Here is a 57,597-nt window from a genome sequence, read left to right as displayed (position 1 = left end):
GTTGTAGCACGAGATATTTCAGATGCTAATGCTGTTGAACCTGATCCAGCCGAAGCATCAACATAATCCTTAACCGATTTTACACTTGGGTATTTTATATCAGAAGTTCCATCTGTACTTACACTTGTACTTTTGTTTGCCAAAGCTTCTTTACTCGCTTCAGCTGTAGTAGCACGAGATACTTCTGATGCTAAATTTGTTGTCAAAGTAGCCTCAACTGTTGTAGCACGAGATATTTCAGATGCTAATGCTGTTGAACCTGATCCAGCCGAAGCATCAACATAATCCTTAACCGATTTTACACTTGGGTATTTTATATCAGAAGTTCCATCTGTACTTACACTTGTACTTTTGTTTGCCAAAGCTTCTTTACTCGCTTCAGCTGTAGTAGCACGAGATACTTCTGATGCTAAATTTGTTGTCAAAGTAGCCTCAACTGTAGTAGCACGAGATATTTCAGATGCTAATGCTGTTAAACCTGATGTAGTCGAAGCATCAACATAATCCTTAACCGATTTTACACTGGGGTATTTCGTGTCGGATGTTCCATCTGTGCTTACACTTGTACTTTTGTTTGCCAAAGCTTCTTTACTCGCTTCAGCTGTAGTGGCACGAGTTGTTTCAGTTGCTATAGTAGCAGTCAATGTCGCTTCAGCAGTAGTAGCACGAGATACTTCTGATACTAAATTTGTTGTCAAAGTCGTTTCAGCAGTTGTAGCACGAGATATTTCAGACGCTAAAGCAGTTGAACCTGATGTAGTCGAAGCATCAACATAATCCTTAACTGATTTTACACTTGGGTATTTTATATCAGAAGTTCCATCTGTACTTACACTTGTACTTTTGTTTGCCAAAGCTTCTTTACTCGCTTCAGCTGTAGTAGCACGAGTTGTTTCAGTTGCTAAATTTGTTGTCAATGTTGCTTCTGCAGTCGTAGCACGAGATACTTCTGATGCTAAATTTGTTGTCAAAGTCGTTTCAGCAGTTGTAGCACGAGATATTTCAGTTGCTAATGCCGTTGAACCTGATGTAGTCGAAGCATCAACATAATCCTTAACCGATTTTACACTTGGGTATTTTATATCAGAAGTTCCATCTGTACTTACACTTGTACTTTTGTTTGCCAAAGCTTCTTTACTGGCTTCTGCAGTCGTAGCACGAGTTGTTTCAGTTGCTATAGTCGCAGTCAATGTAGCTTCAGCAGTCGTAGCACGAGATACTTCTGATGCTAAATTTGTTGTTAAAGTAGCCTCAGCAGTCGTAGCACGAGATATTTCAGTTGCTAATGCCGTTGAACCTGATGTAGTCGAAGCATCAACATAATCCTTAACCGATTTTACACTTGGGTATTTCGTGTCGGATGTTCCATCTGTACTTACGCTTGTACTTTTGTTCGCCAAAGCTTCTTTGCTTGCTTCAGCTGTAGTAGCACGAGATACTTCAGTTGCTATAGTAGCAGTCAATGTAGCTTCAGCAGTAGTAGCACGAGATACTTCTGATGCTAAATTTGTTGTCAAAGTCGTTTCAGCAGTTGTAGCACGAGATATTTCAGATGCTAATGCCGTTGAACCTGATCCAGCCGAAGCGTCAACATAATCCTTAACCGATTTTACACTTGGGTATTTCGTGTCAGAAGTTCCGTCCGTACTTACACTTGTACTTTTGTTTGCCAAAGCTTCTTTGTTGGCTTCTTCAGTCGTAGCACGAAATACTTCTGATGCTAAATTTGTTGTCAAAGTAGCCTCAGCTGTAGTAGCACGAGATATTTCAGACGCTAAAGCAGTTGAACCTGATGTAGTCGAAGCATCAACATAATCTTTAACTGATTTTACACTTGGGTATTTTATATCAGAAGTTCCATCTGTACTTACACTTGTACTTTTGTTTGCCAAAGCTTCTTTACTCGCTTCAGCTGTAGTAGCACGAGTTGTTTCAGTTGCTATAGTCGCAGTCAATGTTGCTTCTGCAGTCGTAGCACGAGATACTTCTGATGCTAAATTTGTAGTCAAAGTCGTTTCAACAGTTGTAGCACGAGATATTTCAGTTGCTAATGCCGTTGAACCTGATGTAGTCGAAGCATCAACATAATCCTTAACCGATTTTACACTTGGGTATTTCGTGTCGGATGTTCCATCTGTACTTACACTTGTACTTTTGTTCGCCAAAGCTTCTTTACTCGCTTCAGCTGTAGTAGCACGAGATACTTCAGTTGCTAAATTAGCAGTCAATGTCGCTTCAACAGTCGTAGCACGAGATATTTCAGTTACTAATGCCGTTGAACCTGATGTAGTCGAAGCATCAACATAATCCTTAACCGATTTTACACTTGGATATTTCGTGTCGGATGTTCCATCTGTACTTACACTTGTACTTTTGTTTGCCAAAGCTTCTTTGCTTGCTTCTGCAGTCGTAGCACGAGTTGTTTCAGTTGCTATAGTAGCAGTCAATGTTGCTTCTGCAGTCGTAGCACGAGATACTTCTGATGCTAACGCAGTTGAACCTGATGTAGTCAAAGCGTCAACATAATCCTTAACCGATTTTACACTTGGGTATTTCGTATCGGATGTTCCATCTGTACTTACGCTTGTACTTTTGTTCGCCAAAGCTTCTTTGCTTGCTTCAGCTGTTATGGCACGAGTTGTTTCAGTTGCTATAGTCGCAGTCAATGTCGCTTCAACAGTCGTAGCACGAGATACTTCTGATGCTAAATTTGTTGTCAAAGTTGTTTCAGCAGTTGTAGCACGAGATATTTCAGTTACTAATGCCGTTAAACCTGATGTAGCCGAAGCATCAACATAATCCTTAACCGATTTTACACTTGGGTATTTTATATCAGAAGTTCCATCTGTACTTACACTTGTACTTTTGTTTGCCAAAGCTTCTTTACTGGCTTCTGCAGTCGTAGCACGAGATACTTCTGATGCTAACGCAGTTGAACCTGATGTAGTCGAAGCGTCAACATAATCCTTAACCGATTTTACACTTGGGTATTTCGTATCGGATGTTCCATCTGTACTTACGCTTGTACTTTTGTTCGCCAAAGCTTCTTTGCTTGCTTCAGCTGTTATGGCACGAGTTGTTTCAGTTGCTATAGTCGCAGTCAATGTCGCTTCAACAGTCGTAGCACGAGATACTTCTGATGCTAAATTTGTTGTCAAAGTTGTTTCAGCAGTTGTAGCACGAGATATTTCAGTTACTAATGCCGTTGAACCTAATGTAGCCGAAGCATCAACATAATCCTTAACCGATTTTACACTTGGGTATTTTATATCAGAAGTTCCATCTGTACTTACACTTGTACTTTTGTTTGCCAAAGCTTCTTTACTGGCTTCTGCAGTCGTAGCACGAGTTGTTTCAGTTGCTAAATTTGTTGTCAAAGTCGTTTCAGCAGTTGTAGCACGAGATATTTCAGATGCTAAAGCAGTTGAACCTGATGTAGTCGAAGCATCAACATAATCTTTAACTGATTTTACACTTGGGTATTTTATATCAGAAGTTCCATCTGTACTTACACTTGTACTTTTGTTTGCCAAAGCTTCTTTACTGGCTTCAGCTGTAGTAGCACGAGTTGTTTCAGTTGCTAAATTTGTTGTCAATGTTGCTTCTGCAGTCGTAGCACGAGATACTTCTGATGCTAAATTTGTTGTCAAAGTCGTTTCAGCAGTTGTAGCACGAGATATTTCAGATGCTAATGCCGTTGAACCTGATCCAGCCGAAGCGTCAACATAATCCTTAACCGATTTTACACTTGGGTATTTCGTGTCAGAAGTTCCGTCCGTACTTACACTTGTACTTTTGTTTGCCAAAGCTTCTTTGCTTGCTTCTGCTGTAATAGCACGAGATACTTCAGTTGCTATAGTAGCAGTCAATGTTGCTTCTGCAGTCGTAGCACGAGATATTTCAGACGCTAATGCAGTAGAACCTGATGTAGTCGAAGCGTCAACATAATCCTTAACCGATTTTACACTTGGGTATTTCGTGTCGGATGTTCCATCAGTACTTACACTTGTACTTTTGTTTGCCAAAGCTTCTTTGCTTGCTTCTGCAGTCGTAGCACGAGTTGTTTCAGTTGCTAAATTAGCAGTCAATGTCGCTTCAGCAGTCGTAGCACGAGATACTTCCGATGCTAATGCTGTTGAACTCGGTGTAGCCAATGCATCTACATAATCCTTAACTGATTTTACACTTGGATATTTCACATCTGATGCGCCATCAGTTATGATGTTCGTACTCTTATTAGATAAATTTTCCTTAAAACTAAATTCATTTACCGCAGCTATACTTAAGGGTTTATCTAAATCACTAGTATTATCAACTTTATCAATACCGAAATTTATTTTTGCACCCAAAAGCGAGGTCGCATTTGTCCCTCCATTAGTAATAGCCACTACACCAGTTACATTTGTTGCATTTGTAGCCGAATAGGCAAAAGGGACATAATTTAGTGGCTGATTACTAATTTCTGAAAAAGCAGAACAACTTCCATCGGTATTAATAGAAACTACCAAAGTTTTCTTTAAGCTATCCCAAATTACAGTATCAAAAGATAGAGCGTATCCTCCAGTTTGTAATCCTCCACCAATTATTAAGTTAACCATCCCAAATTGATCTGTTTTAATCTGGACAACTTCTTGATATTCCAATTTAGAATACTCATCAAAAAATTTAAATAACATGCAAACATTACTATTGGCAAGCGGTGCATTGACGTTATTTACCCCTGGTAATTGTTCCCCTTTAGCATTAAGAATTACAGCTTGATAGCTAATCCCTTTGGTTTGTCCAAAATTTTTTGCACCTAATAAAAGTATAAAAAGTATGATTAAATTTTTCATAATTATTTTTCGTTAATATTAAAGTGGATTCCTAATTGAACATGATTTGTTTCAAATGATAATTTCTCACCATTGACATTCGAATTATATAAACTTTTGCTATAATTATAACCAACACTTAAAGATCCAAAAGAGGGTATACTATATTTAGCGAGAAATCCTATGTGAGGAACAAGCACAAGTCCTGAAAATTCCTTATGCTTTACTAAATCGTGATAAACGCCATCGATTCCCTGTTTACCATAAATAATTGTTGACCCTTTTAATCCTATTTTTAGAAAAAAATTAATCTTTTTAATTGAGGATGGTAAAACTGAATAATTTAATTCGCTGTTTATACCTAAATATTTTGTATCCCAACGGTAAGAAATGTTAGAATAGTCACCTATAGCATTGTAGTCATCTAAAGAAAATCCAACTGCATAAGAGAATTTGTTGTGCAACGGATTAGAAATGCCTATTTCAAAAAAATTACCTACTCCACTTTGTAGATACGAATTTGATTGACCAGAAGAATCTTTAAAATCATATTTTGTAAAGTTTTTTCCTGTTTTGAAATAAATTTCTTGAGAAAAAACCTGATATGATACAAGAAAAACAATAAAAAAAAAGTAGTTTATTTTCATATTTTAATGATTTTGGTATAATAACTAAAGTTGGATGAACTAAGTCGAACTAAATACTCTGAGATTGGTAACGAAGACAAATCAATCGTTAAAATAGTATTATTGGGCTTTATATCTTTAAAAAAAACTAAACGACCGCTTATGTCGAAAATATTTACATTGACAACTTCAGCAATGGTTTTGGAAAATTGAAAATTAATAGTTTGTGTAAATGGATTTGGGAAAGTTGTAGTTTTCATCTCATCAATTAAATTTGATGAAATGTATTTACCCCAAATACTTTGTTGGAATCCCTGTATAACTACAAACTTATTATTAGACAAACCAATAAGACTTTGTTGTCCAATAGACTGTGTTACAACTGAACCATCAGATATTTTTTTTGTCATTCCTTGTGATGACAGCATTTGATGATGCAGAACTTGCCCATGAAATGTTACTGTAAAAAAAATAAGTAAATACCTCATATAAATTAATTTTACCGAATTTAATCATGTTTATTTACCGTTTATCGATATGACAAAAAAGAAAGCTAATCAGTAATAACTTTTCAATTATTAGTAACTAAAAAATAATTTCAGCTTATAGAAGTAGCTAAAAAATAACTAAAAGAAAAAGCAAGAGAAAAGCTAATTCCTATTTGTAAGATTTTATAGGTAATAAATAAATATTTTCCTCGTTTTATTAATCAAATAATCATACAAAAAGAATATATTTGATACCATGTTAAAGAAAATTAAAAAAATATATCTAAATAGTATTTTGTCAATAAAGGAAAAAGACGTTCTTTCACTTTAATACATTGAATTAAATGGTAATAAATTTACTCTGTTTTATTATTGGTATAATTGGTTTTGTGACTACTCTACTAATCTTTGTAAATTATAAATCCAATAGAATTATGAACTTATACATAATTCTATTGATATTTATAATTTCATTGCGTTTCTTCTTATCTAGTTTAACCTATTTCATTTTCGACCCATCACTTAAAAATACTTATTTTAAATATTCAAACCTATCATTAGTCGCTATACCCATTTGCTATCTGTATTTTAAAAATTTATCTGAAAATAGAAAGACAATTAATTCAAAGGAGCTACTGCATTTTATCTTTCCGGTGTCGTTTTTTATCTTTTCAATTAATCGTAATCATTTTGATTCTGAACAGATAGAAATTATTTTATGTGTGCTGTTTTTTGTTTTTGCTGTAACCTATATCATTTTATGCTTTCGATTCTTAAAGTCTAAAATTTGGACTAGAAAAGGCGAAGTCAAAGTAATTCAAAAGCAAAATAAATTAATTAAAAGCTGGACACTATTTTTATTTATTGCGCTTGCACTAACTATATCAAGACTTTTTATATCAATCTTCATGGAAATATATTTCGGTGAAAGTATAAAAGGACATAGCTATCAGTGGATATCTGCTATAATTTGGTTAACTATTTTATTTAAAATATTAATTTCTCCTGAAATTCTTTATGGCTATAATGTATTACACCAAAAGATCAATGAGAATAAAAACAACTGTTTGGTACTGAATGAAATTTGGAAAATGACTCCTGATATTGAATTAAATAATAGCCAACATTTAATTCTTAAAGAAAAAATAGGTCCAAACATTGTTGAGTATATCAAGGAAATTGAGAGAATCTCATTAAAATTTGAATTATTTAGAAATGCAAATTTGACAATAACCGATTTAGCTAACAGCTTACAAATCCCCAAAAGTCATATTTCATATTTATTTAAATACCATTCAACAATTTCTTTCTCGGAATATAAAAAAGTAATTCGTATACATGATGCCATCAAACAGATTGAGTTAAACTATTTAAAAAATAATACTTTAGATTCATTATCAAAAAAAGTTGGATTTACTTCATACAATCCGTTTTTTACAAGTTTCAAAGAAATTGCAGGTATATCTCCGTTAGAATATTACAAAATAAATAAAACAGAAATTGAGGAATAAAAAAAGGTTCAACTTATTAAGTTGAACCTTTTTTATGATGAAATAATTAAATCTTATTTCTTATAATACTTATTATATTTTGGATAGGAAATAGCTCCAAATAAAGTTATTGCTCCTAATGAATACCATATCCAATTCAATGAATGCGCTTCTCCACTTGCGTACGAATGCAATCCTACCAAGTGAAAATTCACACCATAATAGGTGAATAAAATAGATATAAAAGCAAACATACTCATCAAATTGAAAATCCATTTTCCACGTAAAGAAGGTACAAATCGAGCATGAATTACAAAAGCATAGACCATAATACTGATCAAGGCCCAAGTCTCTTTTGGATCCCATCCCCAATAACGTCCCCAACTCTCATTGGCCCATTGTCCGCCCAGGAAGTTTCCAATAGTTAACATTATCAAACCTATCGTTAATGCTAATTCATTGATATAAGTGATTTCCTGAATATTCAAATCCATTTTGGCTTTGTTTTTTTCATTGGTAAACAAAATCAGCAACAATGAAACTGCTCCTAAAATAAATCCTAATGCAAACGGGCCATAACTAGCTACAATTACTGCAACGTGAATCATCAACCAATACGAATTTAAAACTGGTTGCAGATTTGCAATCTCAGGATCAATCCAGTTTAGATTTGCAGCCCAAAGAATCATTGCGGTTACAAAAGCTGATGAAGCCACAGTAAGTTTTGATTTTCTGTCGAAAGCCAAACCAAAAAACATGGTAGCCCAAGCAATATATATAATCGATTCATAGGCATTACTCCAAGGTGCGTGACCGGAAATATACCAACGGGCAATTAAGCCTACAGTATGCAATGCAAATAATAATCCTATAATAATATGCATTGTATTTACTGTTATAGCTAATACTTTGCGCTCTTTGAAGATTTGCAAAATCGTAAAAAACAACATCAAAATCGCCGCTAAAACATACCAATAGAAAAGTTTATTGAAAACATCATATTTATTATACAGTACTTCTGATGTAATTCTTTCTTCACTTGGTCTCACTTTACTGCCAAAACGTTTTTGGAAACCATTCATACTTTCCAGTAATTCATCAGCAGTTTTATAATCATTAGAAACAGAAGCATTAGCTAACGAACCAAAATACAAGGGCAGTACGTTTTTAGTATACGTAGCTTCCATTCCTTTCAATCCCGATTCGTTCAATTCTAAGTAAGAAATCCATTTATTATTTTTATTCTCCGGAATAGGGAAAATTTTCAATATTCGTCCGCTTAACGCAGATTCCATCAAGTTTACTCTTTTATCTGTTTCGATAAAATCCTTTTCAAATTGATTGGGGTTAGCCGATTTAAATGATTCTTCTAAATATTTAGAAAGTTTATAATTCCCTTTAGCATCAAAGAAAGCTACAAAAGGTGCAAATTTAGCTTTCTTATCAACACCGATTATTTTTCTTAAACTGTCGTTACCTCTTCTTAAATAGATAATTGGAATTTCTATCCAATAACTGGCATATTGAGTCATCGATAAGAAAACTTGGTCTGAATTCATATCATTATAAGAATCGCTTTGACTTACTTTTCGCAACAATTCAGAAGAAAACGTATTGATAGGTTTCATTCTACCACCACCGTCTTGAATTACAAGTCTACCAAATTTTGCAGCATGTACTTCTGGAACTTTATATTTAGTAATCAAAGCATTCAGTTCGTCTTGACTCAATACTTTTTTAGTGTGATTGGCATGTGTTGCAGGTGCAGCCTCAGCTTCGGTATGAGCGTGACCTTCATGATCTGCGTGATTGTGTTCTTGTTCTTGCGCATAACTATTGAAACTGAACAACAAAATCAGAATCGTCAAGAGTTTAGATTTCTTCATTTTTACAACTTCTAATTTGCGTTTAATATCCGCAAAACGAGAATATTTAGTAAACATAATCGCCATCATTGCAAAATACAGCATAAAATAACCGCTGTAAGTAATTGCAGTTCCCCAGAAATCGTGGTTTACAGATAGAATAGTTCCTTTTTCATCAGGATCGAAACCCGATTGAAAAAAGCGGTATCCATCATAATCCAAAACGTTATTCATAAATATTCTGGCATCAAATGATTCTTTGTCTTGAACAGTAACTATACTCTCAAATGAAGAATAACTTTTCTCTGTTCCTGGGTATTTCTGCGCAATAAAATCATTCAATTTTATCTTGAATGGCAAAACGTAGGCTTTACTTCCGTAGAAAAAAGTATAATCGATTTTTCCTATTTTCACTGTTTTTGAATCTCCTAATTTACCTTTGGAACCTAGAACAGTAACTGTTTTTTCTTGACCTTCGGCAGAGATTTTTACAGTTAATGCATCTTCATGATTCTTTGCTTTAAAATCATTTTCCGATTCATAATCAACAACACCTTTTACCGCAGGATCAGGAAATACAAATCGCATTTCGCCAATAGAATACAGCGAACGCATCATCAATGGTTGTGCACTATCCTTAATGACTTTACCCTGCAATTTATCAGCCATTCTCATGAAGTTCCCTTCAAAAGGCGTTTGAATCGTATAGGCGCTTCCTGTTGTATTGATATTTATGGCTCCATCAGTAAATTTATTTAGAGCAAATAATACATTATGAATATTTTGAACTTCACCGTCTTTCAAAAAATGCTCGTGACGACCTCCGTCTCCAGCTTCTACAATTTTTAAAAATACAGTTCCATTAGGATTTGGTTTAATGTATTCTTTGGCACCCATGATGAAGTTTTCATATTCTACTTCAAATGGTGTATCTGCAAATTTACCTGAAATACTGAAATCATTGTTAGTCGCAGGAGAAAGCAATACTTGCTTTTCAAAAACCCTGCGTTTCATTTCTCCTTTATATTCCCCGTCTGCAAAAACAGTCAGGAACGTTTTATCTGAAAAAACTTGATTTTCAGCAGCGCCTTCGCGAATAGGCATCATCCCTTCATAACTGATGTAACGGGTAACAAATGCACCGGCAATAATGAAGATAAATGACAAATGCAGTAATAAAGTAGCCCATTTTTCTTTTTTTAATAACTGATAACGCTTGATATTTCCAATGAAATTAATCATGAAAAATACATGTATGGCCTCAAACCACCATGAGTTATAAATTAAAATTTTTGCTGTGTCGGTATTGTATTTGCTTTCGATAAAAGTTCCAGTAGCCATGGAAACCGCATATACAATAAATAAAAAAGCCATTAATCGAGTAGAAAACAAAAAAGAAAATATTTTTTTATCCATTTTTAAGGGATTATGTTTTTATAAAAGTGCCACAAAAGTACTTAAAAATGTTGACTTCTATATTCGCACATTTGTTAATTTAATCCAAAATTAAGTAGCTTCGTTTTTTGGAATAAAAGTATATTTTAATTGGAGTTACAGTTTATTAGCCAATCCAAAATTGAATAAAACTCTTAATATTTTTTTGCTAATTTTGTCAAATGACTAAAGTAATTATTATTGGTTCAGGAAATGTAGCACAACATTTGATTGCAGCATTTCAAAATTCCCAAAAAATGGGAGCTGAAATCGAATTGGTTCAAGTTTTTTCAAGACAAATAGAAAGCGTCTCTCACCTACTCGATTTAAGTCAGATTACAAATGATTTAAATACTTTGATTGAAGCAGATTTGTATATTATTGCGATTTCTGATGATGCCATTGCTGCTATTTCCTCGCAACTTCCTTTCAAAAATCGCTTGGTGGTTCATACCTCGGGAAGTGTTCCTTTGAATGTTTTGGATGACAATAATCGAAAAGGTGTTTTCTATCCTTTACAGACTTTTACTAAAAACAAGCCAGTAGATTTCAGAACTATTCCAATATGTTTAGAAAGCGAAAATGCAACCGATTATCAATTATTGGATAAAGTAGCCAAATCAATTTCTGATAAAATATTTGCTATCAACTCCGAACAGAGAAAAGCCTTGCATGTTGCAGCGGTTTTTGTCAATAATTTTACGAATCATTTGTACCAAATAGGTCAGGAAATTTGTCAGGAGCATCAGGTTCCTTTTGAAATTTTAAATCCTTTAATTACAGAAACAGCTCAAAAAATAATGTTACTTTCGCCGTCAGAAGCTCAAACTGGACCGGCTAAACGCAATGATACTGCAACTATCGAAGCACATGAAGCTTTTTTATCCAAAGAAAATCACCTCGCAATTTACAAAACACTAACACAATCTATACAACATAATGGCAAAAAGTTATAAAGAAATAATGAATGATATTACTACGTTTATATTTGACGTAGACGGCGTACTTACTGACAGTTCTGTTTTTGTAACCAATGAAGGGGAAATTCTTCGTACCATGAATATTCGTGATGGTTATGCAATGAAAGCTGCCGTAGAAAGCGGTTATAATGTTTGTATTATTTCGGGAGGAAGCAACGAAGGTGTGCGCGTTAGATTACGTAATCTAGGAATTACAGATATTCATTTAGGTATACCAAATAAAGTAGAAACATTTGATGAATATACCGATGTTTACAATATCAATCCAGAACACGTTTTGTACATGGGAGATGATATTCCTGATTATCACGTGATGAAATTAGTAGGATTACCCGCTTGTCCTCAGGATGCAAGCCCTGAAATCAAAGCTATTTCCAGATATATTTCACACAAAAACGGAGGAAAAGGAGCTGCTCGTGATGTTATCGAACAAGTGATGAAAGCGCAAGGGAAATGGATGGCTCATTTTGATGGGAAACACGATTAATTAGTAATCAGTCGTCAGTTTTTAGTAATCAGTTGCAATGATTATTAAAAAGTAATTTAGTTCTATTTTTTTATGAACACTGAATTTTACATAAACCATAAGAAATGACCCCTGAATACTAGATCCTCTAATCTGAACACTGAAAAACTGAACACTGAAAACTAAATATGAAGTTCCTTAAACTAATCCGATACCAGAACCTACTGATGCTTGCTTTTATGCAGCTAATTTTCCGGTATGTTTTTTTTAAATTTCAGAATATTCCTTTGGCATTAGCTGATTGGCAATATGGATTATTGGTTTTATCAACCATTTTAATCGCTGCAGGTGGATATGTCATCAATAATATTTTTGATCAAAACACAGATACTATAAACAAACCGAGCAATGTAATTGTAGGCAAAACCATTTCTGAAACCAATGCCTATAATCTATACATTGGTCTTACTGTTACTGGTGTGGCTATTGGCTTTTATTTATCAAATGTTATAGTAAAACCGGGCTTTGCGTCTATTTTTATTCTAATTGCCGCGACGCTTTATTTGTATGCTACAAGTCTGAAACAAATGATGATTATTGGTAATGTTATTGTGGCATTGTTGCTTTCTTTTAGTGTGATTATCATTGGGATTTTTGATTTATTTCCAACGATTCATGAAGGAAACCAACAGCAATTGGGAGTTGTTTTTTCTATTCTTTTAGATTACGCCCTATTCACTTTCTTTCTTAATTTTATGAGAGAAATTGTTAAAGATCTAGAAGATGTTGATGGTGATTACAACCAAGGAATGAACACATTACCAATTGCAATAGGCAAATCCAGAACTGCAAAAATAGTTTTTGGACTGAGCTTTATTCCTATTCTTTTCATGTTGTATTACATCAATAAATACCTACTTGAGTTAGTATTTACAACTGTATATTTATTGCTTTTTGTCGTGGGACCATTGTTTTATTTCACCGTGAAAATTTGGACTGCAAAATCCAAAAAAGAGTTTCATGCGCTGAGTTTGCTGTTAAAATGGATTCTGTTATTTGGAATTCTGTCTGTTGTTGTTATAAGTTTAAATATAAAATACAATGCTTAAAAATAAATTAAAAAAATACACTTTAATTCTGGCTTCGGGTTCACCAAGACGCCAGCAATTCTTCAAGGATTTAGACTTGGATTTTGAAATTCGATTGAAAGAAATTGAGGAAATTTATCCTCCAGAATTGAAAGCAGAGGAAATCACTAATTATTTAGCTGTACTGAAAGCAAGCGCTTTTGAAGGAGAGTTAAAACCGAATGAAATTCTGGTAACCAGCGACACCATCGTTTGGCATAACAATACCGCTTTGGGTAAACCAAAAGACGAACAAGATGCTTTTGAAATCTTAAAATCATTGTCAAATACAACGCACGAAGTAATCACTTCTGTTTGTTTTAAAACCAATGAAAAAGCGGATGTAATGCACGAAGTTACCAAAGTCACTTTCAATGAATTAAGCGACGAATCGATTCGTTATTATTTAGAAAACTACAAACCTTATGATAAAGCCGGAGCCTATGGTATCCAAGAATGGATTGGTTTTATTGGCGTTTCAAAAATTGAAGGTTCGTATGCAAATGTGATGGGAATGCCTACGGATAAAGTATATGAATATTTAAGTAAATTAGCGTAATTAAATTATGGATATGGCCTTTTTTCAAGAATACACAAGAGAACTGATTGCAACTGGAATTCTGGGAATTTTGCTGATATTATTCCGTATTCTTTCTACAAAATTGGTTCGAAGCTATGCAAAATCGAATCAAACGCTGGAACACAGAACCAATTTAGTGATTAAATACATTCATTTATTCATCAATATTTTGGTGGTTATTGCCTTAATAATCATTTGGGGAGTCCAGACCAAAGATATTTTTATTGCACTTTCATCTATCACAACTGTTGTGGGTGTTGCGATGTTTGCCCAATGGTCTATTTTGAGTAACATCACATCTGGTGTTATTTTGTTTTTTTCTTTTCCGTTTAAAATTGGTGACGTTATAAAAATCCATGATAAAGATTTCCCCATTGAAGCAGAAATTGAGGATATTGGTGCTTTTCATGTGTATTTAAAAACCATCGATGGAGAAAAAATCATTTACCCTAATAATCTGCTCTTGCAAAAAGGAATTTCGATACTGAAAGACCATTTTGATGATAAAGAATTCATGGATTAATCAGCATTTTATAAAAATATAATTATCAATTCATTCTATTTTGCAAATCGATTGATTAAAAGTGATAATTTTACAACTATTGATGAGAAATATATAATACTTTAATTTCTTTAATTCTTCATATTTGTTAATTAAAAACAGTACGATTCAGGATTGAATGGTAAATGCGTTATTTAAAAAATAAGAAAATATGAATGACATCTTAAAATTTCCGTTTTATGCCAAACTAACCCTGGTTTTATTGGGTTTAATAGCGTTTACTTTTATATTTTATATCGGTCAGGATATTTTGGTTCCCATAATGATGTCGTTTTTATTTGCTATTTTATTGTATCCTATCGTTCAATTTTTTAAATCAAAACTCTGTTTTCCGCATGTTTTGGCGGTAATGTTGGCAGTAATTTTATTTGTGTTGATTTTCATTGGACTTTTTGTTTTTCTATCATTTCAAATTAGTGATTTTGCAGCTGATTTTGATAAAATTGAAAGAAACATCAACATTCATCTCCGAAATATTCAAGGATTTATCAGAGATAATTTTCATTTAAGTTCTTGGGAACAGAAGCAATATATTGATACCGCTACTGAGGATTCCATGGAAAAAGGAAAAGAGTTGATTGGAACTACTTTAATGTCGTTTACGGATACTTTGGTGAATTTGACATTGATACCTATTTATACTTTTTTAATTCTTTTATACAGAACTCATTTTTTACTGTTTTTATCCAAGTTGTTCAAAAAAGAAAACCATGAACAGTTGAAAGATATCTTGACAAACATAAGAGTGGCCATCAACAGTTACATCGTGGGTTTAATTATTGAAATGATTTTAGTCTCAACAATGACAACGCTTGGATTTATGGTTATAGGTGTGAAATACGCTATTTTGCTGGGAATTATCACCGGAATCTTAAATCTGATTCCTTACATAGGAATACTTTTTGCAGGAGTGCTAAGTATTGTGGCTTCGCTTACGGGTTCTCCAGATTTATCTATAATTGTTGGTGTAATCGTGATTACCATAATTGTTCAGTTAATTGATAATAATATTCTAGTTCCTTTGATTGTAAGTTCCAAAGTAGAAATAAACGCGTTTGTATCGATTATTGGAATTATCATAGGTGGCGCAATTGCGGGAGTTTCCGGTATGTTTTTAGCGCTTCCTATTCTCGCAGTACTCAAAGTAATTTTTGATAGAATTGAATTTTTAGAACCTTGGGGATACCTGATGGGAGATCATTTACCAAAAACGTATACCTGGCATAATATTAAATTACCGTTGTTTGATTCTGAATCAACACCAAAGAAAACTATCATCAAAACCGATATTGTAGTTCCTGTATTTACTGAAACAACAACCGAAAAAGAAGCGAATAAAACCAATGAATAGTTTCTAAAATAGTATATTCGACTATTCAAATTCTGAATTTTGTTAATTCGAACTCATACTAAAAGATTTTTTCTTTTGTTTCGTTAACAATGTTTAAAATTATTTTTTTATCATGTTTAAAAAACAAAGACTGGTTCTAATTATTTTGATTTTCTGCTGCCATCAGATTTCTTTTTCTCAAGTAGACAAAAAGGAAAAAGATTCTTCAGGGATGTATAAACAAATCCAGACCTATTCCAAGAAAAATAAATTTACAAAACTTCTTCATAAATTAGTTTTCAGACCAGTTAATGTAAAAACCAAAAAGAAAAAAATAGTTCCAAAAAAATTCAAAGACTTTGAAGGGAAAATTATCCGGAACATCAATATAGTTACATTAGACCCTTTTGGTTATTCCGAAATTGACACTGCAAAAAAAGCTAGGAATTGGGCTGAGCGAACCGGAAACAGAATTCACATTAAAACGAACAGACTTGCCATTAAGAATTTATTGCTTATCAAAAAAAACAAACCTTTAGATTCCTTATTAGTAAAAGAATCTGAGCGTTTAATACGAACACAACGCTATATCAGCCGTGTGGATGTAAGCCCGCAATTGATTCAAAACAATAAGGATTCCGTAGATATTTACATTCGGGTTTTAGATTCGTGGAGTATAATTCCAAAAGGTTCCATATCAAGTTCCAGAAGCAGTTTTGAACTGAACGATAGAAATATTCTGGGTTCCGGTCATGAATTTAATAATGAATTCAGAAACAGATTCAGTGATGGAAAAAATGCTTATCGCGTAGCGTACACGATTCCGAATTTCAAAAATACATTCATTAAAACCACTGTAAATTATCGTATAGATTTCGACGATTATTATGGTAAAAGTATCAATATTGAACGCCTGTTCTATTCTCCATTTACAAAATGGGCTGGCGGAATCTATTTTGACAAACAGTTTAGAAAAGACACACTTCCTGATAGTAATGCCGCTTTTGCTTACCAAAATTTCAAATACAACTCACAGGATGTATGGTTTGGTCGTGCCTTTAGGATTTTTAAAAGTAATACGGAGAGTGACAGAACTACAAATTTAGTAGTTGCCGGTCGGTTTTTGAATGTAAAATACCTGGAGAGTCCGACAATTGATTACGATCCCAATGATTTTTATTCTGATGAAAAATTTTCGCTAATCGGAATTGGAATCACCTCCCGAAAATTCGTTCAAGACAGCTATATTTTCAAGAATGGAATTATAGAAGATGTACCCATTGGAAAAATATTTGGAATAACTTCGGGCTATCAACATAAAAACAATCAAGAACGTTACTATCTAGGAGCTCGGGCAGCTTTTGGAAATTTTTACAAATGGGGATTTCTAAGTGCCAATTTTGAGCTGGGTACTTTTTTTGAAAAATCAAACACGAAACAGAATGCTTTTTCTTTTCAAGCTAATTACTTTACTAATTTGATGAGTATTGGAAAATGGAAATTACGACAATTTGTTAAACCTCAATTAATTATAGGTTCCAATCGCGTAAATGTTATAGGTGACCAACTTAATATTAATGAAAATTACGGAATTCAAGGATTTAATAGTGCTAATTATGGAACCGAAAAAGCAATCCTAACGTTGCAAACTCAAGCCTATGCACCGTGGAATCTTTGGGGATTTCGACTAAACCCCTATTTTAACTATTCAATTGCTATGCTGGGAAATCCCGAAAAAGGATTATTGGAAAATAAAGCATATTCCAAAATTGGGATTGGATTAATAATAAACAATGATTTTTTAGTATTTAGCTCTTTCCAAATTTCACTTTCATACTATCCGTCCATACCGGGTAATGGTGAAAATATTTTCAAAACCAACTCTTTTGAAACCACTGATTTTGGCTTTCAGGATTTTGAATTAGCCAAGCCACGTACGGTTATTTTCAAATAACAAAGGCGAGTCCGGCAATCTTAATTTTGAACAAAACCATTTTAAAGGACTAATTTTGAAAACATTAAAGCAAAAAAAATAATTCAATAGTGTAAATTATATAATTTAATATCATAATTATATAAGACTTCATCTGTTAATATTGCTTACTTTTATAATGTATTAAATTAATAACTAAAACTCTAAAAGAAATGAAAAAAATCACCTTTTATTTAATGATGATGGTATTATCATTAAGTGTTGTTCCAACTCAAATGTTAGCTGCAGAAAAAAATCCGACTTCGGTTTCAAACAACCCTAAAGAAGTTCCTGCTGAAGTTAAAGTATTGCTTAATCGTCTAGACGAAATAAAAGCAATGGATAAATCTTCTTTAAATTCTTCAGAGAAAAAAGAATTAAGAAAAGAAGTACGTGCCATTAAAGCCGAATTAAAATCTACAGGAAATGGTGTATACTTATCTGTAGGTGCAATTATAATAGTTATTCTTTTATTGATCCTTTTATTGTAAATAAATTTATAACTGTAGAAAAAGGAAACGAGCCTTCGTTTCCTTTTTTTATGAAGTAAAATAACACAATAAAATGTTAAATATATGATATTGGCACAATTGTTGGCTTTATCATAAAGAGATAAAATAGTAACTAAAAATTACTATCTATTAATTACTAATTAAAATTTTGAAAAATGAAAACATTAAAATTAATCATCGCAGGAATTATACTTTTTGCATCCGCAAATACGATGCAAGCACAAGTTTCAGTAAATGTAAATATAGGTACTCCACCAGCTTGGGGTCCCGCTGGTTATTCAGCTGTAGATTATTATTATTTACCGGATATTCAAGCTTATTATGATATCAGAGCCACACAGTTTATTTATTTTGGTGGAGGAAAATGGATTCGTTCCAGAAATCTACCTAATCAATACAGAAACTATAACTTGTACAATGGTTACAAAGTAGTCTTAAACGATTATCATGGTTCAAGACCATACAGTAACTTTAATACCCATAAAGTAAAATATTACAAAGGATACAAAGGTAAACCACAAAAAGCTATCGGTTCTAATCGTGGGAATAATAACAAAGTATACCAAAGTAACGGGAATAAAGGGAATAACGGAAACGGAAATAATGGGAACGGAAACGGGAACAAAGGTGGAAAAGGAAATAATGGAAATGGAAAACATTAATCCTGATTTCATATCATTAATAAAGAGAGTCTCAGCAATGAGGCTCTTTTTTTTTAGCATGTTAATCCTTAATTAAATGTTAACTTTTTCGTTTTGGCACAGTTGTTGGTTTTATTCAAAAAGCATCGTAATAACGAGCTATTATAAAAAAATTATTACTAATTAAATATTTGAAAAAATGAGAACATTAAAACTAATCGCCGTAGGAATTATACTTTTTGCATCAAGTACTATACATGCACAAGTCTCAGTAAGTTTAAACATAGGTACTGCTCCATCTTGGGGACCGGTAGGATATGCAGAAGCAGAATATTATTATTTACCAGATGTAGAAGCTTATTATGACGTAAGAGCCACACAGTTTATTTATTTTGGTGGAGGAAGATGGATACGTTCAAGATACCTACCAAACCAATATAGAAACTATGATTTATATGGTGGATACAAAGTAGTATTAAACGATTATCATGGTTCAAGACCTTACAACCATTTCAAAAGTCATAAAGTAAAATATTACAGAGGATATCATGGAAGAGAACAAAGAAATATAGGGTATAACAATAACCGTAGAGTATATGTAAACCAACGAGGAAATGATAATCATAGAAGATATGATAATGATGACCGTAGAGAATATAAAAAACATGATAACCGAAATAACGGAAATGGACATGGAAACGGACATGGAAACGGACATGGAAATGGTCGTGGTAACGGAAACGGACGTGATAGAGATTAATCACAATATTATTTAAAAGAGAGAGGGAACCTAAATGGGTTTTTCTCTCTCTTTTTTATTATTAAAGAAAACCCAAAACATTTCAGAAGAAATTATTTAATTCCTACATTTGAAGTTACTGCAAATTAAATTTTAAAAAATGCAAAAAAAATACGTATCAGCTATTCTAATCTTTCTTTTATGTTGCCAAATAACAATTGCGCAACAACCCCAAAAACCAAATTCTGTTGAAATTTACAATCAAATCCAAAAGCTTAATTTTCTTGGTTCGGTACTTTATATTGCAGCACATCCTGATGATGAAAATACCCGATTAATTTCTTATTTATCCAATGAGCAAAAAGCCCGAACGGGATATTTGTCTTTGACTCGCGGTGATGGTGGTCAAAACTTAATAGGGACACAATTACGCGAATTATTAGGTGTAATAAGAACCCAAGAACTTATCGAAGCTAGAAAAATTGATGGAGGAGAACAATTTTTTTCTCGTGCCAATGATTTTGGATTTTCGAAAAACCCAACAGAAACATTAGCAATTTGGGATAAAGAAAAAGTATTGGCAGACGTTATTTGGGCCATCCGAAAATTTCAACCCGATGTAATTGTCAACAGGTTTGATCATCGATCTCCAGGAACTACACACGGTCATCATACTTCATCGGCAATGTTGAGTGTTGAAAGCTTTGAACTGGCCAACGATCCAACTATTTTTCCGGAACAATTACAATTTGTAAAACCTTGGCAAACCAAACGCCAGTTTTTTAATACTTCTTGGTGGTTTTATGGAACTATCGAAAAATTTAATGCTGCCGATAAAAAGAATTTAATTGCCCTGCAAACTGGAGTTTATTATGCTGGATTAGGAAAATCAAATCAAGAAATAGCAGCATTAAGCCGCAGCCGTCATCAATCGCAAGGTTTTGGAAGCACAGGAGCGCGTGGTGAAGAAACAGAATATTTAGAGTTTATAAATGGAGATGCTTTAAAAGAAAAAAAATCTCTTTTTGAAGGAATTGACACCTCTTGGAACCGAGTAAAAGGAGGAAAAGCCATAGGAGAATTATTAACAACTATTGCAGCGGAGTTCAACCACAATAATCCTTCGGCAAGTATTCCAAATTTGGCGAAAGCCTACGCTATGATGAAAGCTTTGGATGAAAATCATTGGGCACCACTGAAATCCGCAGCCATAAAAGAAATTATAGCAGCCTGTTCCGGTTTGTATCTTGAAGCCGTAGCCCAAAATCAGGAAGCGACTCCCGGTAGCACTATAAAACTGAAACTTGAAGCCATTAACAGAAGTTCAGCGCCAATACAATTAGTGAGTGTGACCACTTTACCCGAACAAATAAGCACTCCTCAAAACCGCGAATTAAAAAATAATGTTCTAAACAACATCAACTTAGATTTAAAGTTACCCGAATCAATTAACTACACACAACCGTATTGGTTAAGAGAAAACGGAACCATTGGCATGTACGCCGTAAATCAGCAGCAAAATATAGGAATTCCAGATATTATTCGGGAAGCAAAAGTGGTATTTAACGTTCAAATCAACGGAATCGAAATCCCATTTGAGCGAACTGTAGTTTATAAATACAATGACGATGTAAAAGGCGAAGTGTATAATTATCTCGACATTGTTCCTGATGTTACCACTTCAATTTTGGACAAAGTATTGCTTTTTAAAGATACCAAAATTAAATATGTAGGCGTAAAAATTAAAGCGGGTAAAGATGCCGTAAAAGGAAATCTGCAGCTTGAACTGCCTCAAAACTGGGGTGTTTCTCCAAAATCGATTCCTTTTAACATCCAAAAAAAGGGAACTGAGCAAGTTGTTTATTTTGAAGTAACTGCGCCAAATAAATCTGAAGAAGCTGTGGCCAAAAGCGTGGCGATAATTGACAACAAGCGATTTGACAAAGAACAAATCATCATTAATTATGACCACATCACCAAACAACAGGTTTTAAAATCAGCTGAAGCCAAATGCATCAAAACAGATTTAAAAACGAATGAAGAAAGAATTGCATATATTATGGGTGCCGGAGACGAAGTTCCTAGTAGCTTGACTCAGTTGGGATACACCGTTACACTGATCAAACCCGAAGAAATAACACCCGAAAAATTAGAAAATTTTGATGTTGTGATGACTGGTGTTCGTGCTTACAATACCGTTACAGCATTAGCAAATAAACAAACGATACTTTTTGACTTTGTAAAAGGTGGAAAAACAATGCTCGTTCAGTACAATACTGCAGGTGATCTTATTACCGAAAACATTGCACCTTATCCATTAAAACTGTCCCGCGACCGTGTAACCGAAGAAGATGCCGAAGTCCGATTTTTAGCACCAAACCATCCCGTTTTGAATTTCCCAAACAAAATCACTTCTAAAGATTTTCAAGGTTGGAAACAAGAGCAAGGATTGTATTACCCAAGCGAATATGACAAAGCCTTCACTCCTATTCTATCTTCAAACGATAAAGGGGAAAGTCCTAAAAATGGTGCTTTACTAATTGCTCCTTACGGAAAAGGACACTATATTTATACGGGCTTAAGCTTTTTTAGAGAATTGCCTGAAGGCGTTACCGGTGCGTATAAATTAATTTCCAATATCATTTCACTAAAATCATCTGAAACTATTCCTCCACAAAAAATCAAGCCCTAACCCAATCTAAAATGGAAACAAAAAAAATAAAAACCTGGAAGAAAAATTATACCTGGGTACTTGTAGCCAATGCAATATACATCCTGATCTTTTGTCTCATCATGAAATTATACTCTTAAATTATGCAATTATTTGATTGGGTTATACTCATAGTTACTTTATTGTTCATCGTAATTTACGGTGCTTGGAAAACTAAAGGAAGTAAAAATGTTGAAGACTTTATTCTGGGTAGTAATGAAACGCCTTGGCATATTGTGGGACTTTCTGTTATGGCAACACAAGCCAGTGCAATTACATTTCTTTCCACTCCAGGACAAGCCTATCATGACGGAATGGGATTTGTACAATTCTACTTTGGATTGCCAATTGCTATGGTGGTAATTTGCGTCACCTTTATCCCTTTGTACCACAAATACAAAGTATATACGGCTTATGAATACCTCGAAAAAAGATTTGATTTAAAAACCCGTTCCCTTGCTGCCATTCTTTTCTTGTTCCAAAGAGGTTTAGGAACCGGATTAACCATTTATGCACCAGCAATTATTTTGTCGGCAATTTTGGGTTGGAATCTTACGTACATGAATATTATTATTGGTGTATTGGTTATCATTTATACCTTTTCGGGAGGAACAAAAGCAGTCAATGTAACTCAGAAACAACAAATGTTTGTGATTATGTCGGGAATGCTAATCACCTTTTTTCTGATATTGCATTATTTACCTAATGATATGACATTTACCAGTGCGTTGCATATTGCTGGCGCAAATGACAAAATGAATATTGTCAATTTTTCCTTTGACCCAGAGGAAAAATATACTTTTTGGAGCGGAATCACAGGAGGTTTTTTCCTAGCATTGGCTTATTTTGGAACTGATCAATCGCAGGTAGGACGTTATTTATCAGGAAAATCAGTTCGGGAAAGTCAAATGGGGCTAATCATGAACGGACTTTTAAAAGTACCGATGCAGTTCTTCATTTTATTGACCGGAGTTATGGTTTTTGTTTTTTTCCAATTCAATCCTGTTCCGTTAAATTTTAATCCAAACAACAAAGCCATGATTGAAAAATCGGCTTACAAAGGCGAATACAATGCTTTGGAGAAAAAATTAGGCGATTTATCCGAAGATAAAAAAGTAATTAATCTGTTGTATATTGATCAGCTCAATCAAGATTATGACAATCCCATCCTTCGAAAAGAATTAGTGGCTTTGTCCAATAAAGAAAAAGATTTAAGAGATCGGGCTAAAGAAATAATCCTGAAAGCCGATAGCAACAGTGAAACCAATGATAAAGATTATGTTTTTTTCCACTTTATCCTTAATTATTTACCCAAAGGACTTATTGGTTTATTGCTGGCCGTTATCATTTCAGCTGCCATGTCTTCTACCGCTTCAGGACTGAATGCATTGGCATCTACAACCGCAATTGATATTTACAAACGGAATGTAAAAGAAGAAAAATCAGAAAGACATTATCTGTATGCTACAAAATTCTTTACCTTATTGTGGGGAGTTATTGCAATACTTTTTGCGTGTATTGGAACGCTGTTTGAAAATTTAATTCAATTGGTAAACATCATTGGATCCATATTTTACGGAACTGTATTGGGAATCTTTCTGGTTGGTTTTTACATACACAAGGTACAATCCAAAGCTATTTTTTACAGCGCCGTAATAAGTCAGATCACTATTTTTATCATTTACTATTACGCTATTTATATTTTCCCAAGCGGAGAAGAAAAACTGGGTTATTTATGGCTTAATTTCATCGGAGCAATGTTAACGATAGTTATTTCGTTGCTGTTACAATGGACTATTTTCAGAAAACAGAAAGCGATTACAGCTTAAATAAGGATAGTAAAACAAATTATTGTTTTTAGTTTTTAAAAACTATTAACCGCAAATTCACAGATTTTTATATTGCTAATCTGTGAATCTGCGGTTGTTTTTTTAATTTCTAAATGTTCTTACGTAAAAATCTCTTCTACTTCGGAAGTGAGCGATAGCGAACTGGCGAAGCAATGATAATTCTATGAATACTTTATACGCAACCATCTAATAAATTACACAGTCTAAAAGTTCAAAAAAAAATCCCGTCTCGATAATCAAGACGGGATGTTTTTGTAAAACAGTTAGAATAATTAGTTTTTACTCCACTCTGCAATACTGTCTTTATTCATTTTTACGTAGTCTTGGTTTTTAGCAATTTCAGCCGCTGCAAGAGATAATTTAGCCGTTTCGATAGCACCTTTTTTATCTCCAAGTTTAGCTTGAATCAAAGACTTCAATCTGTTGTACCAAAATGGTTTGTCTTTAGACATATCCAACGCTTTGTTTACATAAACCAATGCTTTTGCATTGTCACCATTCGATTGAAACAAAAATTGAGCAGCAGAAAAATAATCTGCTCCAGTTGGTCCCGCTAATGCTTTCTCGATATTAGCCGTTGCTTTTTGTTGAGTAGGTACTTCAAATTTTACAGCTGCATATGAGTTCTCCCAGTAAATTTCTAAAAATGCAAAATTGTTATCTAAACCTCCAATTCCAATAGTGAAAGTTTCCACACTTTTATTCAAAGTTTCTGGTTTAACAGTAGCTCTAAGCGCCACATTTTCTTCTTTCCACTCTTCTGGATTCCCCCAGTTATCAGTAGTTTTATAAAATATTATTTCCCAGCTTTCTATTTTTGGAATAGTGTACAAGGAATATTTTCCTTTTTTCAAGGTTTTACCATCAATAACAACATCGTCGCTAAAAGATACAGTTGTATTTTCATTAGCTCCAGTTCTCCATACTTTTCCAAAAGGAATCAAGTTACCAAAAACAGCTCTTCCTTTTGCGCTTGGTCTTGAATAATTAATCTCAACATCTGTCAAACCTACGGCTTGCATGATTGTCGATTTTGGACTTGACTGAGGTGTTTTCACTTGTGCCTCAATGGTGAAATTTGCTATAATAATGGCAAATACAATGATTATTTTTTTCATGTTTTAAATTTTTATGTTTTCCAAATTTACAAATTCAGTGGCTTTCAAATGTTAATTATTCCTTAATTTAGAATCAATATTCTTAACATCATTAAAACCTAATTCGTTAAAATGATTAATAACAACATCAGCTTCTGATAAATCTTGCGCCTCAGAGTGAATACTGTTGTAACCCACACACAAAATTCCGGCAGCTTTCGCCGCTTTTATCCCATTCGTGCTGTCTTCAATGACGATACAACTTTCTTTTGGTGCAATTGATAAACTTGCTGCATGTTCAAAAATAGCAGGATGTGGTTTCGATTTAGGAAAATCTTCCCCACTTACCACATGCGTAAAATAGTCATGTAACTTAAATCTGAAAAACACACGTTCAATAGTAACTTTGGATGCTGAAGAAGCCAGAATCAACTGCATGCCATTTTGATGCAATTCTTTAATAAGATTTTCAACACCTTCCAGTAATTCTAAATCAGCTTTACTATCAAAAGCATCATTAAAAATATTGCGTTTTCTTTGAATTAAATCTTCTACTTCCTGTTCTATTACGAAAATTTCTTTCAATTTCTGAAACGTATTTCGAGTAGAAAAACCGGTAAATGAAGTATACATTTCCTCTGTAACAGTAATATTTAATTCGTCAAATTGTTTGAAATAAGCATAACGGTGTACGGGTTCAGTGTCGACAATTACACCATCCATGTCAAAAATTACGGTTTGTATCATTTAAAATTATGAGTTATGAATTATGAATTTTTTATCTCTGAAACGAGGACAAAAAAACTGAACATTATTTTTTTAGTAAATAGCGAATCACGGTTTCTGCAGCATACAAACCAAATAATCCCGGCATGTAACTATTGGTTCCGTAAAAAGATTTCTTAAAATTGGATCCATCTGTCATTTTTAAACTCGTCTCGTCTTGAATTTCAGAAGAAAAAACCACTTTCAGTTTATCAATTTTCACCTCTTTCAATCGTCTTCGGATCGTTTTAGCAAAGAAGCAATTCACGGTATTCTTAATATCCGTTACTTTCACTTTAGAAGCTTCCATTTTCCCGCCAGCGCCCATACTACTTATGATTTTTACTCTTTTTCGCTTGGCGCCAATAATCAAATTCAACTTTGGAGTCACACTGTCGATGCAATCCAAAACATAGTCAAATTCCTCTGAAACAATTTCGAAAGCACGCTCCGGCGAGAGGAATTCTTGTACGCGAGTCAATTTCAATTCTGGATTAATGTCCATCAATCGATCACCAACAACAGTTACTTTGGGTTGCCCCACGGTCGAATGTAAAGCGGGTAATTGTCGGTTTATATTGGTAATATCAACTACGTCGCCATCAACAATAGTCATGGTTCCCACTCCTGCTCTTGCCAAAAATTCAGCTGCAAAAGAACCAACACCACCCAATCCTACAACCAATACATTTGCCTTTTTTAAATTATCTAAACCTTCTTTTTTGAATAAAAGTTCGGCTCTTTCTGTCCATTCTGCCATTTTCTTTAGTTTATTGTTTATAGTTTGTTGCTCTCAAAAATCTGAAATCAACAATCGTTAATCTACATTCTTAAATCAATTATAGTTCAATCTTGAATACTTCCAAAAAATTACTATTCACCATTTCCTGTATTTCTTCCACAGAAATTCCTTTGTATTTTGCGGCTAGTTCATAAACTGCCTCAATTCCCTCTTCAACCGTATCCGTTTCCAGAAAAAATCGATTATTGGGAACGCTTTTAAAAACCGTTTCTAATTCCTGATTTAGCAATAAATATTTTCCAAACGAAATATAAAATCCATTGTCCACTAATTGTTTGGCAACTGGTGCATTTTTCGAAAATCCATGAATCAACATTGGAACTGAAATATTCATTTTTTTCTTAATTGAAATCAATTCCTGAAAAGCCGCGACACAATGTATTACCACTGGTTTTTGATATTGCTGTGCCAAAAGCAATTGCTTTTCGAAAACCATTTGTTGTAATTCCATTGGAATTTCGATGCGTTTGTCCAATCCACATTCGCCCACAGCGAGACAATTCCCCTCTTTTAATTTACTTTCGATTATCGCCAAATCAGCTTCTATTCGTTCTTCAACGATAAACCACGGATGAATCCCGACGGAATAATACGGAATTGTGGCATCAAATTCCTGTGGATATTGATTCACTAATTCCAACACATTGGGCTGATTGGTCCATTTATGCGTATGCAGATTAAAGAATTCCATTAGTCGTGAAATTTTTTAACCCCAGCTTTTATCTCGATATTTAAATCGTTTTCCAATGGAACTTTTGGACAGGAATACTTAGGATTATAAGCGCAATACGGATTGTATGATGTATTAAAATCAATCACAATCGTATCTGCTTTTGGGATTCTTAAATCGATATATTTCCCGCCAATGTAACTTTCTTTTCCTGAAGTCAAATCTGAAAACGGCAGAAATAAATAGTCTTTATATTCTTCTTTTTTGGAAAGCTCAATATTCTTGTACACATTCAGTTTCAAATCCTGACCGTCAATTGTAAAAGAAAGCTCCCCATATTTTACATACAATGGTTTTCTGTCTGTTGACGTTTTCATTTCAAAAGGTTTCTCGTTTTCTGTTCTGACAAAAGTAGCAGTCACAAAAAACTTTTCGTCAACAGGATAAAAATCAAGTGTTTTGAATTCCGCTAAATCTTCTGCAGTTAAAGGACTTGTCTTTGCCTCCGCATATTCTGTATTTAATTCCTTTTGAAATTTGGCTACAGCCGAAACATCAAATTTATCTTGGCCAAAGCCAAAATTCAATTGTACCAAAAGCAATAAAGTAAATAGTGTTCTCATATTTATAATTTTTTGACTATCCGTTAATAATAACAATCGAAATTTTGTTTGTCTAAAAAAAATAAAGTTATTTTCTCTTGAACCATTAAGAAGTTAAGGTTCATTAAGGATAAAAAACTTAATTTTCTTAATCTCTTAATGGTTAAAAAAATAAAATAAAAATTTTTGTCTGCTTAACGGACAATCATATATAATTTTATGCAAAAATAGTTTAAAAGTTACTAGGACACAAAGACGCATCGGTACAAAGTTTTCTACCTTTGTGAAATTATAACTTTAGATATGCTCAAAACTGCTTTTCAACGCTACATAAATAATTTCAGAGGATTTACAAGAGAAGTTTGGATTCTTACGCTGATTACTTTTATCAATCGTGCCGGTACGATGGTTTTGCCTTTTTTATCCAAATATTTAAAAGAAGATTTAAATTTTTCCTATGCTCAAGTCGGATGGATTATGGTTGCTTTTGGTTTTGGTTCTATGTTAGGATCTTGGCTTGGCGGGAAATTATCCGATAAAATAGGTTTTTACAGAATCATGGTTTTCAGCTTATTCACCAGTGGAATATTGCTGTTTTTAGTACAATACGTGCGAACTTTTTGGGGATTGTGTTTTGCAATGTTCTTCATTATGACCGTTGCCGATATGTTTCGTCCTGCTATGTTTGTTTCTCTGGGGACGTATGCGAAACCTGAAAACCGTACCAGAGCATTGACTTTAGTTCGATTAGCAGTGAATTTAGGATTTACTGCAGGACCGGCCTTGGGAGGATTAATCATTATGAATTTAGGCTACAGCGGATTATTTTGGGTAGATGGAAGTTCTTGCATTGTATCTATTTTGATTTTTACATTATTGGTAAAAGAACGCAAAAAACCAGCCGATTTGAATACAGCAGATAGCGAAACCGAAATACCTGCTTCCGTTTTCAAAGACAAGATATTTTGGATTTTTCTCTTTATCTGTTTTATAACGGCAATGCTTTTCTTTCAACTTTTTACCACTTTGCCATTGTATCACAATGAAAAATTTGGGCTGACTGAATTTCAAAGCGGACTTTTATTATCATTAAATGGACTGTTGATTTTCTTTTTGGAAATGCCAATCGTGAGTATCAGCCAAAGAAAAAACATCGATAAACTCAAAATTATTCTTTGGGGTTCGCTGCTAATGTCTATTAGTTTCTATGTTTTAATGATTAATATTTGGGCTGGAATATTAATTGTGAGTATACTTTTTATCACTTTTGGAGAAATGTTCATCTTCCCTTTTTCCAATTCTTTCGCTTTAAGCCGAGCACCAAAAGGTCACGAAGGTCGCTACATGGCTTTGTTTACAATGAGTTTCAGCTTAGCGCATATTGCGAGTTCAAAAACCGGACTGGAAATCATTGCAGTATTTGGCTACCAAACCAATTGGTTTGTCATGGGAAGTTTAGGAATTCTTTCGGTTGTCGGTTGCATTTGGTTGCAAAAATTAATCCAACAGGAAAACAAATAAGTAAGTCAAAAGTTTAAACGTCATAAAGTCAAAACGCGCAATATTGTAAACAGTAGTTTTAAATCAATCTGTTGTGTCATTTTGCCTAGTTTTTAAACACAACGTAATATAATGGTTGTTACTTAGTTCCTAAATAAACTTGTTTGACTTTGATGTTTTAGTGCTAAAAAAAATTGATTTTGGCATGAAACCTGTTTTTTTAGTTAATTAACTATATTTTTAGTTGCATAACTAAAAATATAGTTGTAAGTTTGATTCAAATAAAAAAATCATGCAAAAACTGACGAACAAAGAAGAAGAAATCATGCACATTTTATGGAAGCTCAAAAAAGCATTCGTAAAAGAAGTCATGGCAGAAATCACAGAAGAGCAACCCCATTACAACACGCTTTCTACTATTGTGCGGAATCTGGAAGAAAAAGGTTTTGTATCGCACAATGCCTTTGGGAACACGCACCAATACTATCCTATCGTGAGTTTAGAAGACTATAGAAAACGCTTCATGAACACGGCAATCGATAATTATTTCAACAGCTCCTATAAAAACATGGTCTCCCATTTTGCCAAAGAAGAGAAAATTTCTGCGGCCGAATTACGTGAGATTTTGGCAATGATAGAAACTCAAAAAGAAGAAAAATAATCCTTCTTTAAAAAAACAACTCCAGAATAAAATCAAGAATCGTATGGAAGCATTATACATTTACCTTATCAAATCCAGTGGATTAATCGCTCTGTTTTATTTGGCTTATTATTTTATGTTGCGAAAAGAAACCTTTTTTACCAGTAATCGTTGGTTTCTCTTATTGGGTTTATTCACTTCTGCGGTTTTGCCGTTAGTGGTTTATACCAAAATAATAATGGTAGAATCAAGCTCCAAGAATATTGATTGGTCACGAATTCCAATAACAAATAGTATCGAAAACGAACCTTTTGAAATCAATTGGTATATAGTTTTTGGAATTACATACGCAATTGGAATAATTTTATTTATGGGAAAATTTGTGTTCGATTTTTATAGTTTAAATACCGTTTTGAAAGGAAAAACGATCCAAAATCAAGCTGATTTTAAATTTATCGATACCACAGAAAACGTTGCTCCATTTTCTTATTTTAATACTATCGTTTACAACTCGTCCTTATACAGCAGCTCCGAATTAGAGAATATTTTGGAACACGAAAAAGTGCATAGCGATCAAAATCATACTGTAGACGTATTGATTTCAAGACTATTTTGTATTCTTTTTTGGTTCAATCCTTTAATTTGGCTGTACAAAAAGGCGATTTTACAAAACCTGGAATTCATTGCCGATAACGAAGCTACAAAAAAGATATCCGACAAAAAAGCGTATCAGTTTACACTTTTAAAAATAACAACACACGAGAATTGTGTTGCCATTACCAATCATTTTTATCAATCATTAATCAAAAAACGAATCGTTATGTTAAACAAAAATCAATCAAAAAAATCGAATTCTTGGAAGTATGTATTAATAATTCCCGCTTTAGTAGCATTTGTGATACTTTTCCAAGTAAATGTAATTGCACAGGAGAAAACAGCTGTCCAAGCAACAACAGAAATCATAAAGGCAAATGAAAAATCAGTGGATGTATACAAAATAAATAAAAATACTACTGATGAGGAATTAAAAGAAAAATCTAGCAATTTAAAAGAAAACTATGCCATAATTGCTACTTTTTCCGGAATCAAAAGAAATTCCAAAAACGAATTGACCGCAATAAAAGTTGATTTGAAAAAGGGAAAAGAAATTGCACAGAAAATGGAAACAAAAGGAACTGAGGCAATAAATGAATTTGGAATTATAGTATCTAAAGACGATAATGGAATGCTTACTGTGAATTTTGGTTCGGATGAAACAATTATTAATCAAGAAAGTATTGTTATTGCTCCAAATGCACCGTCAGTATCTGAAAAAGAAATTTTTATCAACGGCAAAAAAGTAAGTCAAGATGATTTAGATAAAATTAATCCTAAAGAAATTGCGGCCATGAATGTGAATAAGAATGATGACAAACAGGAAATCCGAATCATTACTAATAATCATAGGAAAATGATTAACGAAAATGACATTTACATCAACAACGAAAAAGTGTCTCAAAATGAATTAGACCGTTTAGATCAAAGTAAAATTGAGAGAATGGATGTTAATAAAGATGATAAAACAATCCGAATTATAACCAAAAATGGAATCCAATATTCTCAAGAGAAAAATTTACCAGTTCCTCCAACGCCTCCAACACCGCCAGTTTTTAATATTAAAACTCCAGCTCCTCCTGCATTTCCAAAAGCGCCAAAAGCACCAAAAGGTGACCCAATTAAAGGAGATAAAAAAGCTTGGAAAGAGTTTGAAAAAAAAATGGAGGACTTTGAGGCTAAAATGAAAAAATTGGAGCCTCAAATGGAAGCTTTCGATAAGCAAATGGGAGAATTTGATAAAAAAATGGAACCATTCAATAAAGAAATGGAAGCTTTTGAGAAAAAAATGAAAGTGTACGAACAACAAATGGAAGAATACCATTCTAACTTGGAACGCGAAAGAAAAAAATAATATCCTCATAAAACCCCAAAAGACGGTCCTAATCAAGACCGTCTTTTTTTATATCTTTGTCCAAAACAAAACGGTATGTATAAAATCCTGGCACAAATCAACAAAGTCATTTTACCTAGTTTTACCAAACAGCGATTGGATTTGGCGAAAGCCAAGAAATGGCAAATGGCAATTATTGGTTTTAGGTATTATGTAACCACACGTGCGCTGGATTAATACGTAATCGCAGCAAAAATTTCATTCCCTTTGATTTTCGCCCTTCCATTCAAGAAAGCTAATTCCATAAGGAAATTGCATTGCACGATTTCACCGCCTAATCGTTCCACTAATTCACAAACTGCTTTCGCCGTTCCTCCAGTTGCCAAAACATCGTCGTGAATCAGAATTCGGTCACCTTTTTGAATCGCATCGGTATGAATTTCTAAAGTATCCGTTCCATATTCCAAATCATACGTTGCCGAAATGGTTTCGTAAGGCAACTTGTTAGGTTTTCTAACTGGAATAAAACCAACATTTAATTCCTGTGCAATCAACATTCCAAAGAAAAATCCACGGCTCTCTACTCCTATTACCTTGTCAATTTTTTTATCTTTTAAGGATGAAACCAATATTTCAAGGCATTTATTCCTTGCTTCGGGCTCAATTAGCAACGGAGTTATGTCTTTAAACAAAATTCCTTCTTTAGGAAATCCCTGAATATCACGTATATAATTCTTTAGTGGCATATTTTTTTATTTTTTTATAAATTTAGACTTGCAAATTACACAATAATACCTATATTTGCACCCGCATAAAGGCCTTGTGGCGCAACTGAATAGCGCACTTGATTACGGCTCAAGAGGTTACTGGTTTGAATCCAGTCAAGGTCACAAAACCCCAACAAACGTTGGGGTTTTTTTATGGTTATACCCCCAGTACTCTTACTGCATTTAGTACTACCAATTTAAAAAAAATAAATCAAAAAATAAATACGAGTCCTTTTCAAAAGATGGATGGGCAATCCAAGCATATAAATAGTAATTTTACAGCATAAATATATAAATCTATGTTATTTCTAATCTTAAGTATTATTTGCAGTGTGACCGTGGGCGTGATATTTAAAGTCGCTCGTAAATATACCATCAGCCACACCCAGATAGTCACTTGGAATTACCTGTTTGCATGCATACTTTGCTATGTGGCATTTAGTCCAGATTTAAATACTGTTGAAACTACAGCGCCATGGTGGCTTTATATTACTATTGGAATTTTATTACCTTCCATTTTTCTTTTTTTGGCGGCATCCATCAAACACATGGGAATAGTAAAAACAGATGCGGCCCAGAGGCTCTCATTGTTCATTCCTGTTCTTGCGTCATGGTTACTTTTCAAAGAAGAATTTAATATACTGAAAATTTCGGCTTTTGTATTGGCAATACCAGCACTGTTGTTTATTCTTACAAAAAATACCGAAAACACTAAAAACAAATGGGGTTATCCAGCGGTAGTTTTGATTGGCTTTGGAGTTATAGATATCCTCTTCAAAAAAATTGCTACTTATACCAGTTTGCCTTATACTACTTCATTATTTGTAATTTTAGGAATAGCGATGACTATTATGATTACTGTGGTTGCTTACGAAGTAATTTTAAAAAAAGTGATAATAAATATCCATAACATTCTTTTTGGCGGTTTAGTGGGTATTTTCAATTTTGGAAATATTCTTTTCTACCTTAAGGCACATCAGGAATTTTCAAAAAACCCTTCAACCGTTTTTGCTGGTATGAATATGGGAGTGATTGTCGTCGGCAGTCTTGTAGGCGTTCTAATTTTTAAAGAAAAATTGAGCAAAATGAATTTTACAGGGCTGTTTTTAGCTTTAATAGCGATTGTTTTAATTGTGCTCTCACAACAGTAAAACCAATCCATTTCTTAAGTCTAATAAATTAATTTTGGACACAATACCACTTTAATATTTAACTAAAAAGCACAAAAAAACCGTCTACTTTTAACGAGACGGTTTTATTATAAATGAGATTGTTTTTAAATTTCTACACCATTCAACTTACTGTTTTTTCGGCTAAAGCTAAAATAGATTACCAATCCAATTAAAAGCCAAACTCCAAAATAAATCCAGTTCCAAACGCTAAGCTCTGCCATCATATACAAACAACATATTAAGCCTAATAATGGTATTAAAGATAAATTTTCTTTGTAAGACCAAATCGTCAATCCAGCTAAAACAATTAGGAAAATCCACATTGGAATTTTATGTTTAAATAAACCAAAACCACTTTCATATTTAACAGAATCTACAATTGGCATACCAGCAATTACTGAAGCGTATTTTGCATCATCCTGTTGGTATTGACTTAACAAATTTTCTAAATCCGGTGTTTCAGTACTACTATTTTTAGCATCAATCGTTACTAAATACTCATACACTTTTTGAGTTTCTTCTTTATTTAACGATGTGATTATATCCCCAGCACTATTGATTTGAGTTTCATTGGTTATGAAATCCATAGTCGCTTTCTTATTGTATCCAAAAGCAAATACCAATCCGATAATAAGCAAAACCGGCATAATAAATTTTGAATTCACATACGGTGTTTTGAACTTTCCTCTTGGAATATCAGTCTTGTTTTGCAAAGCCAAAACTCCAGCACAAACCAATACAAAAGCGAATAAAGTCCCAATACTACACAAATCTGTAACCAATGTTAAGTTCAAAAACAAAGCTGGAACTGCTACTACAAAACCAGTAACAATAGTCGCGTAAGAAGGTGTTTTATATTTTGGATGCACTTTTGAAAAGCGTTTTGGCAACAATCCATCACGACTCATACTCATCCAGATACGCGGCTGTCCCATTTGGAAAACCAATAAAACACTCGCCATAGCCACAACTGCACTAACCGCAATAATTCCCGACATCCATTTTAAGTCTAATTTTTCAAATACAAAAGCTAATGGATCACCTACATTCAATTGGTCATAAGAAACCATTCCTGTTAATACTAACGCTATAGCAATATATAAAATGGTACATATAATAATGGCCCACATCATTCCTCTTGGCAAATCGCGTTGTGGATCTTTACATTCTTCTGCTGTTGTTGAAATAGCATCAAAACCGATGTAAGCAAAAAACACTGCTGAAACTCCTTTCAAAACTCCTGTAACTCCATTAGGTGCAAATGGATCCCAATTAGCAGTATCTACATAAAACACACCTACAGCGATTACTAAAAGAACGATACACAGTTTCACAACCACCATGATATTACTCGCATTTCGGGATTCTTTCATCCCGCGATAAATCAATGCTGTGATTAAAACAATAATTAATAATGCCGGAAGATCCGCTACGAAATGAAATGAACCAATAACAGGTGAAGTTATCCATGCCGTGTAAGCATCTTGCAAAGCAGGACTTAAGTTGGCATACTCTTTTCCTCCTTGCATCAGTGCAGTAGCATCATCAAACCCTCTAGAGGCGGACAAGAAATCCATTTGAACCCATTGTGGTAAATGAAGACCTCCACTCTCCAGTAAACCTGTAAAATAATCACTCCACGATATGGCGACCGTTATATTACCCACAGAATATTCCATTATTAATGCCCAACCAATAATCCAAGCAATAATTTCTCCAAAAGCAACATACGAATACGTATAAGCACTTCCGGAAACAGGAACCATCGAGGCGAATTCTGCATAAGCAAAAGCAGCAAAACTACAGGCTATAGCAGTAAACAAGAATAGAAAGATAACTGCAGGACCTCCATCGGCACTTGCTTTTCCAATGGTACTAAAAATACCGGCTCCTACAATTGCAGCGATTCCAAAAGCAGTCAAATCTCGTGCAGTCAAATGTTTACCTAAGGCATTATGTCCATCAGTATTATTTTTCTCAACTTGTTTTAAAATATCCTGTACTGTCTTTTTTCTGAATAAACCGTTTAACGCCATATTGTAAATTTTATCATTAAAAATTAATATACTGTAAATTATATGTTTTTATGTTAGATATTATGCAAATAATCTTCAAAAATCAAAAGTATAAAACAAATTGAACTAATGCCGTTTCTCCAACTATTTTTTTTTATTATTTTTCAATACGTTTAAAATGATTTATTTTTCAACTAAAAAAGTCAAATAAAATAATTTTAACCTTAAAAAAGAAAATCTATTAAAAATGAAAAATATTTTTCTGTTCTCTTTAAAACGTATTCTGATGTGTTGATTATTTCAAACAACTCCTTAAAATTGTCACCGGATGCAATGCTTTTCTGCTAGTTCCGTCAAAAATCTGGTGGCGACAACTGGTTCCCGCCGCAGCAATAGTTGTTGTTGAGTCTGTTGTTCTAATTTTTGGAAACAATGTATCTTCACCCATTTGCATGCTGATTTCATAATGTTCTTTTTCATATCCAAAAGAACCTGCCATACCACAACAACCCGAATTATAAATGGTAACCGAACTATTTTTCGGCACATTTAACATTGCAAAAGTCGCTTCAATCGTACTCAATGACTTTTGATGACAGTGTCCGTGAATTTTTATCGTTTTCTCTTCGTCAGAAAATTGTTCTGCATGAATTTTACCTGAAGTAATCTCATTTTTGAAAAACTCTTCAATCGTAAATACGTTTTTGGCTAATTTTTCAGCACCTTCTTTATCGTCAGCCAATCGAATATATTCATCTCTAAATGTCAATATCGCCGAAGGTTCAATTCCTATCAACGGACAATCAGCAGTAATATAATTCGAAAAAATACCAACGTTTATATTCGCAATTGCTTTTGCTTCTTCGAGAAAACCTTTAGAAATAAACGCTCTTCCGCTTTCTTCATGATCCACCAGAATCACTTCATATCCTAATGTTGTCAATAACTCGTACGCATCGATTCCAACCGAAACATCATAGAAATTAGTGAATTCATCACAAAACAAACATACTTTTCCATTTACAAAAGAATCACTTGGCGCCTGATTCCAATTTTTCTCATACCATTTCCTAAAAGTTTGTGGAGCCAAAAGCGGCACTTCTCTTTTTGGTGCAATTCCCATGCTTTTTTTCACCAAAGGTAAATTCACCATAAAATTAGTAAACCTTGGAGTGATACTTCCCAGTCCATTCAGTTTGGCATTAAAAGCAAAAACTTTATTACGCCATGAAAATCCATTTGCTTTTTGGTATTGGTACAAAAACTCCGATTTTAAAGCTGCCACATCCACATTACTGGGACATTCGCTCGCGCACGCTTTACAACTTACGCACAAGTCAAATACTTTATATAATTCTTCGTGATCGAATTTATTGTCTTTTTCTGAATGCGTCAGATATTCTCTCAACGCATTGGCTCTGGCACGAGTCGTATCTTTTTCATTTCGGGTAGCACGATAACTTGGACACAAAGTCCCACCGGCCGAAGGTAATTTTCTGCAATCTCCGGAACCATTACATTTCTCTGCGGCACGCAAAATACCCATACTGTCGGAAAAATCCTGAATTGTTTGTATATCCGGTTCTACTCTGCCAGCTTCCACTCTAAGATTTTCATCCATTTTGAAAGCGTTCACAATTTTCCCCACATTCAAAATGGCATTCGGGTCAAAAGCAAGTTTGATTCTTTTCAACAATTCATAATTTTGGTCTCCAATCATAAATGGCAAAAACTCACCACGAACAATTCCGTCTCCGTGTTCCCCACTCAGCGAACCTCTGTATTTTTTAACCAAAATAGCAACTTCGGTAGCAATGTTTCTAAATTGGTGCAGCCCTTCTTTTGTCTTTAAGTTTAAAACTGGTCGCAAGTGAATTTCTCCGGCACCGGCATGAGCATAATAAATCGCACTTTGCCCGTGACGCTCCATCATTGCAGAGAATTCAGCAATATAATTAGGTAAATCACTCAACTCTACAGCGGTATCCTCAATAGAATCGGCCGCTTTATCATCACCTACAATACTTCCTAAAAGTCCGAGACCTGCTTTTCGCAACTCATTTATTTTATCAATATCAGCTCCATAAATTTTTGGCAAAGCATACCCGAAATTATTTCGTTCCAAATCGGCAATCAAATCATTCGCTTGTCTTTCGGCATCTTCCATACTAATATGCGAAGCTACTTCGAGCATGATAACCGCTTTTGGTTCCCCTTGTATAAAAAATCTGTTTTTGACTTGTTCTCTGTTGGTTTTCGTACAATCCAATATCGTGTCATCCATCATTTCACAGGTATACAAATGATGTTTCATCGCAGTAACTACAGCTTCTAAACTTTCCTGAATGGTATGAAAATGAGCCACTACCATAACATTATTTGTTGGTGGTAAATCATCCACTTTCAGCGTTATTTCGGTAGTAAAAGCCAGCGTTCCTTCGCTTCCGCAAAGAAGTTTCCCTAAATTTATCGTATTTTCTGTTCCTCCAAAAAGTTCTGATTTCAATAATAAATCAATTGCGTAACCGGTATTTCTTCTGTGGATTTCAGGTTTTGGAAATTCCTTTATAATCTCTTTTTGGTTTTCTGTATTCGAAAGTTCCTCATATATGGTTTTATAAATGGAGTTTTCTAGCGTGTTCCCTTTTGTTTTTTCAATGAATTCAGCCGAAGTTATTTCTTTAAATACTACCGAAGTTCCATCACTCAAAACCGCTTTAATTTCCACTATTTTATCTCGAGTAACGCCATAGCGTATCGACGTAGTTCCCGATGAATTATTCCCTACCATTCCTCCAAGCATACATCGATTGGAGGTTGAAGTATTGGGTCCAAAAAACAATCCGTGTTCTTTTAAATATAAATTCAGTTCATCCCGAATTACTCCCGGCTGTACAGTGACCGTTTTTTGTGCGGAATCAAAAGCGACAATCTTGGTGAAATGTTTCGAAACATCTACAATTATTCCGTTACCTACTGTTTGACCTGCCAAGGAAGTTCCAGCAGTTCTGGGCGTAATTGAAATTTTATTTTTTGCTGCAAAGCGAATAATTTTAACAATATCCTCCTCTGATTTTGGAATCGCTACAGCAACTGGCATAATCCGATACGCAGAAGCATCTGTGGCATACAATGTTTTATGAAGATCATCATATAAAAGAGTTCCTTCTAATGATTCGGATAATTGCTGTAATTGAGGCGTGATTGACATTTAGTGGAGTAAATTGCTATTATTTTCACAAATATAAATATATACCTTATTATAAGTTAAAAAATCAAATAAGAAAAATTCAAAATATTCAAATCCTTTTATGGTTTGTCAGAAAGTGCATTCAAACGGATTTAGAAAAAATTGGCAAAGAAATTGCGCTGTTAAAATAAGTCAAATTTTAAAACCATTTTAACTGGTAAATTTCACTAAAAAAACTATTTTTGAATACTTTATAAACAAGACTCTAATGAAAAATTACAAGCACACCCTTTTGCTTATTTCGTTCCTTTTACTTTCTTTTTGGAATGGTAACGCACAAGCAATGGCAACAAATCCAAAAAATGAATTTAGAGCCGTTTGGATTGCTACCGTGGTAAATATTGACTGGCCAAAAACCAGTACTGATAATGTAGCCAAACAAAAAGCGGATTATATTGAGATTTTAGACACGTATAAAAAACTAAATTATAATGCCGTAATTGTTCAGATTCGAAGTGTCGGCGATGCTTTTTATCCAACAAAATTAGCACCTTGGTCCCGTTTTTTGACTGGAAAAGAAGGACAAGCTCCAAAACCCTATTTTGACACATTGGCTTGGATGATTGCTGAAACTCATGCCCGTGGATTTGAATTTCATGCTTGGTTAAATCCATATCGTGCTACAATGGATTACAATACCGCACTATTAAGTCCGGAACACGATTACTTCAAACATCCGGACTGGATGATTAAATACGGTGGAAAATATTATTACAATCCCGCATTACCAGAAGTTCAAAAACATTTATTGACCGTTGTGGAAGAAGTGGTTCAAAATTATGACATTGATGCCATACATTTTGATGACTATTTTTATCCGTACAGAATAAAAGGAGAAGTATTTAATGATACCGATTCTTTCAAAAAATATGGAAACGGAATGAGTATAGAGGATTGGAGACGTTCGAATGTGAATACTTTTGTGAAAGATGTTTCAGTTTCTATTAAAAACATCAAACCTTGGGTACAATTTGGTATCAGCCCGTTTGGAGTTTGGAGAAATAAATCTGTGGATCCAAAAGGTTCAGAAACAGAAGCCGGACAAACTAATTATGATGATTTATTCGCTGATCCTCTGGCCTGGATGGAAAACAAATGGATTGATTACCTTGTTCCCCAATTATACTGGAGTATGGATCATCCTAAAGCTTCCTATTCAAAATTATTGCGCTGGTGGTCTGAAAATTCAACAAATACCGCAATCTACATTGGAAACGGAACGTATAAAATCAACATGGATTCTGACAAAAGATGGAATAATCCAAATGAAATTCCGAATCAAATAGACATCACCAGATCCTACAAGAACATTCAGGGAAATGCTTTTTTTAGTGCCAAATCATTTTTGAATAAAAATCAAAGTGTGACTAAATTACTAACAGAAAACCAATACAAATATCCTGCTCTTCCTACTGTGGTTCCTAGTTCCGTGAAAAAAATGGCTATTGTACCCACAGCGAATAACATTTTGATAGATCCTATTTCATCAAGATTCAATGTTACGTATCCTTTGTACAGTAAAGTGCGTTATGTTATGGTTTATGGTGCCAAATTCAATTCAAAAATTGATGTCAACGATCCAAGCCAAATTCTTGATAAAATAGCATTCAAAGACAATGTTGATACTGTGGAAATTGTGATTCCAACATACAAATTAGACAAAAACACAACCTGCGCGATTACATTCATTGATTTTTATGGTAATGAAAGTGACCCAACTTTAGTGAACTTTACGCTATAAAATTTAATCGAATATAATACGCTAAAAATGAAAACAGACAATAGACCTTGGTATTGGATTCCCCTTTTAAACTTTGCTTCCGGATTGCCTTATGCCATTATTATTTCGGTATCGGTGATAATGTACAAAAACCTCGGAATCAACAATGAGGACATTGGGATTTATACCAGTTTACTGTACTTACCTTGGGTAATTAAACCGTTATGGAGTCCGTTTATTGATCTCTATTCGACTAAAAGAAAGTGGTTTTTAAGCATGCAATTGCTCATTTCACTAGCTTTTTTGATTGTGGGTTTAACGATTCCTTTGAGTAATTTTTTCGTTATCAGTTTAGCCGTTTTTTGGGTTGCCGCATTTGCATCTGCCTCTAATGATGTGGCGAGTGATGGATTTTATATGTTGGCTTTAGAAAAAGACCAACAATCCTTTTTCCTTGGAATCAGAAGTACTTTTTACAGACTTTCCATGCTTACCGGAAACGGATTAATCGTGGTTATTGCCGGTTATTTGGAACAAGAATATGGTGATAAACAAAAAGCTTGGTCGTATACGATGGTAGTTGTAGGATTAATTATGACTGTCATTACCATTTATAATTATTTTTCGACTCCGAAAATTGAGGCAAAAATCTCAGAAACAAAAACAGAATCGGTTCCAAATAAGAGTTTCGGAGCTGTTTTTGCAACTTTTTTTCAAAAGAAACAAATTGGTTTAGTGTTGGCTTTCATTCTATTATTCAGATTAGGGGAATCCCAACTATTGAAAATGCTGACTCCTTTTTTAATAGATCCAATAACTGCAGGCGGAATGGGTTTAACCACACAAGATGTTGGTGTTATTTATGGGACTTTCGGTGTGATTTCGCTTACTATTGGAGGAATTTTAGGAGGCATTGTTATTTCTAGAGATGGATTAGGAAAATGGATGTTACCCATGATTTTAGCCATGCACTTACCCATAATTGGATTCATTTTATTGTCACATTTTCACCCTGGCTCCGTTTTCTATATTTATGCAACGGTAATCGCAGAACAATTCGGCTATGGATTTGGTTTTGCCGCTTTCATGATGTATTTAATTTATGTGGCCGATGGAGAATCAAAAACATCTCACTACTCCATTGCAACTGGATTTATGGCATTAGGAATGATGCTTCCGGGAATGATAAGCGGTTATATTCAAGAATATTTGGGGTATGGAAATTTCTTTATTTGGGTGTTTTTGGCAACCATACCGGGATTAATTTTATCCCGATTTTTAATTTTTCCAGCCGATTTTGGAAAGAAATCAGATATTTAATTTTACCATTTAAAGTTGTTTCAGAATGACATTAGAACATAAAATAGGACAATTTTTCTTTCCAGCCGTTTTCATCAATGATACCGAGGAAAATATTCAGGCTACCGAACGATTAATTAGAGATTACAATATAGGCGGATTGACTTTTTTTCATAGCCGAGCCAGTGCCGCAACGAATTATGAAACCAAGAAAAAAGTAGTCCTGAATGATGATAGTTTTCAACGTTTAAAGGAACTCATTATCAGGTATCAAAATTGTGCTACGACTCCGTTATTAATGAGTATCGATGCCGAATGGGGATTAGCCATGCGCGTTGAAAAAACACCTCAATATCCATATGCAATTACCCTTGGTGCTTTGCCTGAAAGTGAAAAACATTTGGTTTACGAAGTGGGGAAACAAATAGGTTTAGACTTAAAATCCGTTGGGATTCATTATAATTTAGCGCCATTGGCGGACATCAATAACAACCCGAATAATCCGGTAATTGGGTACCGTTCTTTTGGTCAAAATAAAGAAAAAGTAGCTGATTTTGCGCTGGAATATCTTAGAGGAATGAATGATGTCGGGATTTTAGGATGCCTCAAACATTTTCCCGGACACGGAAATACCAATGTCGATTCACATTTAGGATTACCGATTTTAAAAGAAACATTGGACGAATTACTAGCCAATGAATTAGTTCCATTTATAAAAGGAATCGAGAATAATGTCGATTCAATTATGATTGGTCATTTGGCCGTTCCAGCTTTGAACGAAGGAAAAGATACTTCGGCGACGTTATCAAAATCCGTGATCGAAACACTTTTGCGCAAGCAATTGAGATATGATGGATTAGTGATTTCGGATGCGTTGAACATGCACAGCGTTTCTAAATTATACGATCAAAAAGGACAATTGGAATGGGAAGCTTTCAATGCCGGAAATGATGTGTTATGCTTTGCCGAAAATGTTCCCGAAGGAATTCAGGAAATCCTAAAAAACGCAACTCCAGAGCGAATTGAAGCCAGTTTTCAACGCATTTGGAAATGCAAACAAAAAGCAGGAATTACTGATGGAAAACTAAGTTTGCCAAACCTTTCAGAAAATGATTTTGATTTTGAAACCACTTCAAAATTAAACCTGAAAATTGCTCAAAACTCCATTACAAAAATAAAAGACAATCACAATACTGTGACCGTTTTTGATGCTAAAAACAGAGAAGATTTCGCCAAAATCAGCATTTATAAAAATACCGACACTGTGTTTTTTAAAAGCTTGACAAACGCTTTGCCTTCCCCAGAATTTAGTTATGAAACTGGAGGTGAATCCGTTTTAAAGGAATTAGAAAAAAATTTAAATAGATTTGACACGCTGGTTATTTCTTTATTTGTTCCAAAGGTAAAACCTTTAAATAATTTTGACATTGAAGACTCCGTACTTCAATTTTTAGGCAACTTATTCACCACCAAAAAATGTGTTTTGTATGTTTTTGGGAATCCATATGCATTACAAATAATTCCAAATCTAGAACATGCTTTGGGAATTGTAGAAATGTATCAAGATTTTGCAGAATTTCAAGAAGCGGCTGCAGAGCAACTTTTGGAAAACACAAAGTGCAAAGGAACTCTTCCTGTGGAGGTTAACTTCCGATAATTAATAATTAAAATCTTTCGAAAATAACAGTATAGTAATTCCCTATTTTGAAATAAATATTTATAATCAACTGCTATTTCTATTTACATACAGTATGACTACTTTTGCGCCATCAAAAAAACAACTAAAAAAGTAAATAAAATGTCATTAGTAGGTAAAAAATTCCCAAGTATTGCAATAGACGCTATCTCTGAAATGGGTGATAATTTAAAAATTAACATTTTCGAAGAAGCTGTAAATAACAACAAAAAAGTACTTTTGTTTTGGTACCCAAAAGATTTTACATTCGTTTGCCCAACTGAATTACATGCTTTTCAAGCAGCCTTACCAGAATTTGAGCAAAGAAATACAATTGTAATAGGTGCTTCTTGTGATACTAACGAAGTACATTTTGCATGGCTAAATACTGCAAAAAACAATGGCGGAATTGAGGGTGTTACTTACCCAATTCTTGCTGATACAAACAGAAACTTATCTAATATTTTAGGAATCCTTGATGTTGAATCAACTAGCTACAGCGAAGATACTGATTCTATCATTATTGAAGGTTCTAATGTAACGTACAGAGCAACTTACCTTATTGATGAAACTGGAAAAATTTTCCACGAAAGTGTAAACGATATGCCATTAGGTCGTAATGTAAATGAATATTTACGTATGGTTGATGCTTATACACACATTCAACAAAAAGGAGAAGTTTGTCCTGCAAACTGGGAAGCTGGAAAAGAAGCAATGAGTGCTGACAGAAAAAGTACTGCTGAATACTTAAGTTTAAACTAATTCAATAACAATGTAAATTGCAATACCAAATTTCAATTAAAACATTGAATATTGCTATTGCAATTGCATTTTGAAATTCAATAAATATGTTAATCGAATTAACCGAAGATACGTTACAGGATTTAATTGCAAAAGACGAGAAAGTAGTCGTTCAATTTTCGGCATCATGGTGCGGAAATTGCCGAATTATGAAGCCAAAATTCAAAAAATTAGCTTCAGAAAACGAAGCAATTACTTTTGCTCTTGTTGATGCTGAGAATTTTCCAGAATCCAGAAAATTAGCTAATGTGAGTAATTTGCCAACTTTTGCCACTTTTGTAAATGGGAAACTGGTAAACGAAACACAAACGAATAAACAAGAAGTGCTAATTGAATTAGTAAACGAAATAGTTTAATGAATTCTTAGTTTAAAGTTTAAAGTTACCTGACTTTATAAATAAGTTTAATGCAAAACTTACAGAGTACACTGCAACAGCAGCTCAAAACCTTAAACCTTTAAAAACCTTAAACTTTAAATTTTTAAAAAATATGAAATTACCCGTAATTAAGCATTTAACGCAGTTTATAGAAGAAAATGATGAAGATTACATCATAGAAACAATCGAAGTTCTGGAAGCAATGACTGAAATTTCGTCATTGAAAGATGAAGAATTAGATGTTATTGGGGAATTAATTTCTAATATGTATGGCGCTTTGGAGGTTAATAAGCTGGTGAAAACCGGAACTGATAAAAAAGAAGCTTTAAACACTTTTATGAAACGTGTTCTGGGATCTATCGATAAATAAAAGAATTTTTAATTCAACAATTATAAAACGCACTCAGCAACGAGTGCGTTTTTTTATTGAACACATTGGAATCTTACGGTTGATAATTTGAACCAAAATGGTAAACTTATCACGACATTTGAGGACAAATTCTTAAATAATTTTCATACTTTTGAACCTCATAAAAAAACAAACACTATGGCTTCAATTACATTAGGCGGTAATCCAGTGCACACTTCAGGTGAATTACCAAAAATAGGAACAAAAATTGCTGATTTTAAATTAGTTAAAACCGATCTTTCACACACTTCGCTAGCGGACTTTGCTGGAAAAAAATTAGTTCTAAATATTTTTCCAAGTGTTGATACTGGAACTTGTGCTGCATCAGTTAGAAGATTTAATGAAAGTGCCAGTACTTTAGAGAATACTACTGTTTTATGTATTTCAAGAGATTTACCATTTGCTCAAAAACGTTTTTGTGGTGCGGAAGGACTTGAAAATGTAGTTAACTTATCTGATTTTTCAGAAGGAAGTTTTGGTAAAACAAATGGTTTAGAAATTACTGACGGACCTTTGGCTGGATTACATTCAAGAGTTATTATTGTTGTTGATGAAAACGGAACAATTACACATACGGAACAAGTTGCTGAAATTGCAGACGAACCAAACTACGAAGCTGCATTAGCGGTACTTTAACAGCATCCGATGGAATTTCAAAAAGATAATACTTTCTTTACCGGGAGATTAAAAAGCGTCACTTATGCTTTTAAGGGTGCCTTAAAATTGATTACCACAGAGCACAGTATTATGGTACAATTTTCAATAGGAATATTGATGACCATTGCCGGGTTTTATTTTGGCATCTCTAAAACGGAATGGCTTTTTCAAACTTTAGCCATTGGTTTGGTGATGAGTATCGAAGGTTTAAATACAGCAATTGAAAAAGTAGCTGATTTTATTCATCCTAATTATCATGAAAGAATCGGATTCATTAAAGATATAGCGGCAGGAGCAGTATTTTTTGCTGCTTTAACAGCGATAGCAATCGGTTTAATCATATATATCCCAATATTACTTTAGATATTATTATAATCCAGAATGGCAAAAATAAAAAAAACAGCTCCTTTAGATAAAAAGAACGACGCTAAAGCCGAGGGAAATAATCCATTAAAAATTACTAAACAACACAAAATTGGTTTTGGTTCTCTTTTGGTATTGTTTTCAATAGCTTTATTATTTGCGTTTATTTCCTTTTTCATTTATGGACAACAAGATCAAAGCGCTGTTAGAGAATTAACTAACAGAGCTGAAATAGTTCACAACTGGTTGGGGAAATTTGGCGCATTTTTAGCTGATTTACTTATTTACAGAGGTTTTGGAATTGCTGCATTTATATTTGTGCGCTTATTTTTCCTAACTGGAATATACATGGTACTTGGCATTTCTTTAGGAAAGCTCAAGAATATTTGGTTTTGGGATTTATTCGTGATTATTATTTTATCTGTTTTATTTGGGTTTTTTGCTACTTCAGCGCCTGAATTAGGAGGGACTGTTGGATATGAATTGAATCTATTCCTGCAGGACTACATTGGAAAAACAGGAACATTATTAATTTTGCTGTTTGGATTAATCATCTATATAATTTTTAAAATCAAACTTTCTCCAGAGAGTATTCAGTCCTTTTTTGATACTACAAAAAAAGAAATGAAGGCGATTCCAATCACTAATCCCCTAAATAATAGCAAAAGTGGTTATAACCTGGAAGAATTTGCTGTTGTTGAAGACGAACTGGATGACATTCATTTAAAAACGAATGGTTCACAATTCGAAATTAACAAAGAAGCCTTGAAACCAACTATCAGTAATTCATCGGATATCAAAAGAGATCCAGTTGCAAAACCGCTTGCTATGCAAGTTACACCAGTTGCAATTCCAGAAGTTATTTCGAATGCTGACGAATCTTTTGTAATAGAATCGGCTCCGGAAGAAGATATTATAGAAGAAAATCTTGCTTCTCGATTGGTTGCTGATTTTGGATTATTTGATCCAACTTTGGATTTATCCAATTACAAATTCCCAACGATTGATTTATTAAAAGAATATTCGACCGGAGGAATTACCATCAACCAAGAAGAATTAGAAGAAAATAAGAACCGAATTGTAGATACGCTTCGCAATTACAAAATAGAAATTGCACAGATAAAAGCGACCGTTGGACCATCAGTTACCTTATATGAAATTGTTCCTGAAGCGGGAATTCGTATTTCAAAAATCAAGAGTCTGGAGGATGATATTGCTTTGTCACTTTCGGCATTAGGAATTCGTATCATTGCTCCTATTCCTGGAAAAGGAACTATAGGAATCGAGGTTCCTAACAAGAATCCAACGATGGTTTCTATGAAAAGTGTTATTGGCTCTGCCAAATTTCAAGAAGCTGAAATGGAATTACCAATCGCTCTTGGAAAAACAATTTCGAACGAAACATTTGTCGTAGATTTAGCCAAAATGCCTCACTTATTGATGGCGGGAGCTACAGGACAAGGAAAATCTGTTGGTTTGAATGCCGTTCTGACTTCTCTTTTGTACAAAAAACATCCAGCCGAAGTTAAGTTTGTTTTGGTCGATCCTAAAAAAGTAGAGCTGACCCTTTTTAATAAAATTGAAAGACATTATTTAGCCAAGCTTCCTGACATGGATGATGCTATTATTACAGATAATGCAAAAGTGGTCAACACATTAAATTCACTTTGTGTGGAAATGGACAACCGTTATTCTTTGTTGAAAGATGCGATGGTGCGTAACATCAAAGAATACAACGATAAATTTAAGGCTCGAAAACTGAATCCTGAAAACGGACACCGCTTTTTGCCATACATCGTTCTTGTAGTGGATGAGTTTGCCGATTTGATTATGACTGCCGGTAAAGAAGTCGAAGTTCCTATTGCACGTCTCGCACAACTGGCGCGAGCTATTGGAATTCACTTAATTATAGCCACACAGAGACCGTCTGTGAATGTAATTACAGGTTTAATAAAAGCCAATTTTCCTGCGAGAATAGCTTTTAGAGTTACCTCAAAAATTGATTCCCGAACCATTCTGGATACTCAGGGCGCCGATCAATTAATAGGACGTGGTGATATGCTTTATACTAACGGAAATGATGTGGTACGGGTACAATGTGCCTTTATCGACACTCCCGAAGTGGAGAAAATCACTGATTTCATTGGTTCACAAAAAGCATATGCAACAGCTTATTTACTTCCTGAGTTCGTTGGGGAGGAAAGTGGCATTAATCTTGATATGGATATCTCCGATAGAGATACTTTGTTTAGAGAAGCTGCCGAAATCATTGTAAATGCACAACAAGGTTCGGCTTCATTGTTACAAAGAAAACTAAAACTAGGCTACAACAGAGCAGGTCGATTGATTGATCAACTCGAAGCTGCAGGAATTGTAGGCCCTTTTGAAGGAAGTAAAGCACGCAGTGTAAACATTCTTGACATGAGTTCTCTTGATCAATTTTTCAACAATGAACAAAACAACTAATACCATGAAATCAAAAATTCAAGAATCTAAAAAAAACAATACAGAAAATATGGGGAAAAAATTTCTTTTAATTGCAGCATTATTATTTTTTAGTTTCTCAATACAAGCACAAGACAAAAAAGCAAAAGAACTTTTAGATCAAGTTACCGCCAAAGTAAAAAGCTACAATACAATCGTAATCGATTTCAAGTATTCTTTGAATAACGCTAAAGAAAACATCAATCAGGACAGTAAAGGAAATGTAACTATGAAGGGAAATCAATATGTATTGAATTTCATGGGAGTGACTAAAATTTTTGATGGTAAAAAAACATACACTATTGTTCCGGAAGATGAGGAAATCACTATTTCTAAAGTCAACGAAAAAGATGACAATGCCATTACACCTTCAAAAATGTTAACTTTTTTCAATACCGGTTATAAATACAATATGGATATTTTACAGAACGTAAAAGGCCGAAAAATTCAGTATATAAAATTGGTTCCTACCAATTCTAAAGATCAGAGAAAAGAAGTATTACTAGGGATTGATATCCAAACCAAACACATCTATAACTTAATAGAAGTGGGTAAAAAAGGCACAAAAACAACTTTAACGGTTAATTCTTTCAAAACCAACCAACCTTTGTCAAAAAATCAATTTACATTTGCGGAAAGTAAATATCCAAATTACTACATCAACAAATTAGATTAATCTATTCGGTGAAAATTCTTGACAAATACTTATTAAAAACATTCTTGACTACATTTACTACGGTATTTGTAATCCTATTTTTCATTTTTATACTTCAAACTGTCTGGTTATTCATATCTGAATTGGCTGGAAAAGATTTAGATTTATTAATGATTATTAAATTTCTGGCATTTTCCATGCCTCGAATCGTACCATTGGTATTGCCTCTTTCTATACTATTGGCTTCCATAATGACCTTTGGTAATTTAGCTGAAAATTATGAATTCGCAGCGATGAAATCTTCTGGAATTTCGTTGCAAAGAGCCATGAGAAGTCTGACTGTTTTTATCATTTTATTAAGTATTGTAGCTTTCTTTTTTTCGAATAATGTTATTCCCTATGCGGAATATAAATTCATCAATTTTAGAAAAAATATCGCACAAGTTAAACCTGCATTGGCTATAGCTGAAGGTCAGTTTAACGATGTAGGATTTTACAATATTAAGGTGAATAAAAAATCTGGTGAACAAGGAAATATTCTTACTGGCGTGACAATTCACAAAAAATCAAACATTGGTGACGGAAGTAAAACCGTAATCAAAGCAAAAGACGGTGAGTTAATCAGCAGTGAACAATCCAGTATTTTACAATTGGTGCTTAACGACGGATACTACTACGAGGACATTGTTCCTAAGAAGTATGAAGATCGCATTAAAATGCCTTTTGCCAAAAGCTCCTTTAAAAAACACATCATCAACATCGATTTATCTGAATTAAACAAGACCGATGTAACTGATGAAAGTGTGGCAAATACGAACACAATGCTGACTGTTACTGAATTAAAATACACTTTGGATTCATTGAACAAAAACATAAAAAATGACATTATTTCATTTTCTGAAAATAGCAACATGCGAGTTGGTATTCCTTTAAATAAAAAACTGGAGAAAGCACCAAAAAGAAAACCGCTTCCTAAAGATATTTTGTCATTGTATACTTTAGAACAAAAATCGGATATTTTAAAAATAGCGGTCAGTAATCTTGCTAGCACAACCTACTCCATCGATACTACTAAAGCAGAACTAGACAACAAACAAAAGAATATCAATAAACATTTATTGGCTTTTTACGATAAATTTGTAATTGTATTTGCTTGTTTTCTAATGTTTTTCATTGGAGCACCATTGGGAGCAATCATCAGAAAAGGTGGTTTAGGACTTCCAATTGTTTTTGCAATTTTAATCTTTATTACATTTCACTTTATAAATACTTTTGGAAAAAGAATAGCACAGGAAAACGGAATGACTCCTTTTATGGGAGCTTGGTTATCCTCATTTATCCTGACTCCATTAGCGGTTCTATTAACATACAGAGCCACAAACGATATTGGATTAATAAATATGGACGTTATTCTGGCTCCATTCCAAAAAATAATCAAAAAAATACTACCATCACAAAATTAACAACACAAATGGTTACAAATAACATACAACTCAACACAATTGAAGAAGCGATTGAAGATATTCGCCAGGGAAAAATAATCATTGTTGTTGACGATGAGGACCGCGAAAATGAAGGAGATTTTTTGGCTGCAGCCGAAAAAGTGACACCAGAAATGATAAATTTCATGGCAACACACGGTAGAGGATTAATTTGTGCTCCACTGACAGAAAGCCGTTGTAAAGAATTGGGATTGCATGTAATGGTAAGCAACAATACGGATCCAATGGAAACCGCTTTTACTGTTTCGGTAGATTTAAGAGGCAATGGAGTAACTACAGGAATCTCTGCTGGAGACAGAGCAAAAACTATTTTATCATTAGTTGATTCTAAAACTAAACCACATGATTTAGCACGTCCGGGACATATATTCCCCCTTATTGCAAAACAAGGTGGCGTATTAAGAAGAACAGGACATACCGAAGCTGCTATAGATTTTGCTCGATTAGCTGGATTTAAATCCGCAGGTGTGATTGTAGAAATCATGAACGAAGATGGTTCAATGGCCCGTTTACCACAATTAGTGGAAGTGGCTAAAAAATTCGATTTGAAATTAGTGTCCATCGAAGCTTTAGTGGCCTATAGAATGCAACACGATAGTTTGATCGTTAAAAAAGAAGATTTTGACATTGAGACTCGTTTTGGTACTTTTAGACTAAGAGCATACCAACAAACGACTAATAAGCAAATACATATTGCTTTAACTAAAGGAACTTGGAATTTGGGTGAATCGATTTTAACCAGAATCAATTCGTCACAGGTGAATAATGATTTGTTAGGCACATTGACCAATAACGCAGACCAACAACTGGATGACATGTTCCAGGTAATAAACGAAGCCGGAAAAGGTGCTGTTATTTTCATCAATCAGGACATGCAATCCGTAAATTTATTGAATCGTATCGCCGAACTTAAATCATTACAAGCACAAGGTGAAATGAAAGCGCCTAAAATTGTTATTGACAGCAAAGATTTTGGTATCGGAGCGCAAATATTACATGATATTGACATCTCAAAAATTAGATTAGTATCCAATACTGAAGGAACAAAACGGGTAGGAATGATTGGATATGGGTTAGAAATAACCGAATATGTAAAGTATTAACCCCATTCATTACTATTTTATAAAAATAAGTTTCATCTAAAGTAAAGAAAATGAAACCTTTAAAAATTAGCCCTAAAAAATAGATGCTTTTTTTCTAAAAATAGATTTGCATAACCAAAAAAGGTTCTTATATTTGCACTCGCAATCAGATAATGAAAGCGACATACTGGAGAAATGGCAGAGCGGTCGAATGCGGCAGTCTTGAAAACTGTTGACTGTAACAGGTCCGGGGGTTCGAATCCCTCTTTCTCCGCCAGTATAACCCGAAACGAAAGTTTCGGGTTTTTTGTTTTTATCATTCTATTATAAAGTCTCAGCGGAGTTATTCTCTTTCTACAAAGTAAAACACGAAAAAAGACTTCTCCTTTTCCAGAAGAATTAATTCTGAAATATGCCAATTACACTTAAAAATACAAGCAAAATAATGGAGTATAAAAAACGTAACTAGCATATAAAAATAGGATTAAATGCTTGAATAAAAATATGAGTGAGAAAATGAAAACAGTAAGAAATAATTTTTCTGTTGAAAAGAGTTCCATTGACAAAAAGCCGAAAAAATTTAATTAGTTCAAACTTCTGTATTCATTAGGTGTATACCCTACTCGTTGTTTAAACAATCTGGAAAAATGCTGCGGGTATTTAAAGCCCAACTGATAAGCGATTTCGTTTACAGTCAAATGGTCTACCAGAATTTTATCTTTTGCTACATCAATTATTTTATTTTGGATGTATTCCTGAGCAGATTTACCGGTTTCCTTTTTTATTAAATCACCAAAATAGTTGGCTGATAAATGTAGTTCATCTGCACAATAAGCAACAGATGGCAATCCGATAGTGTTGGGTTTATCAGTTGTGAAATAACTATTTAACACCTCTTCAAATTTTTCTAAAATTCCTTTATTAACATTTTCTCTTGTTATAAATTGCCTATCATAAAACCGTTCACAATAATTTAAAAACAATTCAATATTTGAAGCTATAAGTTTCTTACTATGCTTGTCTACCCCGAGTTGCAATTCTAACTGAATTTTTGAAAAAGAGTCTAAAACAATTTGTCTTTCGCGTTCTGATAAATGCAAGGCTTCGTTGGCATTATAACTGAAAAAATTATAATCATTTATACTTTTAAAAAGAGAAGTGCCGTGTATCAAATCAGGATGAAATACTAAGGCATGTCCTTTTGGTTGATATACTTTACCATCCGTTTCTATCTCCATTACTTGCCCTGGCGCAACAAAAACCAATGTACCTTCCTGGTAGTCATAGTGATTACAACCATATCGCAAATCACCACATTTTATATCTTTCAAAAAGATGCAATAAAAGCCATAATAAATTCTAACAGTCTTCTCTCCTTCCCAAGATCTTTCGTTGGCTTTTGAAAAATCAATAACACTTATTAATGGATGTAAAGTTTCGTTATTGTTAAATACATTATATTCAGTAATGGTATTAAACTTGACTATTTTATTCATACAAATTTTCATTTTATAATACAAATTTAGGTATTTAGAGATAGTAATTATCATATAGTAAGTCCAATAAGTAATATTGGTAGAACAATCAGTAATCCATATACCAACAACCTCATTTTCAGGTCGGAAATTTGCAGAGTACTATAAGTTATCCTAATTGCCAGGAAAATTTATAGTAACTTTAAATTAAAAAATCATGCAAAATATAAAACTAAACAACGGAGTAGAAATGCCAATTTTAGGATTCGGTGTTTTCCAAATTCCGGATGCTACTGAATGTGAAAAAGTAGTATTAGAAGCGATCGATTGTGGTTATCGTTTAATCGATACAGCGGCTTCGTATAGGAATGAAGCTGCCGTAGGTAATGCCATTAAGAAAAGTGGTGTGCTTAGAGAAGAATTGTTTATTACAACAAAAGTATGGGTCCAAGATGCTGGTTATGAAAAAACAAAAGCTGCTTTTCAAAAATCATTAGACCTGTTGCAACTAGACTATCTGGATTTATATCTTATTCATCAACCCTATGGAGATATTTTTGGATCTTGGAGGGCTATGCAAGAATTATATGCTGAAGGTAAAATCAGAGCAATTGGTGTTGCGAATTTTCATCCGGACAGAATGATGGATTTGATTGCTAATAGTGGTTTTACACCTGCTGTTAACCAAATTGAAACACATCCATTTCATCAACAAATTAGTACTCAAGAATTTCTTCAGAATAACAACGTACAAATTCAATCTTGGGGACCCTTTGCAGAAGGAAAAAATAACATATTCCATAATGACTTGTTAATTTCAATTGGCAATAAACATGATAAAAGCATTGCTCAAATTATTCTTCGTTGGTTAATCCAAAGAGGCGTTGTAGCTATTCCAAAATCAGTACGAAAAGAAAGAATGAGGGAGAACTTCACCATTTTCGATTTTGAATTATCAGCAGATGATATGCAAATGATTCAGACACTGGACACGAAAGAAAGTTTGTTTTTTGACCACAGAGATCCGGACATGGTAAAATGGTTAAGCGAGTATAAAATAGAATTATAAAAAACCGCAGGATTAACATTGGCTGGAAGCGCTATACTCCCATCAAATTCAGAAATAGAAAAAAAGAAAAAATATACTAATTAAAAATTAATCGCATTATGAAAAAGTCAATTTTTGGACTACTGATACTCATTCTATTCGCAAACAAGTCTTTTGCACAAACTGCTACTGCCGCTGAACAGGAAGTGATTCAACTTTCAAAACAAAAATGGGAATGGATGGCCGATAAAAATGTCGATAAACTTACCCCTTTGTTTGATGATAAATCTGTGTTTGTCCATATGGGAGGAAGTTGGGGAAAAATCCAAGAAATCAATGTTATCAAAAGTGGAGGGATTCATTACAAGAAAGCAGATATTCACGAAGTATCAGTAAACATTATTGGTAATACCGCAATCCTTTTAAACAGAATTACACTATTGGCAGTAGTTGGAGGAAATGAAGTTACCAATCCATTTATGGTTACAGAGGTATATATAAAAGACAACAATGGTTGGAAACTTGGCTCATTATCGTTCACTAAGCTAATGGTACCTGGACAATAAGATTTGAAAAATGGGAAAATATTGATCCCGATTGGAGATTATAAGTTTAAAAATATAAATTATGATGAAAAAGAAAGTAATTCAATTGTGGAGCATACTTTGTTTGTTATTGATGATCCATTCATCATTTTACGCCCAAAAAAGCACAAAACAAAAACCGTTACTAATTGAAGAGCAGGGAAGTTTTGCTGTTGGAGGAACTATCATTACCAATCCAGGCACATTCGATCCGTACAAACCTACTCCTGAAGGACAAACGTTTCGTGGAGATCACGCCTACGTTTTTTATCAAATTCCTGTAAAGGCTCGCAAATATCCATTAGTGATGTGGCACGGCATAGGTCAGTTTTCTAAAACATGGGAAAGCACGCCCGACGGACGAGAAGGGTATCAAAATATTTTTCTCCGCAGAAACTTTCCTGTTTATGTGATTGATCAACCAAGAAGAGGAAATGCGGGCAGAAGTACTGTAGCAGCTACGATTAATCCAACTCCAGATGAACAACAATGGTTTGATGTCTTCCGTGTAGGTGTATGGCCCAATTATTTTGAAGGCGTCCAATTTGCCCGAGATTCCAATACACTCAATCAATACTTTCGCTCTATGGTACCAAACATTGGTACTATTGATAGTAATGTGAATTCGGATGCGGTTTCAACGTTATTCAACAAAATTGGTGCTGCAATTTTGGTTACACATTCCCATTCTGGTGGTATGGGATGGATTACAGCTGTAAAAAATCAAAACGTAAAAGCTATAGTGTCTTACGAACCCGGTAGTGGATTCTTATTTCCTGAAGGTGAAGTGCCATCCCCTTTAACGAGTTCGGCAGGTTCACTAGAAGCAAGTTCGATTCCTATGAAAGAATTCATGAAACTTACTAAAATACCGATTGTCATTTATTATGGTGATAATATTCCTGAAAGCCTCTCCAACAATCCTGGGACAGACGGATGGAGAGTACGACTACAGATGGCGAGATTATGGCGAGATGTAGTAAACAAATACGGTGGTGATGTAACCGTAGTACATCTTCCTGAGGCAGGTCTCAAAGGAAATACACACTTTCCGTTTTCAGATTTAAATAATATACAAGTAGCTGATTTAATGAGTAAATGGTTAAAAGAAAAGGGCCTAGACAAGTAATAAAAAATAATTATGAAGCAATTTAGAATTTTCAGTTTTAAAGTTATAGTATTAAGTTTTGCATTATTTTCCCATTACACAAAAGCACAAGATATAGAATCAACTAATAAAAAATTAAGCGCAAAAGAAAAAAGCATTATTACCATTGCATCACTGACAGCCAAAGGCGACTTAGCCACTCTAAAATTAGAGTTAAACAAAGGTCTTGAAGCGGGACTTACCGTAAATGAAATAAAAGAAATATTGATTCATACCTATGCCTATTGCGGTTTTCCGAGAAGTATCAGAGGATTGCAAACTTTTATGGAAGTACTTAACGAACGAAAAACAAAAGGGATTAACGATGAATCTGGCAAAGAAGCTTCTCCAATCAAAGAAGATGGCAATAAATACCAACGAGGCAAAACCATTTTAGAACAACTTACCAAAACACCACAACCGAATACGCTTACAGGATATTCAGCTTTTGCACCGGTAATAGATACCTTTTTAAAAGAACATTTGTTTACCGATATTTTCGAAAGAGATATTTTAACCTACACTCAAAGAGAGTTGGTTACAATTTCTGTTATCAGTGCGATTGGTGATGCTGAGCCAATGCTAAAAAGTCATTTGACAATTTCGCTCAATGTAGGTATATCACCTGAACAATTGAAAGAATTTATAGGCGTAATCCAACCAATCATTGGAAGAAAGAAAACTAAAGAAGCAAAAGAAGTAGTAAGCGAAGTGTTGAAAAGTAGACAGAAAAATAATTAATAATGAAAAAAATAGTATTAATAATCACAATAGTAATTTCAATAATAACGGTACAGATGTCAAGTGCTCAAATTATCCAAAAAGAACGAAAGCAAAATCCATACACTCTTGTATATGAGGGAGCAATTACCGAAAATGTAAAGGGAAAAGTAAACATTTATCCTGTTACTTATACAATTAAAGAG

Annotated in this window: 48 protein-coding genes and 2 tRNA genes (1 of these 50 running past the window's edge); 37 read left to right on the top strand and 13 right to left on the bottom strand. The window is 33.9% G+C overall.

Annotation, left to right across the window (positions count from 1 at the left end; all coding sequences use genetic code 11):
* The 3 genes from QLS65_RS07840 to QLS65_RS07830 all read right to left on the bottom strand — a co-directional run.
* Nucleotides 1–4,835, bottom strand: a 4,835-nt coding sequence (locus QLS65_RS07840; RefSeq protein WP_282716468.1) for a hypothetical protein, incomplete at its 3' end; no start/stop codon positions are given.
* 2 nt (nucleotides 4,836–4,837) lie between these two features.
* Nucleotides 4,838–5,461: a hypothetical protein gene (locus QLS65_RS07835; RefSeq protein WP_282712676.1), complete on the bottom strand. Its 624-nt coding sequence runs from the start codon at nucleotides 5,459–5,461 to the stop codon at nucleotides 4,838–4,840.
* Nucleotides 5,458–5,928 (bottom strand): T9SS type A sorting domain-containing protein, encoded by a 471-nt coding sequence (locus QLS65_RS07830; protein WP_282716466.1) that lies wholly within the window; start codon nucleotides 5,926–5,928, stop codon nucleotides 5,458–5,460. Before QLS65_RS07830 ends, QLS65_RS07835 begins: the two co-directional genes overlap by 4 nt.
* A 434-nt stretch (nucleotides 5,929–6,362) precedes the next feature.
* On the opposite strand from QLS65_RS07830, the gene QLS65_RS07825 reads away from it, so the two are divergent.
* Nucleotides 6,363–7,439, top strand: a complete 1,077-nt coding sequence (locus QLS65_RS07825; protein ID WP_282716464.1) for a helix-turn-helix domain-containing protein — start codon at nucleotides 6,363–6,365, stop codon at nucleotides 7,437–7,439.
* A 53-nt stretch (nucleotides 7,440–7,492) separates the two neighbouring features.
* Here QLS65_RS07825 and QLS65_RS07820 read toward each other — a convergent pair whose 3' ends face one another.
* Nucleotides 7,493–10,699, bottom strand: a complete 3,207-nt coding sequence (locus tag QLS65_RS07820) for a cytochrome c biogenesis protein CcsA (protein WP_282716462.1) — start codon at nucleotides 10,697–10,699, stop codon at nucleotides 7,493–7,495.
* A gap of 200 nt (nucleotides 10,700–10,899) precedes the next feature.
* On the opposite strand from QLS65_RS07820, the gene QLS65_RS07815 reads away from it, so the two are divergent.
* The 12 genes from QLS65_RS07815 to QLS65_RS07760 all read left to right on the top strand — a co-directional run bounded on the left by QLS65_RS07815 (nucleotide 10,900) and on the right by QLS65_RS07760 (nucleotide 24,165).
* Nucleotides 10,900–11,673, top strand: coding sequence for a Rossmann-like and DUF2520 domain-containing protein (locus QLS65_RS07815; RefSeq protein WP_282716460.1), 774 nt, complete (start codon nucleotides 10,900–10,902; stop codon nucleotides 11,671–11,673).
* Nucleotides 11,657–12,184 (top strand): KdsC family phosphatase, encoded by a 528-nt coding sequence (locus QLS65_RS07810; RefSeq protein WP_282712671.1) that lies wholly within the window; start codon nucleotides 11,657–11,659, stop codon nucleotides 12,182–12,184. Before QLS65_RS07815 ends, QLS65_RS07810 begins: the two co-directional genes overlap by 17 nt.
* A gap of 218 nt (nucleotides 12,185–12,402) precedes the next feature.
* Nucleotides 12,403–13,272, top strand: a complete 870-nt coding sequence (locus tag QLS65_RS07805) for a geranylgeranylglycerol-phosphate geranylgeranyltransferase (protein WP_428831872.1) — start codon at nucleotides 12,403–12,405, stop codon at nucleotides 13,270–13,272.
* Nucleotides 13,265–13,849 carry a Maf-like protein gene (locus QLS65_RS07800; protein WP_282716455.1) on the top strand — a complete coding sequence of 195 codons (585 nt, stop codon included), beginning with the start codon at nucleotides 13,265–13,267 and terminating at the stop codon, nucleotides 13,847–13,849. Before QLS65_RS07805 ends, QLS65_RS07800 begins: the two co-directional genes overlap by 8 nt.
* 13 nt (nucleotides 13,850–13,862) lie before the next feature.
* Nucleotides 13,863–14,393, top strand: a complete 531-nt coding sequence (locus tag QLS65_RS07795) for a mechanosensitive ion channel domain-containing protein (protein WP_099716316.1) — start codon at nucleotides 13,863–13,865, stop codon at nucleotides 14,391–14,393.
* Between the two features lie 190 nt (nucleotides 14,394–14,583).
* Entirely contained in the window at nucleotides 14,584–15,783 is a 1,200-nt protein-coding gene (locus QLS65_RS07790) for an AI-2E family transporter (protein WP_282716453.1), read from the top strand.
* A gap of 112 nt (nucleotides 15,784–15,895) precedes the next feature.
* Entirely contained in the window at nucleotides 15,896–17,716 is a 1,821-nt protein-coding gene (locus QLS65_RS07785; protein ID WP_282716451.1) for a hypothetical protein, read from the top strand.
* Between the two features lie 191 nt (nucleotides 17,717–17,907).
* Nucleotides 17,908–18,225 (top strand): hypothetical protein, encoded by a 318-nt coding sequence (locus tag QLS65_RS07780; protein ID WP_282712666.1) that lies wholly within the window; start codon nucleotides 17,908–17,910, stop codon nucleotides 18,223–18,225.
* Nucleotides 18,226–18,401: 176 nt separating this feature from the next.
* A complete protein-coding gene (locus tag QLS65_RS07775) occupies nucleotides 18,402–18,908 on the top strand; it encodes a hypothetical protein (protein WP_282716449.1) in 507 nt (168 codons plus the stop codon).
* 178 nt (nucleotides 18,909–19,086) lie between these two features.
* Entirely contained in the window at nucleotides 19,087–19,647 is a 561-nt protein-coding gene (locus QLS65_RS07770; protein WP_282716447.1) for a hypothetical protein, read from the top strand.
* 139 nt (nucleotides 19,648–19,786) lie between these two features.
* On the top strand, nucleotides 19,787–22,318 hold the full coding sequence (locus QLS65_RS07765; RefSeq protein ID WP_282716445.1) for a PIG-L family deacetylase: 2,532 nt from the start codon (nucleotides 19,787–19,789) through the stop codon (nucleotides 22,316–22,318).
* A 122-nt stretch (nucleotides 22,319–22,440) separates the two neighbouring features.
* A complete protein-coding gene (locus QLS65_RS07760; RefSeq protein WP_282712662.1) occupies nucleotides 22,441–24,165 on the top strand; it encodes a sodium:solute symporter family protein in 1,725 nt (574 codons plus the stop codon).
* Nucleotides 24,166–24,458: 293 nt separating this feature from the next.
* Here QLS65_RS07760 and QLS65_RS07755 read toward each other — a convergent pair whose 3' ends face one another.
* From QLS65_RS07755 to QLS65_RS07735, 5 genes are all read right to left on the bottom strand, one after another.
* On the bottom strand, nucleotides 24,459–25,304 hold the full coding sequence (locus QLS65_RS07755; protein ID WP_099715261.1) for a DUF2911 domain-containing protein: 846 nt from the start codon (nucleotides 25,302–25,304) through the stop codon (nucleotides 24,459–24,461).
* A 51-nt stretch (nucleotides 25,305–25,355) separates the two neighbouring features.
* Nucleotides 25,356–26,030 carry an HAD family hydrolase gene (locus QLS65_RS07750; RefSeq protein WP_282716441.1) on the bottom strand — a complete coding sequence of 225 codons (675 nt, stop codon included), beginning with the start codon at nucleotides 26,028–26,030 and terminating at the stop codon, nucleotides 25,356–25,358.
* A gap of 64 nt (nucleotides 26,031–26,094) precedes the next feature.
* On the bottom strand, nucleotides 26,095–26,808 hold the full coding sequence (locus QLS65_RS07745; protein WP_282716436.1) for a tRNA threonylcarbamoyladenosine dehydratase: 714 nt from the start codon (nucleotides 26,806–26,808) through the stop codon (nucleotides 26,095–26,097).
* 79 nt (nucleotides 26,809–26,887) lie between these two features.
* Nucleotides 26,888–27,541, bottom strand: coding sequence for a TatD family hydrolase (locus tag QLS65_RS07740; protein WP_282716431.1), 654 nt, complete (start codon nucleotides 27,539–27,541; stop codon nucleotides 26,888–26,890).
* Nucleotides 27,541–28,143 carry a DUF1684 domain-containing protein gene (locus tag QLS65_RS07735; protein ID WP_282716429.1) on the bottom strand — a complete coding sequence of 201 codons (603 nt, stop codon included), beginning with the start codon at nucleotides 28,141–28,143 and terminating at the stop codon, nucleotides 27,541–27,543. Before QLS65_RS07735 ends, QLS65_RS07740 begins: the two co-directional genes overlap by 1 nt.
* A gap of 282 nt (nucleotides 28,144–28,425) precedes the next feature.
* Here QLS65_RS07735 and QLS65_RS07730 point away from each other — a divergent pair, with 282 nt between their 5' ends.
* The 4 genes from QLS65_RS07730 to QLS65_RS07715 all read left to right on the top strand — a co-directional run bounded on the left by QLS65_RS07730 (nucleotide 28,426) and on the right by QLS65_RS07715 (nucleotide 32,426).
* On the top strand, nucleotides 28,426–29,643 hold the full coding sequence (locus tag QLS65_RS07730; RefSeq protein WP_099715256.1) for an MDR family MFS transporter: 1,218 nt from the start codon (nucleotides 28,426–28,428) through the stop codon (nucleotides 29,641–29,643).
* Nucleotides 29,644–29,914: 271 nt separating this feature from the next.
* Nucleotides 29,915–30,283, top strand: coding sequence for a BlaI/MecI/CopY family transcriptional regulator (locus QLS65_RS07725; protein WP_099715255.1), 369 nt, complete (start codon nucleotides 29,915–29,917; stop codon nucleotides 30,281–30,283).
* A gap of 43 nt (nucleotides 30,284–30,326) precedes the next feature.
* On the top strand, nucleotides 30,327–32,210 hold the full coding sequence (locus QLS65_RS07720) for a M56 family metallopeptidase (protein ID WP_282716426.1): 1,884 nt from the start codon (nucleotides 30,327–30,329) through the stop codon (nucleotides 32,208–32,210).
* 75 nt (nucleotides 32,211–32,285) lie between these two features.
* Complete coding sequence (locus QLS65_RS07715) at nucleotides 32,286–32,426, top strand: SsrA-binding protein (protein ID WP_091170625.1); 141 nt, start codon at nucleotides 32,286–32,288, stop codon at nucleotides 32,424–32,426.
* On the opposite strand, the gene QLS65_RS07710 is transcribed toward QLS65_RS07715, so the two are convergent.
* Nucleotides 32,423–32,935, bottom strand: coding sequence for an adenine phosphoribosyltransferase (locus tag QLS65_RS07710; RefSeq protein ID WP_099715253.1), 513 nt, complete (start codon nucleotides 32,933–32,935; stop codon nucleotides 32,423–32,425). The genes QLS65_RS07715 and QLS65_RS07710 overlap by 4 nt on opposite strands.
* 70 nt (nucleotides 32,936–33,005) lie before the next feature.
* Between QLS65_RS07710 and QLS65_RS07705 the strand changes: the two genes are divergently transcribed.
* Together QLS65_RS07705 and QLS65_RS07700 are read left to right on the top strand one after the other, a co-directional pair.
* Nucleotides 33,006–33,079: transfer RNA gene (locus QLS65_RS07705), tRNA-Arg, on the top strand.
* A 176-nt stretch (nucleotides 33,080–33,255) separates the two neighbouring features.
* Nucleotides 33,256–34,107 carry an EamA family transporter gene (locus QLS65_RS07700; RefSeq protein ID WP_282716423.1) on the top strand — a complete coding sequence of 284 codons (852 nt, stop codon included), beginning with the start codon at nucleotides 33,256–33,258 and terminating at the stop codon, nucleotides 34,105–34,107.
* Nucleotides 34,108–34,232: 125 nt separating this feature from the next.
* Here the strand turns inward: QLS65_RS07700 and QLS65_RS07695 are convergent, their stop codons facing one another.
* Together QLS65_RS07695 and QLS65_RS07690 are read right to left on the bottom strand one after the other, a co-directional pair.
* On the bottom strand, nucleotides 34,233–36,164 hold the full coding sequence (locus QLS65_RS07695; protein WP_282716421.1) for an amino acid permease: 1,932 nt from the start codon (nucleotides 36,162–36,164) through the stop codon (nucleotides 34,233–34,235).
* 274 nt (nucleotides 36,165–36,438) lie between these two features.
* Complete coding sequence (locus QLS65_RS07690) at nucleotides 36,439–39,354, bottom strand: FAD-binding and (Fe-S)-binding domain-containing protein (RefSeq protein WP_282716419.1); 2,916 nt, start codon at nucleotides 39,352–39,354, stop codon at nucleotides 36,439–36,441.
* A 247-nt stretch (nucleotides 39,355–39,601) separates the two neighbouring features.
* Here QLS65_RS07690 and QLS65_RS07685 point away from each other — a divergent pair, with 247 nt between their 5' ends.
* From QLS65_RS07685 to QLS65_RS07625, 13 genes are all read left to right on the top strand, one after another.
* Nucleotides 39,602–41,134 (top strand): glycoside hydrolase family 10-like protein, encoded by a 1,533-nt coding sequence (locus QLS65_RS07685; protein WP_282716417.1) that lies wholly within the window; start codon nucleotides 39,602–39,604, stop codon nucleotides 41,132–41,134.
* 27 nt (nucleotides 41,135–41,161) lie between these two features.
* Nucleotides 41,162–42,433, top strand: a complete 1,272-nt coding sequence (locus QLS65_RS07680) for an MFS transporter (RefSeq protein ID WP_282716415.1) — start codon at nucleotides 41,162–41,164, stop codon at nucleotides 42,431–42,433.
* Between the two features lie 25 nt (nucleotides 42,434–42,458).
* On the top strand, nucleotides 42,459–44,069 hold the full coding sequence (locus QLS65_RS07675) for a glycoside hydrolase family 3 protein (RefSeq protein WP_282716414.1): 1,611 nt from the start codon (nucleotides 42,459–42,461) through the stop codon (nucleotides 44,067–44,069).
* Nucleotides 44,070–44,210: 141 nt separating this feature from the next.
* Nucleotides 44,211–44,849, top strand: coding sequence for a peroxiredoxin (locus tag QLS65_RS07670; protein WP_282712651.1), 639 nt, complete (start codon nucleotides 44,211–44,213; stop codon nucleotides 44,847–44,849).
* A gap of 86 nt (nucleotides 44,850–44,935) precedes the next feature.
* Nucleotides 44,936–45,244 (top strand): thioredoxin family protein, encoded by a 309-nt coding sequence (locus QLS65_RS07665; RefSeq protein WP_099715180.1) that lies wholly within the window; start codon nucleotides 44,936–44,938, stop codon nucleotides 45,242–45,244.
* Between the two features lie 133 nt (nucleotides 45,245–45,377).
* Nucleotides 45,378–45,635, top strand: coding sequence for a DUF6952 family protein (locus QLS65_RS07660; RefSeq protein ID WP_091172168.1), 258 nt, complete (start codon nucleotides 45,378–45,380; stop codon nucleotides 45,633–45,635).
* A gap of 177 nt (nucleotides 45,636–45,812) precedes the next feature.
* A complete protein-coding gene (gene tpx / locus QLS65_RS07655; RefSeq protein ID WP_282716410.1) occupies nucleotides 45,813–46,310 on the top strand; it encodes a thiol peroxidase in 498 nt (165 codons plus the stop codon).
* A 9-nt stretch (nucleotides 46,311–46,319) separates the two neighbouring features.
* Nucleotides 46,320–46,694 carry a diacylglycerol kinase family protein gene (locus QLS65_RS07650; RefSeq protein WP_099715178.1) on the top strand — a complete coding sequence of 125 codons (375 nt, stop codon included), beginning with the start codon at nucleotides 46,320–46,322 and terminating at the stop codon, nucleotides 46,692–46,694.
* Between the two features lie 18 nt (nucleotides 46,695–46,712).
* Nucleotides 46,713–49,160: a DNA translocase FtsK gene (locus QLS65_RS07645; RefSeq protein ID WP_282716408.1), complete on the top strand. Its 2,448-nt coding sequence runs from the start codon at nucleotides 46,713–46,715 to the stop codon at nucleotides 49,158–49,160.
* A gap of 4 nt (nucleotides 49,161–49,164) precedes the next feature.
* Nucleotides 49,165–49,854 carry an outer membrane lipoprotein periplasmic chaperone LolA1 gene (gene lolA1 / locus QLS65_RS07640; protein ID WP_099716312.1) on the top strand — a complete coding sequence of 230 codons (690 nt, stop codon included), beginning with the start codon at nucleotides 49,165–49,167 and terminating at the stop codon, nucleotides 49,852–49,854.
* Nucleotides 49,855–49,862: 8 nt separating this feature from the next.
* Nucleotides 49,863–51,296, top strand: a complete 1,434-nt coding sequence (locus QLS65_RS07635; protein ID WP_282716397.1) for an LptF/LptG family permease — start codon at nucleotides 49,863–49,865, stop codon at nucleotides 51,294–51,296.
* An 8-nt stretch (nucleotides 51,297–51,304) separates the two neighbouring features.
* The gene (ribB, locus tag QLS65_RS07630; RefSeq protein ID WP_099715175.1) at nucleotides 51,305–52,438 is read left to right on the top strand and encodes a 3,4-dihydroxy-2-butanone-4-phosphate synthase; all 1,134 of its coding nucleotides are present in this window, start codon (nucleotides 51,305–51,307) and stop codon (nucleotides 52,436–52,438) included.
* Nucleotides 52,439–52,606: 168 nt separating this feature from the next.
* Nucleotides 52,607–52,694, top strand: a tRNA-Ser gene (locus QLS65_RS07625).
* Nucleotides 52,695–53,001: 307 nt separating this feature from the next.
* Here QLS65_RS07625 and QLS65_RS07620 read toward each other — a convergent pair.
* A complete protein-coding gene (locus tag QLS65_RS07620) occupies nucleotides 53,002–53,913 on the bottom strand; it encodes a helix-turn-helix domain-containing protein (RefSeq protein ID WP_282716394.1) in 912 nt (303 codons plus the stop codon).
* A 196-nt stretch (nucleotides 53,914–54,109) separates the two neighbouring features.
* On the opposite strand from QLS65_RS07620, the gene QLS65_RS07615 reads away from it, so the two are divergent.
* The 5 genes from QLS65_RS07615 to QLS65_RS07595 form a co-directional block, all read left to right on the top strand.
* Nucleotides 54,110–54,961: an aldo/keto reductase gene (locus QLS65_RS07615; protein ID WP_099715173.1), complete on the top strand. Its 852-nt coding sequence runs from the start codon at nucleotides 54,110–54,112 to the stop codon at nucleotides 54,959–54,961.
* Between the two features lie 98 nt (nucleotides 54,962–55,059).
* Nucleotides 55,060–55,506, top strand: coding sequence for a nuclear transport factor 2 family protein (locus tag QLS65_RS07610; RefSeq protein WP_282712644.1), 447 nt, complete (start codon nucleotides 55,060–55,062; stop codon nucleotides 55,504–55,506).
* A gap of 61 nt (nucleotides 55,507–55,567) precedes the next feature.
* The gene (locus QLS65_RS07605) at nucleotides 55,568–56,653 is read left to right on the top strand and encodes an alpha/beta hydrolase (protein WP_282712643.1); all 1,086 of its coding nucleotides are present in this window, start codon (nucleotides 55,568–55,570) and stop codon (nucleotides 56,651–56,653) included.
* Between the two features lie 12 nt (nucleotides 56,654–56,665).
* Nucleotides 56,666–57,412 (top strand): carboxymuconolactone decarboxylase family protein, encoded by a 747-nt coding sequence (locus QLS65_RS07600; RefSeq protein ID WP_282712642.1) that lies wholly within the window; start codon nucleotides 56,666–56,668, stop codon nucleotides 57,410–57,412.
* Nucleotides 57,413–57,414: 2 nt separating this feature from the next.
* Nucleotides 57,415–57,597, top strand: partial view of an alpha/beta hydrolase gene (locus QLS65_RS07595; RefSeq protein WP_282712641.1) — the 5' end (the start) only. The gene runs 879 nt beyond the window's last position; only the first 183 of its 1,062 coding nucleotides appear in the window; it begins with the start codon at nucleotides 57,415–57,417; its stop codon lies off the right edge, out of view.

The organism is Flavobacterium algoritolerans, assembly GCF_030010385.1.
GTDB classification, from domain to species: Bacteria; Bacteroidota; Bacteroidia; order Flavobacteriales; family Flavobacteriaceae; genus Flavobacterium; species Flavobacterium algoritolerans.
Note: the sequence above shows the minus strand (reverse complement) of the source record. Positions and strands in the feature narration are given on the sequence as shown.

Excerpts from the sequence above, each read along its gene's own strand:
- QLS65_RS07835 (WP_282712676.1), bottom strand. The coding sequence starts at position 5,461 with ATGAAAATAAACTACTTTTTTTTTATTGTTTTTCTTGTATCATATCAG.
- QLS65_RS07830 (WP_282716466.1), bottom strand. The coding sequence starts at position 5,928 with ATGAGGTATTTACTTATTTTTTTTACAGTAACATTTCATGGGCAAGTT.
- QLS65_RS07825 (WP_282716464.1), top strand. The coding sequence starts at position 6,363 with ATGAACTTATACATAATTCTATTGATATTTATAATTTCATTGCGTTTC.
- QLS65_RS07820 (WP_282716462.1), bottom strand. The coding sequence starts at position 10,699 with ATGGATAAAAAAATATTTTCTTTTTTGTTTTCTACTCGATTAATGGCT.
- QLS65_RS07815 (WP_282716460.1), top strand. The coding sequence starts at position 10,900 with ATGACTAAAGTAATTATTATTGGTTCAGGAAATGTAGCACAACATTTG.
- QLS65_RS07810 (WP_282712671.1), top strand. The coding sequence starts at position 11,657 with ATGGCAAAAAGTTATAAAGAAATAATGAATGATATTACTACGTTTATA.
- QLS65_RS07805 (WP_428831872.1), top strand. The coding sequence starts at position 12,403 with ATGCAGCTAATTTTCCGGTATGTTTTTTTTAAATTTCAGAATATTCCT.
- QLS65_RS07800 (WP_282716455.1), top strand. The coding sequence starts at position 13,265 with ATGCTTAAAAATAAATTAAAAAAATACACTTTAATTCTGGCTTCGGGT.
- QLS65_RS07795 (WP_099716316.1), top strand. The coding sequence starts at position 13,863 with ATGGCCTTTTTTCAAGAATACACAAGAGAACTGATTGCAACTGGAATT.
- QLS65_RS07790 (WP_282716453.1), top strand. The coding sequence starts at position 14,584 with ATGAATGACATCTTAAAATTTCCGTTTTATGCCAAACTAACCCTGGTT.
- QLS65_RS07785 (WP_282716451.1), top strand. The coding sequence starts at position 15,896 with ATGTTTAAAAAACAAAGACTGGTTCTAATTATTTTGATTTTCTGCTGC.
- QLS65_RS07780 (WP_282712666.1), top strand. The coding sequence starts at position 17,908 with ATGAAAAAAATCACCTTTTATTTAATGATGATGGTATTATCATTAAGT.
- QLS65_RS07775 (WP_282716449.1), top strand. The coding sequence starts at position 18,402 with ATGAAAACATTAAAATTAATCATCGCAGGAATTATACTTTTTGCATCC.
- QLS65_RS07770 (WP_282716447.1), top strand. The coding sequence starts at position 19,087 with ATGAGAACATTAAAACTAATCGCCGTAGGAATTATACTTTTTGCATCA.
- QLS65_RS07765 (WP_282716445.1), top strand. The coding sequence starts at position 19,787 with ATGCAAAAAAAATACGTATCAGCTATTCTAATCTTTCTTTTATGTTGC.
- QLS65_RS07760 (WP_282712662.1), top strand. The coding sequence starts at position 22,441 with ATGCAATTATTTGATTGGGTTATACTCATAGTTACTTTATTGTTCATC.
- QLS65_RS07755 (WP_099715261.1), bottom strand. The coding sequence starts at position 25,304 with ATGAAAAAAATAATCATTGTATTTGCCATTATTATAGCAAATTTCACC.
- QLS65_RS07750 (WP_282716441.1), bottom strand. The coding sequence starts at position 26,030 with ATGATACAAACCGTAATTTTTGACATGGATGGTGTAATTGTCGACACT.
- QLS65_RS07745 (WP_282716436.1), bottom strand. The coding sequence starts at position 26,808 with ATGGCAGAATGGACAGAAAGAGCCGAACTTTTATTCAAAAAAGAAGGT.
- QLS65_RS07740 (WP_282716431.1), bottom strand. The coding sequence starts at position 27,541 with ATGGAATTCTTTAATCTGCATACGCATAAATGGACCAATCAGCCCAAT.
- QLS65_RS07735 (WP_282716429.1), bottom strand. The coding sequence starts at position 28,143 with ATGAGAACACTATTTACTTTATTGCTTTTGGTACAATTGAATTTTGGC.
- QLS65_RS07730 (WP_099715256.1), top strand. The coding sequence starts at position 28,426 with ATGCTCAAAACTGCTTTTCAACGCTACATAAATAATTTCAGAGGATTT.
- QLS65_RS07725 (WP_099715255.1), top strand. The coding sequence starts at position 29,915 with ATGCAAAAACTGACGAACAAAGAAGAAGAAATCATGCACATTTTATGG.
- QLS65_RS07720 (WP_282716426.1), top strand. The coding sequence starts at position 30,327 with ATGGAAGCATTATACATTTACCTTATCAAATCCAGTGGATTAATCGCT.
- QLS65_RS07715 (WP_091170625.1), top strand. The coding sequence starts at position 32,286 with ATGTATAAAATCCTGGCACAAATCAACAAAGTCATTTTACCTAGTTTT.
- QLS65_RS07710 (WP_099715253.1), bottom strand. The coding sequence starts at position 32,935 with ATGCCACTAAAGAATTATATACGTGATATTCAGGGATTTCCTAAAGAA.
- QLS65_RS07700 (WP_282716423.1), top strand. The coding sequence starts at position 33,256 with ATGTTATTTCTAATCTTAAGTATTATTTGCAGTGTGACCGTGGGCGTG.
- QLS65_RS07695 (WP_282716421.1), bottom strand. The coding sequence starts at position 36,164 with ATGGCGTTAAACGGTTTATTCAGAAAAAAGACAGTACAGGATATTTTA.
- QLS65_RS07690 (WP_282716419.1), bottom strand. The coding sequence starts at position 39,354 with ATGTCAATCACGCCTCAATTACAGCAATTATCCGAATCATTAGAAGGA.
- QLS65_RS07685 (WP_282716417.1), top strand. The coding sequence starts at position 39,602 with ATGAAAAATTACAAGCACACCCTTTTGCTTATTTCGTTCCTTTTACTT.
- QLS65_RS07680 (WP_282716415.1), top strand. The coding sequence starts at position 41,162 with ATGAAAACAGACAATAGACCTTGGTATTGGATTCCCCTTTTAAACTTT.
- QLS65_RS07675 (WP_282716414.1), top strand. The coding sequence starts at position 42,459 with ATGACATTAGAACATAAAATAGGACAATTTTTCTTTCCAGCCGTTTTC.
- QLS65_RS07670 (WP_282712651.1), top strand. The coding sequence starts at position 44,211 with ATGTCATTAGTAGGTAAAAAATTCCCAAGTATTGCAATAGACGCTATC.
- QLS65_RS07665 (WP_099715180.1), top strand. The coding sequence starts at position 44,936 with ATGTTAATCGAATTAACCGAAGATACGTTACAGGATTTAATTGCAAAA.
- QLS65_RS07660 (WP_091172168.1), top strand. The coding sequence starts at position 45,378 with ATGAAATTACCCGTAATTAAGCATTTAACGCAGTTTATAGAAGAAAAT.
- tpx (WP_282716410.1), top strand. The coding sequence starts at position 45,813 with ATGGCTTCAATTACATTAGGCGGTAATCCAGTGCACACTTCAGGTGAA.
- QLS65_RS07650 (WP_099715178.1), top strand. The coding sequence starts at position 46,320 with ATGGAATTTCAAAAAGATAATACTTTCTTTACCGGGAGATTAAAAAGC.
- QLS65_RS07645 (WP_282716408.1), top strand. The coding sequence starts at position 46,713 with ATGGCAAAAATAAAAAAAACAGCTCCTTTAGATAAAAAGAACGACGCT.
- lolA1 (WP_099716312.1), top strand. The coding sequence starts at position 49,165 with ATGAAATCAAAAATTCAAGAATCTAAAAAAAACAATACAGAAAATATG.
- ribB (WP_099715175.1), top strand. The coding sequence starts at position 51,305 with ATGGTTACAAATAACATACAACTCAACACAATTGAAGAAGCGATTGAA.
- QLS65_RS07620 (WP_282716394.1), bottom strand. The coding sequence starts at position 53,913 with ATGAATAAAATAGTCAAGTTTAATACCATTACTGAATATAATGTATTT.
- QLS65_RS07615 (WP_099715173.1), top strand. The coding sequence starts at position 54,110 with ATGCAAAATATAAAACTAAACAACGGAGTAGAAATGCCAATTTTAGGA.
- QLS65_RS07610 (WP_282712644.1), top strand. The coding sequence starts at position 55,060 with ATGAAAAAGTCAATTTTTGGACTACTGATACTCATTCTATTCGCAAAC.
- QLS65_RS07605 (WP_282712643.1), top strand. The coding sequence starts at position 55,568 with ATGATGAAAAAGAAAGTAATTCAATTGTGGAGCATACTTTGTTTGTTA.
- QLS65_RS07600 (WP_282712642.1), top strand. The coding sequence starts at position 56,666 with ATGAAGCAATTTAGAATTTTCAGTTTTAAAGTTATAGTATTAAGTTTT.